Here is a 42,245-nt window from a genome sequence, read left to right as displayed (position 1 = left end):
CTCGATCGCGGCGCCAAAGTCACGATCGGGGTGCGGCCCGAACATCTGCGAATCGCCGGGCAGGGGCCGTTCGCGACCAGCGGCGTGGTTGAGCTGGTCGAACGACTGGGCGAGTCCTCCTTCGCCCATGTCCGGAGGGTGGACGACAAGATGCTGGTCGTCGAGGTGCGCGGCAGGGAAACGCCGGCCGTGTCGGAGAATGTCGCCTTCCGCGCGCCGCTCCAGGACATCCACGTCTTCGACGCGTCCGGGCAGCGCGTTCCCATCAATGGGAGTCACTGAGGCTGCGGCGTGAATCGGCTTCGCTCCGCGGCCGAATGAAGCGGCGTCCCCACGACGCAATTGACGCGCCAAAGCCGATCGCAAATGGAAAAACGGCCTCTCGCCGTTGGTCTATCGCAACCGCAACGCCATCGAGCCCATGGTCTGCCGGATGAAGGACTTCCGCCGCGTCGCGACCCGCTATGAGCGCAACGCCGTGACCTTCCGCGCTGCGGTCCGCATCGCCGCTGTCATCAGCTACTGGTTATGAGCCCGGACCCTAAGATCGACCTGAACCACCTGACTGGAGCAGACCAGCGTCGGCGCGAAGCGCGCCGCAGACGCCGCCGCGCCGGATCAACTGGAACGGCACTATGGTCTGCTCGGGCTGGAGCATCTTCTCGGAATGCAGTTCCTTGAGTCGCGCGAATGCTTGCGACGCCAATTCCCCTTCGTTCTGCCGCGCCGAAAAGACCCGGTTGGGCAGGAAGTCCAGGGATTCCTGATCGTCAAACGTGCCCATAATCGTCTCGGGCGGAATGTGCCCGATTCGCTCTTTCAGACGCTGCGTCGCGCCTTCCAGCACCATCAGGGACGAGCACATGAACGACGCCGGCCGGCGTCCGCGTTCCAGCAATTGCTCCATCAAAGACCGCCCGGCGCCGACGCTGTTTTCCGCCGAGCGCAAGATCAGCTCTTCCCAGTTCGATATGCCCGCTTCTCGGCAGGCGGTGGCGAATCCGCGAATACGACCCGAGATGGTGGGCAATTCCGCTTGGCCGCACAGGAATGCGGTCAACGGCGCGCCCGTCGCCAGCACGGCCCGGGTCAGCGCGAGGCCGGCCTCGACGTTGTCGCTGACGACCGCGGGATAACGGGAATCCGGATAAGCGCGATCGACGACGACAATCGGCATTTTGGTGGTCTTCGCGAACAGCCTGCCATAGTCGGGCGTGCGGCAAGGAGCGATGATCAGCCCGTCGACGCCGCGCGCCCACAGGCTACGGACGGCCCGGTCTTCGAGTTCCGGATTCTCGTTGGTCGACGAGGTCAATAGAACCAAGCCGCTGCCGCGACAAAGCTCCTCGAGGCCAGACATCAGGCGCGCAAAGAACGCATTGCTCAGCTCCGGCACGACCAGCCCGATCGTATCCGTGCGCCTGAGCTTGAGGCTGCGGGCGGCGTGATTGACTACGAAGCCGTAGCGCCGGATTTGCTCCTCGACGATCTTCGCCGTCGCCTCGCTGATTCGGTACTTGCCGGCCTGGCCGCTGGCGATCAACCGGACGGTCGTCACCGAGAAACCCGTCTCGCGAGCGATTTCTGCTACAGTCTTCGGCACCTTTGGTCCCTGCAATGCGGCGTTCGAAAAACCAATGTCGTCGATCCTCTAATTCTACACGCCGATTTCGCGGTGGCGGCAAGTCGCGGCCACGCCACCTGCGACGAATCGTCCGGGCGAAACATCCCCCCCCTTGCGCGCCTCCGATCGTGCAGAGTAGAGTGCTAACTCGAAGTAGCGCTCTATGGGCGGCGCGTAAAGCGATAATCGGGCGCACGGCGTCCGGCGCGACAAGGCCGGACCGAAGGGCGCCGCGAACGGGATGGAATCGGCTCAGGTTAAAGAGGAAGATCCAACACATGACCAGTTCCTTGCCGAGGATCGGCGTGCGGCCGATCATTGATGGCCGGCGCCGTGGCGTGCGCGAATCGTTGGAAGAGCAAACGATGGCGATGGCGCGCCGCACGGCGGCGCTGCTGTCGGCCAAGCTGCGCCATCCGGGCGGCGAAGCGGTGGAGTGCGTGATCGCCGACACCACGATCGCCGGCATGGCGGAAGCCGCCGCCTGCGAAGCCAAGTTCGCCGGCGCGAACGTCGGCGCGACGGTGTCGGTGACGCCGTGCTGGTGCTACGGCAGCGAGACCATCGACATGGACCCGCTGCGGCCGAAGGCGATCTGGGGCTTCAATGGCACCGAGCGGCCCGGCGCAGTCTATCTCGCGGCGGCGTTGGCGGCGCACAACCAGAAGGGTCTGCCCGCCTTCTCGATCTACGGTCGCGACGTGCAGGACGCCGGCGCCTCCGCCATCCCCGCCGACGTCGAGGAGAAGCTGCTGCGCTTCGGGCGCGCTGCGCTGGCGGTCGCTCACATCCGTGGCAAGAGCTATCTCTCGGTCGGCAACGTCTCGATGGGCATCGCCGGATCGATCGTCAACCACGACTTCTTCGAGTCCTGGCTCGGCATGCGCGTGCAGACCGTCGACATGACGGAGGTGCGCCGGCGGCTGGACAACGGCATCTACGACAAGGCCGAACTGGACCGCTCGCTGGCGTGGGCCGACAAGCACTTCCGCTACGGCGTCGACCGCAACGCCAAGCCGCGTTCGGCCGACGACAAGCGGCGCATTCTGCGCGAGAGCCTGATCATGACGATGGCGATTCGCGACATGATGCACGGCAATCCGAAGCTGGTCGACGCCGGCTGGGCCGAGGAGGCGCTCGGCTTCAACGCCATCGTCGGCGGCTTCCAGGGGCAGCGGCAGTGGACCGACCAGTACCCCAACGCCGACGTCGCCGAGGCGCTGCTCAACAGCTCGTTCGACTGGAACGGCCTGCGCGAGCCGATCATCCTCGCCACCGAGAATGACAGCCTGAACGGCGTGACGATGCTGTTCGGCCATCTGCTGACCAACAAGGCGCAGATCTTCGCCGACGTGCGCACCTATTGGTCCGCGGACGCGGTCAAGCGCGTCACCGGCCATCAGCTCGAGGGCCACGCCGCCTCTGGGCTGCTGCACCTGATCAACTCCGGCGCGGCGGCGCTCGACGGCGCTTGCGCGACAAAGGACGCCGCGGGCAAGCCGACGATGAAGCCGCACTGGGAGCTGACCGACGCGGACGCGGCGGCGTCGCTGGCGGCGACCGATTGGTGCCCGGGCGTGGAGGAATATTTCCGCGGCGGCGGGTTCTCGAGCCACTTCCTCACTCCCGGCGGCGTGCCGTTCACCATGGCCCGTCTGAACCTGGTCAAGGGGCTGGGCCCGGTGCTGCAGCTCGCCGAGGGTTGGAGCGTCGAGCTGCCGGAGGCGGCGCACAAGACGCTGGAGGCGCGCACCGACTCGAGCTGGCCGACCACCTGGTTCGCCCCGCGGCTGACCGGCAAGGGACCGTTCCGCGACGCCTATTCGGTGATGGCGGCCTGGGGCGCCAACCACGGCGCGCTGGCGCACGGTCATGTCGGCGCGGACTTCATCGCGCTCGCCTCGCTGCTGCGCATCCCGGTGAGCATGCACAACGTCGACGAAGCGGCGGTCTATCGTCCGAGCGCCTGGGCGGCGTTCGGCATGGACGCCGAGGGACAAGACTATCGCGCCTGTCAGACCTATGGGCCGCTCTACGGCTGATCGGCGCGGCGCGACAACATGATCCAGTGCGCCTTGGAAATGCAGATTGAAGGCAGGCTGGGCGACTGAGGTCCAGGGGCCGTTAGGGGGAGACGAATGGCGGCTCTGATTGAAGTCGCGGGCGTCAGCAAGACGTTTCCCGGCGTGCGAGCGCTGAGCGACGTGCGTTTCGAGCTGGCGCCCGGCGAAGTCCATGCATTGATGGGCGAGAACGGCGCCGGCAAGTCGACGCTGATGAAGATCCTCGCCGGCGTCTACACCAAGGACAGCGGCAAGATTCTGCTGGAAGGCCGTGAAGTCGCCTTCGCCAATCCGCGCGAAGCGCAGGCGGCGGGGGTCGGGATCATTCATCAGGAACTGCAGCTGATGAACCATCTCACCGTCGCCCAGAACATCTTCATCGGCCGCGAGCCGAAGTGGGCCTTTGGCCTGCTGCTCGACGAGGAAAAGCTCAACCGCGACACGGCGGCGCTGCTCGACCACATGGGCCTGCGCCTCAATCCGCGCGCAGACGTCGGCGGACTGACCGTCGCCAAGCAGCAGATGGTGGAGATCGCCAAAGCGCTCTCTCACAACACCCGCGTCCTGATCATGGACGAGCCGACGGCGGCGCTGAACAACGCCGAGATTGAAGAGCTGTTCAAGATGATCCGCGAGCTGACAAGCCGCGGCGTCGGAGTCATTTACATCTCGCACAAGATCGACGAGCTGAAGCTGATTTCCGATCGCGTGACGGTGCTGCGCGACGGCGAATATGTCGGCACCGTTCCGACCAAGACGACAAGCATCGACACGATCATCTCAATGATGGTCGGCCGCACGCTGAAAGACGTTGCGCGCGACACGACGCGCAAGCCGCGCGAAGAAATCGCTCTCGAGGTGAAAGGCCTCAGCTGTGGAACGCTGGTGAAAAACGTCAGCTTCTCGCTCAAGCGCGGCGAAATCCTCGGGTTCGCCGGTCTTATGGGGGCCGGACGGACGGAAGTGGCGCGCGCCGTGTTCGGCGCCGATCGCGCTCAATCCGGCGAGATATGGGTGGCCGGCAAGAAGGTTTCCGTCCGCTCGCCCAGCGACGCCGTCGCGGTCGGCGTCGGCTATCTTTCGGAAGACCGCAAGCGCTTCGGCCTCGCCGTTGGCATGGACGTCGCCGCCAACGTGGTGATGGCAAATCTGGCGCGATTCTTGTCGTTTCACGTCTTTCTGCGCGAGCGCGCGATTTTCGCCGAGGCAGGGAAGTTCGTGAAGCTGCTCGGCATCCGCACCCCGTCTCTGACCCAGGAAGTGCGACTGCTATCGGGCGGAAATCAGCAGAAGGTCGTGGTCGCCAAGTGGCTCGCGCGCGACTGCGAGGTCCTCTTTTTCGACGAGCCGACGCGGGGCATCGACGTCGGCGCGAAAGCCGAGATTTACAAGCTGTTGCGGGAGCTCGCCGCTCAGGGCAAGGCGATCGTCATGATCTCCTCTGAGTTGCCCGAGATTCTTCGCATGAGCGATCGGATCGTCGTCATGTGCGAGGGGCGCATCACTGGCGAACTCATGCCGGAAGAGGCGACCCAGGAGCGAATCATGCAGTTGGCGACGCAACGCGAAACAATGGCGGCCTGAACCATGGAACCGAACACTGCCACCCCCACCGAGCATGCCGTCGCGGAAGCCAGCGCGCCCGCGAGAGGGTCCGGACTCAACCGCTTCTTCGGGGCGCAGGCGCAGCAGAAGCTGCTCGCCTTTCTCAGCCTAATCGTGATGATGGCGTTCTTCAGCTTCGCATCGCCCTACTTCGCTCAGATGGACAACGTCCTCGCCATCATGCAGGCGACGGCGGTCGACGGCGTGCTGGGGATCTCGGCGACCTTCGTCATCATCACCGCGGGCATCGACCTTTCTGTCGGCACGCTGATGACCTTCTGCGCCGTGATGACGGGCGTGGTTCTGACCAACTGGGGGATGCCGCTGTGGCTCGGCGTCCTCGCCTCGATCGCGACGGGCGCGTTCTGCGGCGCCGTTTCGGGCTTCCTGATCGCCAAGCTGAAGATCCCGCCGTTCATCGCCACGCTCGGCATGATGTGGGCCGTCAAGGGCCTATCTCTGGTCGTGACGGAGGCCAGGCCAATCTACTTCAACGATACGCCGAATTTCGACATGATTTCTCAGGCCTCGCTGATTGGCTACTTCGTGCCGAGCGTGCCGATTCCCAACGGCGTTCTCATTCTATTCGGCCTCGCGATCGTCGCATCGGTCATCCTCAACCGCACCGCGCTCGGGCGCTACACCTTTGCGCTCGGCAGCAACGAGGAGGCGGCGCGGCTTTCCGGGGTCAACGTCGACGCGTGGAAAATCGCGGTCTATTGCTTGGCCGGCGCGATCACCGGCGTCGCCGGCCTGATCATCGCCTCGCGCCTCAATTCGGCCCAGCCCGCGCTCGGGCAGGGCTACGAGCTCGAAGCGATTGCGGCCGTGGTCATCGGCGGCACCTCGCTCGCCGGTGGATCGGGAACCATCCTCGGCACGATCATTGGCGCCTTCATCATGAACGTGCTGCTCAATGGCCTGCGCATCATGTCGGTCTCTCAGGAATGGCAGATCGTCGTGACCGGCGTCATCATCATTCTCGCTGTCTACGCCGACATCCTGCGCCGCAAGCGCGCCTGAGACGGTGAGGCATTGGGCTGGAAAGGAGAGCCAGCAGCAAGAGAAACCGCAGCCGCCGGCGGAACAAGCGGCGGCAACCGCAATGGGAACGACAACTGACGTGGAGGAATCACTATGTTGAAGAAATGGCACATTGGCGTGGCGCTCGGCGCCCTTATGGCGCTCGGCTTTTCGGCCAGCGCAAGCGCCGACGACGTCTACATCCCGCTCATCTCCAAGGGCTTCCAACACCAGTTCTGGCAGGCGGTGAAAGCCGGCGCCGAACAGGCGGCGAAAACTGACAATGTCAGAATCACTTTCGAGGGTCCGGAAACCGAGGCGATGGTCGACAAGCAGATCGACATGCTGTCGGCCGCCCTCGCCAAGCATCCGCAGGCGCTCGGTTTCGCCGCGCTCGACTCCAAGGCCGCCACCCCGCTGCTGAAGAAGGCGCAGTCCGAGAAGATCCCGGTCATCGCTTTCGACTCTGGCGTCGACAGCGACATCCCGCTGACCACCTGCCACACCGACAGCGTGGCGTCCGCCGCGTTGGCCGCCGACAAGATGGCGGACGCGATCGGCGACGCCGGCGAAGTCGCCGTCATCGTGCACGACCAGACCAGCCGCACCGGCATTGACCGCCGCGACGGTTTCCTCAACGAGATGAAAGCCAAGCACCCGAACATCAAGATCGTCAGCGTCCAGTACGGCGCCGGCGACCACTTGAAGTCGGCGGAAATCGCCAAGGCGGACCTTCAGGCGAACCCGAATCTGAAGGGCATCTTCGGCGCCAACGAAGGCTCGGCCGAGGGTGCGGCGATCGGCGTCAAGGAATCGGGCAAGAAGGTGGTGCTGATCGGCTACGACTCCGGCAAGGAGCAGATGGACGCGATCCGCTCCGGCTTGATGCTCGGCGCGATCACCCAGAACCCGGTCGGCATCGGCGCCTGCGTCGTCGATTCGGCGGTGAAGGCGCTCAAGGGCGAGAAGCTGCCCAAGGACGTCGACACCGGCTTCTACTGGTACGACAAGACCAACATCGACGATCCCAAGATCGCCGCGGTTCTGTACAACTGAGAATCCTCCCTGGATCGGGGGAGGGCTCGCGCTCTTCCCCGGTTTTCCTCGCCGAGGCGCGCGCGTGCGAGCGTGCGACGCGCCCGGCTTTTTTTGTCGACCTCTGGCTTCGCGGAGCGCGCCTATGTTCGCTCTAGGCCTTGTGATGGACGCGCGCCGCCTCGGGATCGTCGGTGGCGAACGGGAGCGTCGCGATCTCCTGCCAGAACGCGTCTGGGATCGGGAAGCGGGCCCAATCCAGAGTTTCTTTCACCCGCTCCGGCTTGGTGACGCCGCACACCGTCGACGTGACGCGCTTGTCGCGCAGCGAGAACTGCAGCGCGGCGGCGCCAAGGGGAACCTTGTGGCGCGCAGCGATCGCCTCGATGCGACGGATCGGCGCGAGCGCGGCGTCATCGGCTTCCTGATAGGCGTAATGCGGATAGGCGACCGAGCCCTTGGCGAGCACGCCGCTCGCGTAGGGCGCGGCGTTCATCACCGCGATTCCCTTCGCCTTCGCCAGATCGAGCAACGGCTCGGCGTTGCGGTTGACGAGCGTGAAGCGATTGTGAGTCATCACCGCGTCGAAGTCCCATTCGCTGAGCAGCGGCGTCATCAGATCGACCTTGCCGGCGGCGAGGCCGACGGCTTTGGCGAGGCCTTGCTCCTTGATGCGGAAGAGTTCGCCGAGCGCGCCGCCGCGGCTGGTCGCCTCGGCGGGCGACCGCGCATGCTCGAAGTCGTGCAGGTAGAGAAGATCGAAACGTTCGCGCCCGAGGATCTTGAGACTCGTCTCGAGCGAGCGGCGCGCCTGCGCGGCGTCGAAGACGCCGGTCGCCGGGTCGCGGTCGATCTTGGTGGAAAGCACGAAACCGGCGGGCAGGCCGCCGCGCTCGCGAAGCACCGCGCCAAGACGTTCCTCGCTGCGGCCCTCGCCGTAGATGCGCGCCGAGTCGATGAAGTTGGTCGGCCCGTCGAGGATGGCGTTCACCGTCGCCGCGGCGCGCTCGACCGAGACGCTGTAGCCAAAGGTGGCCGGCATGTCGCCGAGCCCTGACGTGCCGAAGCAGATCGGCGACACCATCAGGTCCGTGCGCCCGAGGCGAACCTTCGGCATGAGCGTCTCAGTCATCGTTCCTCCCCCTTTGGTTGGCGGCCGGAGCATAAGGGATGCGCCTAACCGACTCCATCGGCGCGTTTTTCCCGGCGGCGCGGCGATCGCCGCGGCTGACCCGCGCCATGCCGCCGTCGCGGACCCGCGCGTCAGGTCCGCTCGAAAAGTGAACAAAACGCCACAATAGGGAATTGATGTACAGCAACAGGTCTGGCATGTTTCCGCGCTATCGGCTGTCACATGGACCGGGAGGATCCCTCGTGCGCAACGCGCGGGCCTGCAACGAAGAAAGAACGACAAGATGACGACCGAACCTGGCACGTATTTGAGCGATATGCGGCCGCGGTTCGATCCGTTCGTGATCGATTGCGGCAAGATCCCCGCATATAGCTATCAGGGCAGTCTCCGTTCGGAACTCGCATCCCATGCGCTGGCTGCCGCGGAAGCGATTGCGATTCTCGAAGACATGCTCGTCATCCGCGAATTCGAGGAGATGATCGTCAAGCTGCGTTCCGGCGCTTACGATCCCATTCGCGATTACAATTATCGCGGCCCGACCCACGTCTCGGTCGGCCAGGAAGGTACGGCGGCCGGCGCCTGCGCGGCGCTGCGCATCGCCGACAACATCACCAGCACCCATCGCGGCCACGGCGAGAGCCTGGCCAAGGGCACGGTCGCCTTGCGCGCGATGGACGAAGCGGCGCTTCGGGCGCGCGTGCCTCACTGCAGGGCGAACAGCCGCGAGGAACTGCTCGAGGCGGCGCTCGAGCAGCACGTCTACCGCACGATCGGCGAGCTGTTCGGCAAGGACGAAGGCTATTGTCGCGGCCGCGGCGGCTCGATGCACATCGCCGACTTTTCCGTCGGCCATCTCGGCGCCAACGCCATCGTCGGCGGCGGCGTGCCGATCGCGACCGGCGCGGCCCTGGCCAGCCGCTATTTCGCCGACAACGGCGTCGTCTGTTGCTTCGCCGGCGACGGCGCCTACGCCAACGGCGTCGTGCTTGAGTCGCTGAACTTCGCCGCCCAGGCCCAGTTCACCAACCATTACGCCGATGGGCGCGCCTTCGGCCTGCCGATCGTCTTTCTGGTGTGCAACAACCACTATGGCATGACTGGCCGCGCCGACGACGAAGTGTCGGGCGTGCGCCGCCTGGCGCAGCGCGCGGCCGGCTTCGCCGAGAACGCCATGCACGCCGAGGTCGTCAACGGCATGAATGTCCTGGCCGTGCGCGACGCGGTGTTGCGAGCCGCGAAGCTCTGCCGCGAAGGCAAGGGGCCGGTGCTGGTGGAGGCCGACTGCTATCGCTACTGGGGCCACTCGTTGAGCGATCCGCGCAACGAATATCGCACCAAGGAAGAAGAGGCGGCCTGGAAGGCGATCGACCCGATCGAGGCCTACAAGAAGGAATTGATCGCCGCCGGCGTGCTCGACGCCGCGGGAATCGAAGCGGTGACGCAGCGCGTCGCCGAGCGCAACGCGCGCGCCGCCAAACGCGCCGCCGACGCCGCCGATCCCGACGTCAAGGACGTTCTTACGTTCATGTACACGGACACCAAGAGCGAGACGGTTCCGCCCGAATTCGCAAAGGTCGAGACCTACGCGCCGACGGCCGAATCGAAGCGGGTCAACGGCGAAATCACTTACAAGGACGCGCTCCGCGAGGCGCTGGCCGAGGAAATGACGCGCGACAATCGCGTTGTGTTCTACGGCGAAGACGTCGCCGACTACGGCGGCGCGTTCAAGGTGACGAAAGGCTTGCTTGAGACCTTCGGCCGCCATCGCGTCTTCAATACGCCGATCAGCGAGGCCTGCATTTGCGGCACGGCGGTCGGGGCCTCAATGCGGGGTCTCAGGCCGGTGGTCGAACTGATGTATTTCGACTTCGCGCTGATGTCGTCGGATCAGATCAGCAACCAGGCCGCCAAGTGGCATTACATGAGCGGCGCGCAGACCGAAGTGCCGCTGGTCATCCGTGCGTCCGCCGGCGGCGGCAAGGGTTACGGCGGCCAGCATTCGCAGACGCTCGAATCGGTCTTCTGCCATATCCCCGGCCTGTACGTGATCTATCCGTCGACGCCGGCCGACGCGAAAGGCTTGCTGAAGTCGGCCATTCGCGACAACAATCCGGTCCTCTTCATCGAATCGCAGCTGCTCTACGGCATGAAGGGGCCAGTCGCCGAAGGCGAACATTTGGTTTCCCTCGGCGTCGCCGACGTGAAGCGCGAGGGTTCGGACATCACCTTTGTCAGTTGGGGGCCGGTGGTGCACGACTGCCTGAAGGCGGCCGAGCGGCTCGCCGCGGAGCGCAACGTCTCTGCGGAGGTGATCGATCTGCGCAGCCTGGTGCCGCTGGACATCGAGACGGTGATCCGCTCGGTGCAGAAAACCGGGCGTTGCGTCGTCGCCAGCGCGGCGGTGCACATCGGCAGCTTCACCGGCGAGATCGCTTCTACAGTGCAGCAGATGGCGTTCGACTATCTCGACGCGCCAGTACTGCGCGTCGGCGCCAAGAACGGCATCGCGCCGCAGTCGCACGTCCTGGAACAGGCGTTCCTGCCCAGCGTCGATGATCTGATCGCCGCCGCCAGCTCCATCCTGTAGGGCGCGCCATGGTCACGCCGATCGTCATGCCCAAATTCGGTCAGATGACCGAAGACAGCGCCATCGTCGAGTGGCTGAAGAAGGAAGGCGACTCGGTCGCCAAGGGCGACGTGCTGTTCCTGGTCGAGACCGACAAGTCGGTGATGGAGGTCGAGAGCTTCAGCGCCGGCACGTTGCTCAAGATCGTCGTCGGCGTCGGCGTCAGCGTTCCGGTGCAAAGCGTCGTCGCCTATCTCGGCGAGAAGGGCGAGGCCGTTCCGGCGAAGCCGGCGCCGCAGCGCCCCGCGCCGGAGGGCGCGCCGCCCGCCGCCAACACCGCCGCGCCGGTTGCGCGGGCCGCCGCGCCGATTGCGCTCGCCCCCGCTCTCGCGCCGCCGCCGCCGCCTCCCGCCGCGCCGGTCCGTTTCCGCATCAGCCCGCGCGCGGCGGCGCTCGCCAGGGAATGCGTGATCGACGCGCACGCGATCGTCGGTAGCGGCCCCGACGGCCGCATCGTCGAAAAGGACGTAAAGGCCTATCTCGAGGCGAACGATTACGCGAGCCTGCGCGTCAGTCCCGCCGCCAAGGCGATGGCGGCCAAGGAGGGCCTCGATCTCATCGCGCTCGGCGCCGACAATGCCGGCAAGCGCATCGCAGTCGCCGACGTCGAGCGCGCCGTTGCGGAAAAACCGACGGCGATGAGCAAGATGCGGCAGGTCATCGCCCAGCGCCTGGCTCAGAGCGTCGTCACCGCGCCGCACTTCTACGTCACCGTCGAAGTCGACATGACGGAAACGCTCGCCCATCGCGCGCGGCTCAATGCCGCCGGGGCGCGCTATTCGGTCACCGACTTCATCGCCCAGGCGTCGGTCCTCGCCCTGAAGGAATTTCCCGCGCTGAACAGCGCGACCGACGGCAAAAGCGTCCGCTGGCATAGCCGCGTGCATCTGGGCATTGCGGTCAACCTCGACCAGGGCCTGGTCGTCCCGGTCGTGCGCGGCGCGGACGAGATGACGATGGCCGAGCTGAGCGCGCGCTCGAAGGAACTCGTCGACAAGGCGCGCGCGGGCCGCCTCGCGCCCGACGAGATGAGCGGCTCGACCTTCTCGATCTCCAACATGGGCATGCTCGACGTCGAGGCCTTCACCGCGATCATCAACCCGGGCGAATCGGCGATCCTGGCGGTGTCCAGCACGATCAGGAAACCGGTCGTGCGCGGCGAACAAATCGTCGTGCGGCCGATCATGAAGATGACGCTGTCGTCCGACCATCGCCTGATCGACGGTGCGACGGCGGCCCGCTTCATCAACAGCATCAAGACCAAGCTCGAGGACAACGGACTATGGAGCGCTTTGACGTCGTAGTCATCGGCGCGGGACCCGGCGGCTATCCCGCCGCCATCCGCGCCGCGCAGCTCGGCGCGTCGGTCGCCATCGTCGAGCGGGAACGCTTCGGCGGGACGTGCCTGAACTTCGGCTGCATCCCGACCAAGACGCTGATCGCCTCGGCCGAGACCTTCGCCCGTGTCTGCGACGCCGCGGCCTTTGGCGTCAACGTCAGCGGCGCGACCTTCGACTACGCGGCGATGGTCCGTCGCAAGGACAAGGTCGTCGATCAGCTGCGCGGCGGGGTGAAGCAGCTTCTCACCGCCAACGGCGTCAAGCAGTTTTCCGGGTCTGCGGCGTTCAAGGATCGCGAGACGATCGTCGTCGACGGCGATCTCACGATCGGCGCGAAGAAGACGATCATCGCCACCGGCTCGACCTCGGCGACGCCTGGCTTCATTCCCAAGCATGACCGCATCGTCGAGAGCCGCGCCTTCCTCGCCCTCGATCGGTTGCCGAAGAGCATGATCGTGCTCGGCGGCGGCTTCATCGGCTGCGAGATCGCCTCGATGGCGGCCATGCTCGGGGTCAAGGTCGTCATTGTGGAGTTGCTCGCCGACATCCTGATGCTGCTTGACGCCGACCTCAGGAGCGAGGTCCGCGCGCATATGGAGAAGGCGCTTGGCGTCCGCGTGCTGACCGGCGCGCCGCTCGCCGACATCGCCGCCGACGCGAACGGCGTGAGCGGCCGTCGCGGCGATGAAACGTTGCGAGCGGACCTGCTGCTCAACGCCGTCGGCCGCAGGCCGGTGACCGAGGGCCTGAACCTCGCCGCCGCCGGGCTCGAAGTCGACGCGCGCGGCTTCATCGACGCCGACGCCTATTGCCGGACCAAGGCGGCGACGATCTTCGCCATCGGCGATGTCACCGGCAAGACCCAGCTCGCCCATTTCGCCACTTCGCAGGGAATCGTCGCGGCGGAGAACGCGGTCGGGGGCAAGCCGCGCCGCCACGAGACGCTCGTCCCCAACGTGATCTTCACCGCGCCCGAAGTCGCAACCGTCGGCTTGAGCGAATCGGAAGCGCGCGCGGCGGAGCGCCCGGTCAAGACCGGCAAGTTCCGCTTCTCCGGCCTCGGCAAGAGCCTCGCCGCCGGCGAGACGACCGGCTTCGTCAAATGGATCGCCGACGCCAATTCCGAGCGGCTGCTCGGCGCAGCGGCGGTGGGTCCGCGCGCCACGGAGTTGATCGCGACCGCGACGACGGCGATCCGCGCCGAGTTCACCGCGCGCGAGCTCGGCGAAACGATCCACGCGCATCCGACCTTTTCGGAGGCGTGGATGGAGGCCGCCCACGCGCTCAGGGGCGAAAGCATCCATGCTCCGCCGCGAAGGCGCTAGGCGAGGAGAAGCGCGGGCGCCATGATGGCGGCTTGCGCAAGAATTCGGACCTCCGGCGTTCCGGCGGTCACAGTTTGGGGAGGACGCGCTTGGTCGCGTTTGGGACGGCGATGATCGCGAACGAACGATTGGAGCGCCAGCTCGACGACTTCGACCGCGGCCGGCGGTCCGAGGCGCTGACACAGCTTTGGCGCGCCGCCGAGCGCGGCGAGGACGTGCTGGCTGCGTCGGGCGCCGACGTCAATCTCCACGCTCATACCTTCTTTTCCTACAACGCCTACGGCTATTCGCCGTCGAAGTTCGCCTGGCTGGCGCGCAAGGCGGGACTGGCGGTCGCCGGCATTGTCGATTTCGACGTCCTCGACGGCGTCGACGAATTCTTCGATGCGGGGCGACTGATCGGACTGAAATGCTGCGCCGGCCTGGAGTCCCGCGTATTCGTACCGGAATTCGCGACGCTCGAGATCAATTCTCCCGGCGAACCGGGCGTCGCCTACAACATGGGCGTCGGATTTCCGCGCGCCGCGTCGCATCCCTTTCTCGCTGAGATGCGCGCCGCTGCGAAGAAACGGACACGCGGGATCATCGAACGCGTCAACGCCTATCTCGATCCAGTGAAGCTCGATTTCGACACAGACGTCGCGCCGCTGACGCCGAGCGGCAACGCGACCGAACGCCACCTGTGCGAAGCCTATGAGCGCAAGGCGGCCGACGTTTTTCCGGACGCAGCACGCCGTGCCGCCTTCTGGACGGAGCGTCTGGGCGGAGCGCCGAGCGAGAGCGCGAAGCTGCAGGGGCTGATCCGCGCCAAGACGATGAAGCAGGGCGGCGTCGGCTATGTCGCGCCGGACAGGGGATCGTTTCCCGAGATGGCGAAGATGAATCGCTTCGTCGCCGAAGCGGGCGCGATCCCAACCGTCGCCTGGCTCGACGGCGCAAGCGAAGGCGAGCGGCGGATGGATGAGTTCGTCGACATCGCTATCGCCTCCGGAGCGGCGGCGCTGAACGTCATTCCGGACCGCAACTACACGCCGGGCAAGCCTGAGAGCAAACTCAAGAACCTCTACGAAGTCGTCGCGCTCGCCGAGCGGCGCGGCTTCCCGGTCATCGCCGGCACCGAGATGAACGCGCCGGGGCAGAAGTTCGTCGATTCGTTTTCGTCCGCCGAACTGAAGCCGCTGGCGCCGATGTTTCTGCGCAGCGCCCACATCGTCTGTGCGCACACGGTTCTGCAACGCGAACTCGGACTCGGCTACCTCAGTCCGTGGGCCAAGGCGAGCTTCTCGTCGATCGCGACGAAGAACGAATTCTTTGCCGCGGCCGGGCGCGCCCTGCGGCCCGGCGGCGAAAAGAGATTGAGCGTGATCGACGCGTCAACCTCGCCGAAGCAATTGCTTGCAAGCCTGGAATGAGAGGTCCGCCATGAACGACATTCCGCACACGGAACGCGCCGTCCAGCTGGTCGGACCCGACAAGCTCGAACTCAATGCCGCCAAACCGGTCGCCGACCCGGGACCGCACCAGGTGCTGGCGCGAGTCGAGGCGGTCGGCCTGTGCTTTTCCGACCTCAAACTGCTCAAGCAGTTCTCCCAGCACAGCCGCAAGTCAGACGTCCTGACCGGTCTCGACGCGCAGGCGCTGGCTGAGATGCCGAACTACGTGCCGGGAGATGCGCCGACCGTCCCCGGCCACGAAGCGGTCATCCGCGTGGTCAAGGTCGGGCCGGGCGTCGATCGCTACAAGACCGGGGAGCGGTTCATTGTCGAGACCGACTACCGCTGGCTGCCGACCGACAAGTCCAACGCCGCCTTCGGCTACAATTTCGAAGGCGGGTTGCAGGAATATGTGCTGCTCGACGAACGGGTCATCACCTCGCCCGAAGGCGAATCGATGCTGATCCCGGCGCCCGAGCATCTGTCGGCCTCGGCGCTGGCGCTGGTCGAGCCGTGGGCCTGCGTCGAGAACGCCTATACCGAGGTCCAGCGGCGGACGCTGAAGCCCGGCGGCCGGCTGCTCGTAGTTGGCGACGCGCCCATCGACCGCGCCATCGTCGACAAGTGCCCGGGGCGGCCGGGGTCGGTCGTGTTCGCGACCGGCGATTCCGTCGCCGCGCAACCGGACGCGAGCTTCGACGACATCGTCTATTTCGGCGCCGACGCCGCGACGGCGGAGTCGCTGTTTCCCAAGCTTGCTCCGGGCGGCCTGTTCGTGATCGTCCAAGGCGGCGGTAAATTCGGCCGGCCGGTCGAGACGCAGGTCGGCCGCGTCCATTACGGCGGCATCCGCGTCGTCGGAACCGCCGGCGCCGATCCGGCGGCGGCCTATGCTGCGATTCCGGCGAGCCCCGAGATCCGCGCCGGCGACAAGATCAACATCATCGGCGCGGCAGGACCGATGGGGACGATGCACGTCATCCGCGACCTGTGTCAGGGCGCCGAGGGCGTGACCGTCTACGCCGGCGATCTCAACGACGATCGTCTCGCCGGGCTCGACGCGCTCGCTTCGCCGTTGGCGGAGAAGAACGCCGTCGTGCTGCGGACCTACAATCCCGCCAAGAACGCGCCGGGCGTCGCCTTCGACTACGTCGTACTGATGGCGCCCGTTCCCGCTCTGGCGGCGCAGGCGGTCGCGACGGCGGCGCCGAAGGCGATCGTCAATGTCTTCGCCGGCATCCCGGCCGACAAGACGGCCGCCGTCGACCTCGACGCCTATGTCGAGAAGCAGCTCTATTTCGTCGGCACCAGCGGCTCGGAGCTGAAAGACATGCAGCAGGTGCTGGCCAAGGTCGTTGCGCGCGAACTCGACACCAATTTCTCCGTCGCCGCGGTGTCGGGTCTCGAAGGCGCGATCGACGGCATTCGCGCCGTCGAACACAACCTTCTGCCCGGCAAGATTCTCGTCTATCCCTCGTGCCGCGGCCTCAAGCTGACGGCGCTCGGCGATCTCGGCGGCGACACGCCGCTCGGACCCGGCCACTGGAATCTCGAAGCGGAGACAGCTTTGCTGAAAAGGTTCGCCAAGCCATGACCGGGTCGCTCGCCAACAAGGTCGCCATCGTCACCGGCGGCGCGCAGGGGCTCGGCCGGGCGATCTGCGAGCGCCTAGCGAATGAGGGCTGCGTCGTCGTCGTCGCCGACGTCAACGAACAGGGCGCGCGGGCGGCCGCCGCCGCGATCGCCGAGGCGACGGCGACCCGCGTCGTCGGCGCGAAGGTCGACGTCACCCGCGAAGCCGAGGTGGAAAAGCTGTTCCTCGACGCCGAGCGCGACTTCGGCCGTGTCGACGTCGTCGTCTCCAACGCGGCGATCCTGATCGCCGAACCGATCGCCGACGCCGACGCGGAGAAATGGCGCGCGGTGATGACGGTCAACCTGTTCGGCTATTTCCTCGTCACCAAGCACGCCTGCCGCGTGATGAAGAAGCAGCAGTCGGGCTCGATCATCAACATCAACTCCAAGTCGGGCAAGAAGGGCAGCGCCGCCAACTCCGCCTACGCCGCCAGCAAGTTCGGCTGCGTCGGCCACACCCAGAGCGTCGCGCTGGAGATGGCGCGGCACAACGTGCGCTGCAACGCGATCTGCCCCGGCAATCTGCTCGACTCGCCGCTGTGGACCGACCCCGACAAGGGGCTGTTCGTTCAGTATTTGCGCGCCGGCAAGGTTCCCGGCGCGAGCGACGTCGCCGACGTGCGCCGATCTTACGTCGACCAGGTGCCGATGAAACGGGGATGCACGTACGACGACGTTTGCAACGCGGTGACCTTCCTCGCTTCCGACGCCTCCTCCTATATCACCGGCGTGGCGCTCAGCGTCACCGGCGGCCAGGAAATGAACTGAGCGCAGCTTGAAGCGCGCGCACGGTCGGCGATCGCCGAAATGCGACGAAACGCCGCCCGGATCATGGGGGGATTCGCCGGCTATCCTCACGTCGCCGGCAAGCTGGGTGGTTGAAATGGTTGCAAACGTTCCGCGGGGCATTGCCGTCGTCGATATCGGCGCGACGAACAGCAAGGTCGTCCTGTTCGACGCCGGGCTGCAGGAGATCGCCCGGCGCAAGACGGAAACCGTCCACCGCGACGGTCCTCCCTATCGCCATATCGACGCGCAGCGCATCGTCGAATTCGCGATCGGCGCCATCGGCGAGCTCGATCGGGTTCTGCCGGTGGACGTGATCGTCGTCAGCGCCTGCGGCTCGACCCTCGGCTGCGTTGACGGAGCGGGCGAGCTCGCAACCCCGGTGATGGACTATCTCGCCGAACCGCCGGCCGAGATCGCCGAAGGCTACGCGAAGATCGCGCCGCCCTTCGCGGAGACGTTCTGCAACACCTGGCCCGCCGCGCTGTCGCTCGGCAGGCAGCTCTTCTGGCTCGAGACCGCCTTTCCCGAGGCGTTCGCGCGGGTGCGGTCGATCATGACGTGGAGCCAGTATCTCGCCTTCCGTCTCGGCGGCCGGCGCACATGCGAGGTCACGGCGCTGGGCGCGTTCTCGCAACTTCTCGACGTGCTGAACGGCGACTTTTCCTCTCTCGTTCGGCAGCGCGGCTGGGTCGATCGCTTCGCGCCGCTGACGCGCGCCTGGGAGGACATTGGCGAACTGACGCGGGAGTTTCGCCCTGCGGCGTTCTCCGGCCGCGGGCGCATCCTTTGCGGCGTCCATGATTCCGACGCCAATTATCTGCGCTACCTCGCTGCTGGCTTCAGCGAACTCGCGCTGATTTCGACCGGAACGTTCATCATCGGCTTCGAAAGTCAGGCCGACATCCTGCGCCTCGATCCCAATCGCGAGACGTTCTCGTTCACCAACGTCTTCGGCCGCCCGATCGGTTGCTGCGGCTTTTTCGGCGGCGGCGAGTTCGACAAGCTGCTCGCCGGCGCTTCGCCCTCGGCGGCGTCCGCCGCGGACATCGAAGCGATCATCGCCCACTCCGTGTTCGCCCTGCCGTCGTTCAGCGACACCGGCGGTCCGGTCGCCGGAAGCGGCGATCGCGGACGGATCGAGGGCCCCTTCACCGGCGCTCTCGCCCAGCGCGCGTCGCTCGCCACGCTCTACACCGCGCTGATGACGTCGGAGGCGCTCGACGCGGTCGAATCGCGCTCGCCGATCGTCATCGACGGTCCGTTCTCGCGCAACGACCTCTTCTGCTCGCTGCTGGCGGCGCTGCGTCCGCGCCAACGCGTCGCCTCGTCCCTGCTGCAGGAGGGAACCGCGGCGGGTGCGGCGGTGCTCGCGCTGATGAGGCCTGCCGGCGACTTGCCGGAATTTGGCGTCGAACTGAAACCGCACGAGCCCGGAGCGTTCGCCGGCCTTCGCGCTTATCAGTCGCAATGGCAGGCGAAGGCGCGCGCTCCGGCGCGATGACGGACCGAGAGCTCCTGGCGGTCGTAACGGGCGCGCCCGCACAAGGCCGCCCGCAACCAGACGCGGGCGCCTCGCAAAGTCGAGTTACGCTTTGGCGCGAATTGTCCGAACAAAGGCCGGCGAAGGCGTCTCGTCGAGATTGTTTGGCGCTACAGTGGAGCGGCTGTTTCGAGAGGGAAACCTGAAATGTCCGCCGCCAACGCCGCCTTGATCGTCGTCGACGCCCAGGAATCGTTCCGCCATCGGCCCTACTTCCGCGTCGATCGCCTCGACGCTTATCTCGAGCGCCAGCAGGCGCTGGTCGACGGCGCCAAGCGGCTCGGAATTCCGATCGTGCAGGTGTTCCATGTCGAAGAGACCGGCGCCTTCGCCGAATCGTCCGGATTCGTGGCGACTCTCGCGCCGCTGCAGATTGCGCCCGACGCGATCTTCAAGAAGCGTCGGCACAGCGCGCTGATCGGCAGTGGTCTCGACGTCTGGCTGATTTCGCACGGCGTCCGGCGCATCATCGTTTCGGGCATTCGCACCGAACAATGCTGCGAGACGACCACCCGTCACGCCTCCGATCTCGGCTTCGCCGTCGATTTCGTTTCCGAGGCGACGCTGACCTTCCCAATGACCGACGCGCGCGGGCGCGAATGGAGCGCCGACGAGATCAAGGCGAGCGTCGAGTTGGCGCTGGCGGGCCGCTTTGCGCGCATAGCGTCGGTCGAAGACGCATTGGCGGGATGAGGAAGCGCGGACGAAGGAGGCGTCGTTGATCATTGTGCATCATCTCGAGAACTCGCGGTCGCATCGGGTTCTCTGGCTGCTCGAAGAAATGGGCGTTCCCTACGAGGTCAAGCATTACGCGCGCGATCGCCTCACGATGCTCGCGCCGCCCGCCTTGCGCGCGGTCCATCCGCTCGGCAAGTCCCCGGTCATCGTCGACGGCGACGTCACGCTGGCCGAGTCCGGCGCGACCATCGAGTATCTTGTGGAAAAGAACACCGCTTCAGGCATGGCGCCGGCGCGCGAGACGGCCGAGTGGGTACGCTATCTCTATTGGCTGCATTTTGCCGAAGGGTCGGCGATGCCGCCGCTGCTGCTCAAGCTCGTGCTCGATCGGATGGCGACCGCGCCGCCCTGGCCGATCCGGCCGATCGTCGCGGCGGTCGTGCGGCGCGCCAACGATCGGGTCACGACGCCGCGGCTCGCCGAGAACCTCGACCTGATGGAGGCCGAGCTCGGACGTTCGACCTGGTTCGCCGGCGACGCCTTCTCCGCCGCCGACATTCAGATGAGCTATCCGATCGAGGCCTCGGCCCGCCGCGCCGGTCTCGACCAGCGTCGCCCCAAGCTGATGGCCTACCTCGAGCGCATTCGCGAGCGCCCGGCTTTCCGGCGCGCGGTCGAGCGGGGCGGCGCCGCCATGCCGCCGAAAGCGTGAATCGCGCGCGTAGATCCACGACCTGGCGGGGGGGGCTGCGGAGACCGCACGGCGCCGAGCGCGCCGTCCTCGACGCGCCGTCTGCCGTCACGCGTCGCCGCCGGCGCGGCTCTCGATCCAGCTTGCGAACTCGGCCCGCTCGTCGGCGCTCATTCTGAGTCCGTGCTTGGTGCGCCGGACGAGGATGTCGTCGGCGGTCTCGGCCCACTCCTCGGCGACGAGATAAAGCGCTTCGCGTTCATAGAAGTCGGGGCCGAAGCGTCGGCCGAGATCGGCGAGCGAAGCGGCCGCGCCGATGAGCTTCGTCGCGCGGGCGCCGTAGAGGCGTGCGTAGTGAAGCGCGAGCGAGGGCGGCAGGAATGGATATTCGCCGGCGAGCCGGGCGACGAAGCGCTCGAAGTCGCCGTCGTCGATCTCGCCGCCGGGCAGCGTCGCCCGCGCCGTCCAGTCGCCGCTCGCCGTCGGGAAGAACGGCTTGAGCTTGTGCAAAGCGTGCTCGGCGAGCCGGCGGAAGGTGGTGATCTTGCCGCCGAAGACGTTGAGCAGCGGCGCGCCGTCGGCTGCGTCGAGCTCGAGCACGTAGTCGCGCGTCACCGCCGACGGGTCGCCATGGCCGTCGTCGAACAGCGGCCGCACGCCGGCCCAGGCTTCGATGACGTCCTCGCGCCTCGGGGCGTTGCGGAAATAGCCGGCGACGGCGGCGAGCAGATAGACGATCTCCTCTTCGTCGGCGGCGACCGTCTCCGGCGCGCCGTCGAACGGAATTTCGGTCGTGCCGATCAGCGCGAGATCGCCCTGGTAGGGGATGACGAAGATCACCCGCCGGTCGTGGTTCTGCATCAAATAGGCCTGAGGCCCGTCGAAGAACTTCGGCGTGACGATGTGGCTGCCCTTGACCAGCTTGACGGAGAACTTCGTCTTCGCGCCGTCGACGCGGCCGATAACCTGGTCGACCCACGGCCCGGCGGCGTTGACCAGCGCACGCGCGGCGATCTCGCGCTTTTCGCCGCTCGCCGCGTCGACGATCGTCGCGCGCCACAGGCCGCCGTCGCGCCGCGCCGTTTCGAACAGCATGCGGGTGAGGATGCGCGCGCCGCGCTCGCGCGCGTCGAGCGCGGCGAGGATCGTCAGCCGTGCGTCGTCAGCGCAGCAATCGGGGTATTCGAAGCCCTTGACGTAGCCCGGCGCCAGCGCGGCGCCCTCGGGCTCGCGGCGGAGGTCGAGCGCGCGGCAGCCGGGCAGGGTGCGCCGGCCGCCGATGTGGTCGTAGAGGAACAGGCCGATGCGCAGCATCCAGGCCGGCCGATCCTGCGGCGAGTGCGGCAGCACGAAGCGGGTCGGCCAGACGACGTGCGGCGCCGAGCGCAACAGCACCTCGCGCTCGGCGAGCGCCTCATGCACCAGGCGGAACTGGTAATATTCGAGATAACGCAGGCCGCCATGGACGAGCTTGCTCGAGCGCGACGACGTTGCTTCCGCAAGGTCGCCCTTTTCGCACAGGACGACCGACAAGCCGCGCCCGGCCGCGTCGCGCGCGATTCCCGCGCCGTTGATTCCGCCGCCGATCACCAGCAGGTCGACCGCATCGGCCATGCGCCAAACTCCCAGTTCGCCGGCGCCTGTGCGCCGAAAGGGCGATTCGACCCGTCTTAGTTCAACCTTCGCGGCGCGGCCAGCGCCCATTCCGCCGCGCAGATAGGCCGCAGGGCGCGTGGCTTGTCGCGGACGGTCCGCGCCGGCAGAATTGCCCGAAGATCTTCGGTTCGAGCGTGAGCGGGGCCAGGCGGCGCAGGCCGCCTTCGCGCGGCTGAAGGCGGATCAGAGCGCCGTCGATCGCGCTCGCTGTGATTTCCTGCCGCGCATCGCCGCGACGATCGCCTTCGCCAGCGGCGCGTCGACCGAGCGCGACACGCTCGGCGCGCGGCGAGGGCGAGCGGCGATCATCGCATCCGCTCGATCAGCGCCGCCGCCGCCGCCGGATTGCGCGTCTTGGCGCCGCTGATCACATAGAGAAACACTTCGCGGCCGCCCGGCGCGGCAGGCGTCTTGGTCAGCAGCGGCAGGTCCTTGGGCGCGCCGCCAGCCGCCCAGCTCTTGGCGCGTTTCGCCCAATTGTCGAGCGCGGCGGCGGAGTAACCCGCCGACTCGCTCTCCACGGTTCCCATGATGCGGGCGTAAATGAATGGCGCGGTCGGGTCGGCGATCTGCGGGTAGTCGGAATCGGCGGCGATGACGATCGCGACGCCTTTCTCGCGCGCGAGCGCGACGAAATCGGTCGTGCGGAAACTCGCGTGCCGCGCCTCGACCGCATGGCGCAGCGGCTTGCCCTCGACCGACTTCGGCAGCAGGTCGAGAAAAGCCGCGAAGTCGTCGGCCTCGAAACGTTTGGTCGGCGGGAACTGCCAGTTGATCGGCCCGAGCTTGTCGCCGAGTTCGGCGACGCCGCCGGCGACAAAGCGATCGATCGATTCGCCAGCTTCCGCCAGCCCACGGCGATGGGTGGCGTCGCGCGGGCCCTTGAGCGCGAAGACGAACCCGTCCGGCGTCTCGTCGCGCCACTTGGCGTAGCTGTCGCGGCTCGGACCGCGGTAGAACGTGCCGTTGACCTCGATCGACGTCAGCTTGCGGCTCATATATTCGAGCGCGCGCTTTTGCGGTAGATCGACCGGGTAGAAGGCGCCGCGCCACGGCTCGTAGGTCCAGCCGCCGACGCCGATGCGAATGGGCGCGTTGCTCGCTCGTCGCATCTCGCTCTCCCGTCTCGACGATCTCCCGCGCCAATCTTAGAGGCTGTCACGATCCCGTTGAAGGCCCGCCACCCCCTCGTCCTGAGGAGCCCGCGAAGCGGGCGTCTCGAAGGACGCTCCAGCGCGCGCGGCGACGCGGGAGGCCCTGAAGCATCCTTCGACACGCCCTCGCTCGCGCGACGGCGGCTCAGGATGAGGGCGGAGCGCGGCTCGATCGCAGTTCGGCGGCGCCTTGACGAACGCGCAGCATCGAGTCGCTATCGCGGCGGAGCTTGGACGGAGGGCGCCATGGAACTGATCGGCATGCTGGATTCGCCCTACGTGCGGCGCGTCGCGGTGGCGATGCTGACGGCCGGAGTTCCGTTCGTCCACCGGCCGATCTCGCTGTTCCGCCACATCGACGCATTCTCGAAGATCAACCCGCTGCTGAAGGCGCCGACGCTGGTCGCCGACGACGGAACCGTGCTGACCGATTCGGGCGTCATCCTCGACTATCTCGGCTGCGTCTTCCCCAACATCGCCGCGCTGTCGCCGAGCGCGCCGCCGTTGCGCCTCAGCGCCGCGCGCGCGACCGGCCTTGCGCTGACGACGATGGAGAAGGCGGTGCAGCTCCATTACGAGCGCGCGCTGCGCCCGCCGGAGAAGCGTCACGAGCCGTGGCGGGCGCGCGTCGCCGGCCAGCTCGACGCCGCGCTCGCCGCGCTCGATCGCGAGGCGCCTGCTTCCGGCTGGATCGCCGGCGGCAATCTCGGCCTCGCCGACATCACCGTCGCCTGCGCCTTCGGCTTCGTCGGCGGCATGATCGGCGATCTGGTCGAAGCCGGCCGCTTCGCACGGCTCGCGGCGTTTTCCGGCCGCGCCGAGGCGCTGCCCGCCTTCCGCCAGGCGCCGGCCGAGGACGGCGTCGTCGCCCCGGTCGCCCTCCCGCATTGACTTGCCCGCCGCCGCAGGTCTAAGCGCCCGACCGCGAGGAGGTGGCGCCATGCCTGGTTTGCCCGACGAGATGCGCGCGGTCGCGATTCCCACGCCCGGCGGCCCGGAGGCGTTGACGCCGACGAAACGGCCGCGTCCGAGCCCACGCGCGGGCGAGATCCTCATCCGCGTCGCCGCGGCCGGGGTCAACCGGCCCGACGTGCTGCAGCGCCAGGGCTTCTATGCGCCGCCGCCCGGCGCGTCCGATCTGCCCGGCCTCGAAATCGCCGGCGAAGTCGTCGCGCTCGGCGCGGGCGCGTCGCGCTTCAAGCTCGGCGAGGCGGCGACGGCGCTGGTCGCCGGCGGCGGCTACGCTGAATATTGCGTCGTTCCCGAGACCAACGCGCTGCCGGTTCCCGCCGGCCTGAGCCTGATCGAAGCGGCGGCGATCCCGGAAACCTATTGCACGGTGTGGACCAACGTCTTCGATCGCGGCGGCTTGAAGGGCGGCGAGTGGCTGCTCGTCCACGGCGGGACATCGGGCATCGGCACGACGGCGATCCAGCTCGCCAAGGCGTTCGAGGCGCGCGTGCTGACGACCGTCGGCTCGACCGAAAAGGCGAAAGCCTGCGTGCGGCTCGGCGCCGATCTGGCGATCGTCTATCGACAAGAGGACTTCGTCGTCGCGACGCTCGCGGCGACCGGCGGCAAGGGCGCCGACGTCATCCTCGACATGGTCGGCGGCGACTATGTCGCGCGCAACTACGCCGCCGCGGCCATGGACGGCCGCATCGTCCAGATCGCCTTTCTGCGCGGGCGCAAGGTCGAGATCGATCTTCATCCGATCATGGCCAAGCGGCTCATCCACACCGGCTCGACGCTCAGGCCGCGCTCGGTCGCCGAGAAGGCGGAGATCATCGACGCGCTGAAAGCCAAGGTGTGGCCGCTGCTCGCCGACGGCCGCTGCAAGCCGCTGATCGACTCGACCTTTCCGCTGGCCGAGGCCGCCGCCGCCCACCGCCGCATCGACAACGCGGACCATGTCGGCAAGATCGTCCTGACGCTCTGACGCTATGCCGCGCTACAAGCTGACGATCGAGTACGACGGGACCGACTTCGCTGGCTGGCAGCGGCAAGGGAACGGCCCGTCGATCCAGCAGTCGCTGGAGGAGGCGCTGGCGCGGCTCGGCCAGGAACAGCCGCTCGTCGCCGGCGCCGGGCGCACCGACGCCGGCGTGCACGCGCTCGCCCAGGTCGCCCATGTCGATCTCGATCGCGAATGGGCCGGCTGGCGACTGAAAGAGGCGATCAACGGCCAGCTCGCGCCGGCGCCGATCGCCGTGCTCGACGCCGAAGCGGTCGGCGACCATTTCGACGCGCGCCGCAGCGCGATCATGCGCTGGTACGTCTACCGCGTCGTCAATCGCCGCGCGCCGCTGACGCTCGAGCGCGACCGCGCCTGGCGGCTCAAGCGCGAGCTCGACGTCGAAGCGATGGCGGAAGCGGCCAAGGCGCTGATCGGTCGCCACGACTTCACGACCTTCCGCGACGTGCAATGCCAGGCCAATTCGCCGGTGCGCACGCTGTCGCGGCTCGACATCGCGCGCGAGGGCGAACGAGTCGCGTTTTCGGTCGCTGCGCGGTCGTTCCTGCATCGCCAGGTGCGCTCGATGGTCGGCTCGCTCATCGAGGTCGGTCTCGGTCGCTGGAGTCCCGCCGATCTCAAGGCGGCGCTGGAGGCGGCCGACCGCAGCCGCTGCGGCCACGTCGCCCCGGCCTGCGGCCTCTATCTTGCGCGGATCGATTACCCGGCGGCGAAACGAGGCTAGCGTTCAAAATCAAACTTCGGCGCCCGCCGTCAACCGCCGGTTTCGACCCGAGCCGACCCTTCCGCCAACTGCGCCGAAACGAGCGGTCTTGGTCGGGAACGGAAGGGCCGGTGTGGGCGAAGAAAACGTCCAAGCGGATATTCACTCTCGGATCGCGTCGCGGCGGTTCTCGATCCTGGACGGCTTTCGCAAACATGACGGCGCAAGCCTTCACATCGGCGGGCGCCGTTAGCCTTTAAGCCCTAAGGGTATTTGGGACCTGGTCCCGTTGGGAATCATAGCCACCGGCGATAATCGACATCTGCTCGCGAATCCGCGCCAGCATTTCCCAATGGCTTGCGAGGCGCGCCCATTCGTCCGCGAGGCTGTCCTTCAGCTTCGCTCTGCGAACGCAACCTTGCGAGCGTTTGCGATAGACGGCTATTCGGTCGTCATGCATGGCCCCGTCCTCCGTGCATTGAGCAAAGCGTATCACGGGGCGGAGGGTGGACGCGAGCGGCCGACAAGCCCTTCGGATTTCAAATTTGAGACGCTGCTCAGGCAGCCATCGGCGCGGACCGGCGCGTCGCCGAATACGATCCGGCGCCAAGAGAATTGCCCGCTCGTGGCTTGGAATAAGTAGAATCCGATCCTTTCGCGCGAGCGCTGTCGCCGCTTTCGTGATCGCGCCGAGCGCAGGTTCTTGCCCCGCAAGAAGCTTGACCAGTGGTCGTGTATGGGCGGTCGCTGAGTACCCCGCAATGCGACCGCCCGTTTTCGTGTCGCGTTCCCGAGATCAGACGTCGCCCGATAGGCCTCACAACGCCAGCACGAACGGGGGACCCGTTCCATGCAAATATACGTCGCTCGGCTTAACGTCGAACACTTCCGACGACAGATCGCCGTGGAAACCGACCCCAAAAAAGCGGGAAATTCTCCGTCGCCTCTTGACCGAAGAGGAAGCGAAGCTAGCCCGACTGTTGGCTGAGGCCGCGACGCCGTTGTGAAGCGGCTCGGAGGCCGACCCGGCCAGAATTTGGGCGTCTCAGTTTGAAAATTGCCCGAACGGATTCTTTTCCCGCGCCCAAATGGCATAGATGCGGGCAATTTCATTTCTTGCGATCGAATCGGTGAGCGGCCCCGTGCCGACGCCAAAGACATCGCAGCCCTCATCGATGAGATGACAGGCGGCCTCGATCGCGGCCTCGGGGCTCGGAGCCCGCGCGATGTGCTCCGATCCCTCCTTCCGATATTGGACGTGCCATGTCATAGCGCGACTAGATTGATCGTATCTTTGGAATCCGCAACTGAGGGACTCTACTCACACTGTCGGCGATAGCGCCGAGCGGTCCGGCGACGGCGCCCGTGACCGCGATCAGCCGCGCTCGCTTGCTGTGAAATAGAGTTCGAGCGCGCGCTCATAGACGCGCGACAGCGCTTCGAGGTCGTCAACCGCGACGCGCTCGTCGACCGCGTGCATGGTTTTGCCCACCAGGCCGACGTCGACCACCGGACAGGCGTCCTTGATGAAGCGCGCGTCCGACGTGCCGCCGCCGGTCGACAGCTTCGGCCTCACGCCCGTCGTCTCTTCGATCGCGCGCGCGACGAGGTCGGTGAAGGGCCCGCGCTGGGTCAGGAACGCGACGGCGTTGGTCGGGTCGAACGCAAGCGCGTAACGCGCGCCCTTCGCCGCCGCCGCGACGCGTTGCTCGATCTCGGCGGCGAGCGTCGCCGGCGTCCAAAGGTCGTTGAAGCGCACGTTGAAAACGACGCGAACCTCGCCGGGAATGACGTTGGTCGCCGGATTGCCGACATCGACGCTGACGATCTCGAGATTGGAGGGGTCGAAATCGGCCGTGCCCAAATCGAGCGGCGGCGCCTGCAGCGCCTCGAGCGCCGGCGCGAGCGCGCGGATCGGATTGTCAGCGAGAAGCGGATAGGCGACGTGACCCTGTCTGCCGATCAGCGTCAGCCGGCCGTTCAGCGAGCCGCGCCGGCCGTGCTTGATCGTATCGCCGAGCGCCGCCTGGCTGGTCGGCTCGCCGAGCAGGCAAGCGTCGAAACGCTCGCCGCGCGCGCGCGCCCAGTCGAGCAGCTTGACCGTGCCGTTGACCGCGGGGCCTTCCTCGTCGCCGGTCAAGAGAAACGAGATCGAGCCCTTGAACGGCCCGCGGGCGACGAAGCGCAACGCGGCGGCGAGCGCGGCGGCGACGCCGCCCTTCATGTCGGCCGCGCCGCGGCCCCACAACGCGCCGTCGGCGAGCGTCGCCGAGAACGGGGGAAAGCGCCAGCGCGTTTCGTCGCCGGGCGGCACGACGTCGGTGTGGCCGGCGAAGACGAAGTTCGGCGCGTCGCGGCCGAAGCGCGCCCACAGGTTGGCGATGGTCGGCGTTCCGCTTTCCGCGAACGAAACGATCTCGACGGCGAAACTGGCTTCGGCGAGCAGGCGCTGCACATAGGGCAGGGCGCCGGAATCGTCGGGCGTCACCGAGGGAAAGGCGACGAGCGCGCGCGCGATGTCGAGCGCGGAAGGGGCCGTCGGCATCGGCGGCCTATCTCGGCCGCATTTCGCGCACCAGCGCCGCCCAGTCGAGCGCGACGTCGTAGATCGGCGGCTCGGCGTTCGACAGCAGCGTCCACAGGTCGGCGATATGGCTGCGCTTCAGCGCCTTGATCAGCACGCGTCCGTCAGCGAGGCCGCACACGCACATGCGGCCGACGAGGTCGTCGCCGGGCGGCTCGCGCACGTCGTCGTAGAAGACGAGCCAATTGTCGAATAGCGCGCCGAGCGAATGGCCGCGGATCTGCACCGCCACGGTCTTGGCGCTGGCCGCGTCGGGCGCGCCGACTTCGTCGAACGGGCCCTGGCCGTCGGCGTAGAAATGAGCGATCGCGCCGGCGCCGACATGGCCGACCAGAGGCACCGTGGCGCGAATCGGCGGCGCGCGTCCGCCGCCGATCAGCCGCGGCGGCTCGACGCCGAGATACGTGGCGGCGATGGCGATCTCGTCGGCGCGCAGGCGGCGGCGGCCATTGAGCAGATCGGTCACCGCCGAGGGCGAGCGGCCGAGGGCGCGGGCGAGGCCGCTGCGAGTCTTGCCGGTCTCCTCGAGCGCGGCGCGGATCCAATCGACGGTCATGAAATGATTATTCGGCTTTTCAGAACATACGCAATCATGAATATCAGAAATAATGCTTGACGGGAGGTGCTGATGTTCAGAAAATAAGAACAAAGAGCGAACATGTGACCGCCGGTCGCGACGCTTTTTCCAGTCGAGGAGGATCGCTTGCCCCGTCGCCGCCGCCCGCGAACCGAGACCGCCCATCAGCTCCTTGTCGCCGCCTGCGCCGCCCATCTGCGCGACCTCAAGCGCGTTCATCGCGCCCCGCCGCCCGACCTCGCGATCCCCAGCGTCGCGATTCCGGCGCGGCTCCACGGTCCGGACCCGGCCTCCTATTGCTCCTCTCCCGCCGCCATGTGCGCGGAGCTGGCGCAATGAGCGGCAAGGCGGCGACGCGGCGCGCGAAAGCCCGCGCGCAGGGCGAATCCGAACGGCTCGACGCGACGCCGGAGCGGCTTGCGCGCGCCGCCGAGGCGGGCCAGAGGACCGAGCGCGACGCCGACAAACTGCGCCGGCTGGTCGATCCGTTCGACGTCATGCGCTCGACCCGCGCGCTGGCGCCGCACGATCCGCGGCTCAACGACCTGCGCTGGCTGATCGGCGAAGCGTTGCGCCGGCTGCACCGCCGCGCCGACCTCGACGCGTTGCGCGCCGCGCCCCTCGACCGGGTCGGCGGCGCCGGCCAGCCAGGGCCGCGCTCCGGCCTGCCGGCGAGCGAGATCGCACTGCATGCGCGCGATAAATTGCGCGCTGCGGCGGCGCTCGCCGGCCCGGCCGCCTGGCCGATCCTGACCCGCGTCGTCGTCGAGGGCGCGTCGTTGCGCGATTGCCGCCGTCTGGTGCCGGAAATCGTCACGCCGTGGCGCGCCGACGCCGTGCTCGCCGACCGCCTGCGCGTCGGTCTCGACCGGTTGGGCGAGGTTGTCGGCGTGACGGCGAGGGGACGGTGAAACGCCACTCCAACAGTCGCGGTCCCCCTTCCGTTCACCCGCAGTTCAGCCCGCATCCCGTAATTTCGCGGCGTTGGGTGGCCAGACACGGAGGCTCTCATGGTGAACCGCATTCTCGTCGGCGGATTCGCGGCGGCTTTGGCCGGCGCGGCAATGCTGGCGATCTCGTCCGCGCCGGCTTCGGCCTTCACGTTGACGTCGCCTTCGCTCGAAAAACCAGTCGCGGCGGCCGACATCCAACATGTTTGGTGCCATTGGAACTGCGGTTGGGGTTACCACCGCGGTTGGGGTCCGGGTTGGGGCCCTGGTTGGGGCCCGGGCCCCTGGTATTGGAACCATCGTCACTGTGGGTACAACCGCTGGGGTCAGTGGGTCTGCTGGTGATGAGGCTCGCATCGCGGCGATGAGTCCTTGAAGGCGCGCTACAACAATCCCCTCTCCCCGCTTGCGGGGAGAGGGTTAGGGCGAGGGGCGGGGCGATTGGCCTCACGGGCGGAGCGGCCAGTCTCCCGGCCCCTCATCCTGACCTTCTCCCCGCCTCGCGGGGAGAAGGGACCTCGCGCCGCTCAGTCTTCCATCTTGGCGATCAGCGCGTCGGACACTTCGAAGTTCGCCGAGACGGTCTGAACGTCGTCGTTCTCCTCGAGCGCGTTGATCAGGCGCAGGATCTTCTCGCCGGTCTCGTCGTCGACCGAAATCGTGTTCTGCGCCCGCCAGACGATCGAGGCCTTGTGCGGCTCGCCGAACTTCGCTTCGAGCGCTTTCTGCGCCACGCGCAGCGACTCGATGCTGGTGACGATCTCGTGCTCGTCGCCTTCCGAGACGACGTCGTCGGCGCCGGCTTCGATCGCCGCTTCGAGCATCGCGTCGTCGGTCGCGATTGCGCGGTCGAAGACGATCGCGCCGACGCGGTCGAACATGAACGACACCGCGCCGGTCTCGGCGAGCGAGCCGCCCGCCTTGGTGAAATAGGAGCGCACCTCGCCGGCGGTGCGGTTGCGATTGTCGGTCAGCGCTTCGACGATGATCGCGACGCCGCCCGGCGCGTAGCCCTCGTAGCGCACTTCCTCGTAATTCTCGGTGTCGGCCGACGACGCCTTCTTGATCGCGCGCTCGATGTTGTCCTTCGGCATGTTTTCGGCTCGCGCCTCGATCACGGCGGCGCGCAGCCGCGCGTTCATCGCCGGGTCGGGCATGCCGAGCTTGGCGGCGACGGTGATTTCGCGCGCCAGCTTGGAGAAGAGCTTGGAGCGGATCGCGTCCTGCCTGCCCTTCTTGTGCATGATGTTCTTGAACTGGCTATGACCCGACATGCATCGCCTCAGATAAGCGCGCGGTTCGCGCGCGTGGCCTCGAAGGAACGCGCCGGAACGCGCGCGTAGCGTAGAATTGGCGCCTCCTATACGACGCGCCCCGCGTTGAGGAAAGACGGCGTGAGCCGAACAAGGATGGTCCCCCGCCGATGCCCGTCGCCATCGAAATCGCCCCCGGCGTCCGCTGCTATCCCGGCTATCTCGACCGCGCCGGCCAGGAGGCGCTGCGCGACGAAATCGGCGCGGTCCTTGCCGCCGCGCCGCCGTTCGCGCCGCGCATGCCGAGGACCGGCAAGCCGTTCTCGGTCCGGATGAGCAATTGCGGCCCGCTCGGCTGGGTGTCGGACGAAATGGGCTACCGCTATCAGGCCACCCATCCCGAGACCGGGACGCCGTGGCCGCCGGCGCCGGCGCGGCTCAAGGCGGTCTGGGCCGCGCTCGCGCCCGGCGCGCCGCCGCCCGAAGCGTGCCTGATCAACCTCTACGACGCGACCGCCCGGATGGGCCTGCATCAGGACCGCGACGAAGCGGAGCTGTCGGCGCCCGTCGTCTCGCTGTCGCTTGGCGACACGGCCTTGTTCCGGGTCGGCGGCCTGAACCGCGGCGGCCCGACGCGTTCGTTCCGCCTCGCTTCCGGCGACGCGATGACGCTCGGCGGGCCGGGCCGGCTGGCGTTCCATGGGGTCGAGCGCGTCTACCCCGGCAGTTCGACCCTGCTCGCCGAGGGCGGACGGATCAACCTGACAATGCGGCGGGTGACGAAGGGGTGAATCCCCCTCTCCCCGCCCGCAGTTACAGCGTTCACACATCTTCAGCCCGGGGCCACATCGGCCCGGCGCCGTCAAGCGGCTTCGCCGCTCCTACGCTTTGCTTCGGCCGCTTCGCGATGACTGCGCCGTTCCGACGTGGCGTTCTTGTTTCCATGGCCTTTGGCGAGCGGAGCCGGCCGCACGGCCGGCCCGCTCACCAAAGATCGTGGAAACCAACGGCCTGAGCCGCGCGGAGGAGTCAATGTTTGCGAGTGAAACGAGCAAGCCGCGAAGCGGCCGCGCTTGGCGCGACATTGACGCCGAGCACGGATCAGGCAGAGCTGGCGTTGGATATTTGGCGTTCGGATGTGCGAATCCGCTAGGCTCGCGGGGAGAGAGCGCTCTTTGCGTTATGGCCGTCGCGGCCGCCCTCCCGGCCCCTCAACCTGACCTTCTCCCGCAAGCGGGGAGAAGGGACAGATCAAGCCTCCGCCGCCGGCGGGTCGTCGCCGTTCTTCGGCTCGGCCTTGGGGCCGCCCTTGGAGACGGCGACCAGGGCCGGGCGCAGCACCCGTTCGCCGATCTTCCAGCCGCTCTGCACGACGTCGGCCACCGACCCGGCCGGCAGGCTGTCGTTGGGGATCTCGTACATTGCCTGGTGGAAATTGGGGTCGAATTTCTCGCCCTCCGGCGACAGCTTGGTCACGCCATAGCGGCCGAGCGCGGCATGGAGGTCGCGCTCGGTCAGCTCGACGCCCTCGAACAGCGCTTTCACCGCCGCGTCGGCCGCGGCGCGCGCCTCGGCCGGCACGCTTTCCACCGCGCGGGCGAGGTTGTCGGCGACGGAGAGCATGTCGCGGGCGAGATTGGCGACGCCATAGGCGCGCGCGTCGGCGACCTCGCGCTCGGTGCGCCGGCGCAAGTTCTCCATCTCGGCCAGCGCGCGCAGCAGGCGGTCCTTGAGTTCGGCGTTCTCGGCGTTGAGCTTCTCGATCACCGCGAAGGGATCGGGTTCGGCGGCCTGGGCGGCCGGCTCAGCGACAGGCGCTTCGGTCGGCGCCTCGGTAGTGTCTTTCATTCGGAAAAGCCCCAAGTTTGGTTGCGCCCGATATCAGCGTTGGCGGGGCAAAAATCAAGCCGCAGCGCGGCGGTGCGCCGCCGGCTTCAGAAAATCGCCAACAAATGGCGCTTGATCGCCGCCTGGCGCGAGGGCGACGCGATCTTCGCCCCGGTCAGGTCGGTGACGTAGAAGGAATCGACCGCCTTTTCGCCAAAAGTGACGATATGGGCCGAGCCGATGTTGAGGTTGAGCCGCGATAGCGCCGCGGTCAGCTCATAGAGCAGGCCGGGCCGGTCGAGGCCCTCGACCTCCAGCACCGTGTAGCGGTGCGACATCGCGTTGTCGATCGACACCGCCGGCGGGATGCGGAAGGCCCCAACGCGCGCGTCGCGGCCGCTGTGGGCCTGCTTGACCAGCTCGCTGACCTTGATCTCGCCGCGCAGGGCCTGCTCGATGGTGCGAGCCATGCGGTTTGCCCGCCGCATCTCGTCCTCGTCCAGCGCAAAGGCGCGCGTGACTGAGATCGTGTCGAGCGCAAAGCCGTCGACCGTGGTGAAGATCTGCGCGTCGACGATGTTGCCGCCGGCCGCCGCGCAGGCGCCGGCGACGAACGACAGCAGCCGGGGGTGGTCGGGCGCGACGACGGTGATCTCGGTGACGCCGCGATAGGAATCGCTCGCCACTTCGGTCACCAGCGAGCGGACGTCGGCCGCCATCGCGTAGAGCAGCTTGGCGTGGGCGACGAGATGCGGCAAATCGACCTTGATCCAATAGGCCGGGTAGTGACGCTGCGCATAGGCGTCGAAGTCGGGGTCCGACCAGCCGGGCAGCGCCTTGCGCAGCGCCTCCTGCGCCGCCGCGACCCGCGCCTTGCGGTCGATCGCCGAATGGCCGCCGCCGAGCACGAGTTCGGTCTCCCAGTAGAGCGTGCGCAGGAGCTGGCCCTTCCAGCCGTTCCAGACGCCGGGCCCGACGGCGCGGATGTCGGCGACGGTCAGCGCCAGCAGCATCTTGAGCCGGTCGAGCGACTGCACCCTCGCCGCCAGGGCTTCGGCGGTGCGCGGGTCGGCGAGGTCGCGTCCCTGCGCCATGTTCGACATCGTCAGATGCTGCTCGATCAGCCAGGCGACGCGGTCGCAGTCGGCGGCGTCGAGGCCGAGGCGCGGGCAGAGGCGGCGCGCCACCTCCGCCCCGGCGATCGAATGGTCCTCAGGCCGGCCCTTGGCGATGTCGTGCAGGAACGCTGCGACATAGAGCGCCGAGCGGCTGGGCATGTGCGGCGCCAGCTCGCTGACCAACGGGTGCGCCTGCTTGAATTCGCCGGCCTCGATTCGGCTGAGCACGCCGACGGTGCGCAGCAGGTGCTCGTCGATCGTGTAATGGTGATACATCGAAAACTGCATCAGGCCGACGACGCGGCCGAAGTCGGGGATGAAGCGGCCGAGCACGCCCGCTTCGTTCATCCTTCTGAGCGCCGTTTCCGGCGACCGGCGCGAGGTGAGGATGGCGAGGAACAGTCGGTTCGCCTCCGGATCGGCGCGCAGCTCGGCGTCGATGCGCTTCAGCGACTGGGTGACGAGCCGCGTCGCGTCCGGATGGATGGCGAGGCTCGAGCGATCGGCGACCCAATAGAGTCGGATGAGGTTGACCGGATCGCGTTCGAACGCGTCGGCGCGGATGACGTTGATGCGGTCGTGGTCGATCTTGAAATCGACCGCGTCGTCGAGCGCCTGCGGCCGGCGCCGCAGCCGACCGAGGAAGCGGTCGAACCCCTGGGTCGGCTTGGCCTGCCGCTCTTCGAGCGCGGCGCAGACGATCGCGGTCAAATCGCCGACGTCCTTGGCGACGAGAAAATAGTGCTTCATGAAGCGTTCGACGTCGGCTTGGCCGGCGCGCGCGGCGTAGCCGAGTCGCTCGGCGATCGGCCGCTGCACGTCGAAGCTCAACCGTTCTTCGGCGTGACCGGTGAGGAAGTGGAGGTGGCAGCGCACCCGCCAGAGGAATTCTTCGCAGCGCGAGAACAGGTTGAATTCGCGCTGCGAGAACAGCCCCGCTTCGACGAGTTCGCGCGGGTCGCGCACCCGGTAGACGTATTTGGCGATCCAGAACAGCGTGTTGAGGTCGCGCAGGCCGCCCTTGCCTTCCTTGATGTTCGGCTCGACGAGATAGCGCGACTCGCCAGCGCGTTTGACCCGCGCGTCGCGTTCGCCGAGCTTGGCGGTGACGAATTCGCTCGCCGTCTTGGCGACGATCTCCTTGTCGAAGCGCGCGGCCAGCGTCGCGAGCTTCCTTGCGTCGCCCGCGATCAGCCGCGCTTCCAGCACCGAGGTGCGGATCGTCATGTCGGCGCGCGCCTGGCGGAGGCATTCGTCGATCGTCCGCGTCGCGTGGCCGACCTTCTGCTTGAGGTCCCACAGCACGTAGAGGACCGTCTCGATCAGCTTCGCGTCGCCGGCGTCCTTCTCGTCGTCGATCAGGAACAGCAGGTCGATGTCGGAGCCGGGCGCCAGCATGCCGCGGCCGTAGCCGCCGACGGCGAGGATGGTCAGCCCCCTCGCCTTGGCCGCGCCGTCGGGATGGGCGAGGCGAACCGCCATGTCGTGCACGGCGCAGATGATTTCGTCTTCGAGATCGCTGAGCGCGCGCGCGCACGCGCGGCCGCGGCCGCCCTCTTCGAGCGCCCGCTGCGCCTCGGCGCGTCCGGCTTCGAGCGCGGCGGCGAAGACCTCGACCGCGCCGCGGCGGAACGCCGCTTCGTCGTTCTTGATCTTGGCGCGCAGCCGCTCGAGCTTCGTCTCGACCTCGTCGCGGTCGAACAGATCGGCGGGCGCGCTGCGGCCGCGGCGGGCGCGCGCGCCGAGAGCCGAGGACACGGCGGTCATGGCGCGGCTCCTGCGGCGCGCCGCCTCGCTTCGATCGCGTCCCAGATCGCCGCCGCGAGGTCGGGGCCGCCGAGCTTGCGCACGGCGCGGATGCCGGTCGGCGAGGTGACGTTGATTTCGGTCAGCCAGCCGTCGATCACGTCGATGCCGACGAAGACGAGGCCGCGCCGCTTCAATTCGGGGCCGATGCGGGCGCAGATTGCGCGCTCGCGCGCCGTCAGCTCGGTCTCAACCGCCGCGCCGCCGCGCACCATGTTGGAGCGGATGTCGTCCTCGGCCGGCACGCGGTTGACCGCCCCGAGCGCCTCGCCGTCGACCAGGATGATGCGCTTGTCGCCCTCGACGATCTGCGGCAGGAACTTCTGGATCACCCACGGCTCGCGAAAGGTGTTGGAGAACAGGTCGAACAGCGAGCCGAAATTCGGGTCGCGTTCGCCGACCTTGAACACCGAGCCGCCGCCGAAGCCGTAGAGCGGCTTCATCACCACCTCGCCGTGCGCGGCGCGGAACGCCTCGATCGCGGCGCGCTCGCGCGAGATCAGCGTCGGCGGCATCAGCTCGGGAAAGTCCATCACGAACAGCTTTTCCGGCGCGTCGCGCACCGCGCGCGGGTCGTTGACCACCAGGGTCTTGGGATGGATGCGCTCGAGCAGATGGGTGGTGGCGATATAGGCGAGGTCGAACGGCGGGTCTTGGCGCAACAGGACGACGTCGAGGTCGGCGAGTTCGATCGTGCGCGCTTCGCCGAGGGTGAAATGGTCGCCCGGCTCGTCGCGCACGGCGAGCGGCTGGGCCTCGACGAACAGCCGCGCGCCCAGCAGGTTGAGCCGGTCGGGGGTGTAATAGAGCAGCGTGTGGCCGCGCGCTTGCGCTTCGAGCAGCAGCGCGAAGGTCGAGTCGCCGGCGATGCGGATGCGCTCGATCGGGTCCATCTGCACGGCGACGGTCAACGGCATGGCGGAATCGGTCCCTTCAATCGAGGTCCAGCCTATACGCTGCGGCAAGGTGGCGGGGAAGCCGCCGCGGCGCGACGAAGACGGCGTCGCCGCGCAGATTCAAGGCCGCCGCCCACGGGTTGCGTGCGAGCCAGATCCGCGCCGCGCGGCCGATGCGGCGCCGCTTGGCCTCGGTGATCGCTTCCATCGCCGCGTCGAGATCGTCGCGCGCCTTGACCTCGACGAAAGCGATCGTCGCGCCGCGCCGCACAATGAGATCGATCTCGCCGCCGGCGGCGGCGAAACGGCGGGCGAGCGCGTGGTAGCCTTTCAGCCGCAGCAGCAGCGCGGCGATCGACTCGGCGCGCAGGCCGAACCGGTGGGCGCGCCGCCGCGCCTTGGCCGGCCGCGCCGGCGTCACCGCCGTGTCCCGGCGAGCCTGAGCGCCCGCGCATAGACTTCGCGCCGCGGCAGGCCCGCTTCGACCGCCACCGCGGCGGCCGCGTCCTTGACCGACAGGTCGGCGAGCGCGTCGAGGATCATCGCGTCGAGCGTCTCGGCCGCCGGCCTGGCGGCGGGCGCGGGCGGGCCGACGACGACGACGATCTCGCCCTTCGGCGCGGCGGCGGCGGCGTAATCGGCGGCGAGTTCGCTCAGCGTCGCGCGGCGCGTCTCCTCGTGCAGCTTGGTCAATTCGCGCGCCACCGCCGCCGGTCGCGGCCCCAGCCCGGCGGCGAGGTCGGCGAGCGCTTCGGCGAGCCGGCCGGGCGCTTCGTAGAAGACCAGCGTCGCCGGGATCGCCGCCAGCGCCGCGATCCGCTCGCGCCGCGCCGCCGTCTTGGCCGGCAGGAAGCCCTCGAAGAAGAAACGGTCGGTCGGCAGCGCCGCGGTCGTCAGCGCCGCGATCGCCGCGCAGGGGCCGGGCAGGGCGAAGACGGCGATTCCCGCCGCCGCCGCCTCGACCACCAGCTTGTAGCCGGGGTCGGAGACCAGCGGCGTGCCGGCGTCGGAAACCAACGCCAGCGCTTCGCCGGCGGCGAGGCGGGCGAGGACGCGCGGGCGGACTTCGGCGGCGTTGTGCTCGTGATAGGCGACGAGCGGCGCGGCGATGTCGTAGCGGTCGAGCAGGCGGCGGGTGACACGCGTATCCTCGGCCAGGATCGCATCGGCCGCCGCCAAGGTCGTGAGCGCCCGCAACGAGACGTCGCCGAGATTGCCGATCGGCGTCGCCACGACATAGAGGCCGGGCGCGAGGGCGGCGGCCTCGACGCGCGCCCCCAGCGCTGAGAAGCCGCGCGGCCGCGGCGTCGGGATCGGCTGCGGGTGACGCATCGTCATGTTCGTTTTGAGCCTTGTCCGCCTCACTGGCCTTCCTAGCATCCGGGGCCGAAAATGCCACAATCGACGCAAAATGTGGTCGCGGTTCTCAGACGGCGCGCGACGCCGGCAAAAGCGCTAGAATGTCGGTGGGTCCGAGCGATTCGTGACAGTTCTTCTGGCCCCGGGCGGGGGAGGTTTCCATGCCGAAAGGCGCCTCGAGGGTGGCGGAGCGTGGGCTCGCCGGGGCGGCGCGCGCGTTTGCCGGTTGCGCGCTGCTCGCGTTGGCCGGCTGCACCTCGAGCGGATTGGGGCTGTCGCCGGGCCCGTCCCCTGACATCGGCGCCGCGCCGGTGCCGGACGTCCAGGCGCAGCCGCTCGTCGGGCCGACGGTCGGCCAAACGGTCGGCACGGGGCCGGTGCGGGTCGGCTTGATCCTGCCGCTGACCCAGAACGGCCAGCCGAGCAGCGTCGGCGTCGCGATGGGCGACGCGGCTCAGCTCGCCGTCGAAGAATCCGGCATGAACGACGTGACGTTGATGATCGTCGACGACCACGGCGCCCCGGACGGCGCCGCGCAAGCCGGCCAGGCGGTCATCGGCGCCGGGGCGGAGATCATCCTCGGGCCGCTGCTCGCCGCCGACGTGCGCGAGGTCGCGCGGGTCGCCAAGACAGCCGGCCGGCCGGTCGTCGCCTTCTCGACCGACGAGAGCGTCGCCCAACCCGGCGTCTATCTGCTGTCGTTCCTGATCGAGTCCTACGCCGACAAGGCGGCCGAATACGCGGTCTCGAAGGGCAAGAAGAATTTCGCCGTGCTGGCGCCGCAAAGCGATTACGCCAATGTCGCGGTCGGCGAGTTCCAGCAGGCGGCGCAGCGGCTCGGCGCGCGCGTCGTCACCGTCGCGCGTTATCCCGCCGGCCAGCCGCAGGCCGGCGTGCAGGATCTCGCCGGCGCGCCCGGCGGCTACGACGCGCTGTTCATTCCCGAGCAGGCCGACGGCATGCCGGCGCTGGCGGCGGCGCTGGCGACGAGCGGCGTCAGGACGCAGATCCTCGGCACCGGCGTATGGAACGATCCGCGCGTACTGCGCCTGCCGGCGCTGCAGGGGGCGTGGTTCGCCGCGCCCGACAACGCCGGCTTCAACGCCTTCGCCCAGCGCTACAAGGCGCGCTTCAACGCCGAACCGCTGCGGCTCGCCTCGCTCTCCTATGACGCCGCGTCGCTGGTGGCGGCGCTGGCGCGCGCGCAAGGGGCGCAACGCTATTCGCCGGCCGTGCTGACCAACCCGTCCGGCTTCAACGGCGTCGACGGCGTCTTCCGCTTCCGCGCCGAGGGCCCCAACGAGCGCGGCCTGGCGGTGATGCAGATCAGCGGCGGCATGGCGACCGTCGTCAGCCCGGCGGCGCCGCGTTTCCCCGGTGCCTAGATTGGAAAGGTCCTGCGCGGCCGAGCGCCATCCTTCCCCGCTGCGCGGGCAGGGGAACCGCGCGTGAGCGCGGTGGAGGGGGCGCCCGATCCTCGCCCGCGGCGCGGTGGAGGGGCGCCCGACGCAGCCGCCGCCCCTCATCCTGAGGCGCCCTCGCGTGAGCGAGGGCCTCGAAGGATGCTCCAGGGATCGCGCTTTCTGGAGCGTCCTTCGAGGCCGCTTCGCGGCGCCTCAGGACGAGGTTCGAGGAGACCTGAGCGCAACGCGCTCTAAGCCCGTCTGAAAGGAGTCCCGCCGATGTCGCTTGCGTTCTGGATCACCACGCTGATCGTCGTCGCTTCGCCGGGAACCGGCGTCGCCTTCACGCTTGCCGCCGGCCTGTCGCGCGGCGCGCGCGCGAGCCTCGTCGCCGCTTTCGGCTGCACGCTCGGCATCGCGCCGCATGTCGCCGCGGCGATGCTCGGCCTCGCCGCCGTGCTGCACGCCAGCGCCGTCGCCTTCGCCGCGGTCAAATACGCCGGCGTCGCCTATCTGCTGTTCATGGCGTGGAACGCGCTGCGCGAGGGCGGTTCGCTCAGCGTCGACGCCGCGCCGTCGCGCCGTTCCGATCTGCGCGTCGTCGTCGACGCCGTGCTGGTCAACCTGCTCAATCCCAAGCTGTCGATCTTCTTCGTCGCCTTCCTGCCGCAGTTCGTCGGCGCCGAGGAAGCCCACCCGCTCATCCGCATGGGCGAGCTCTCCGCCGCCTTCATGCTCGCGACCTTCGTCGTTTTCGCGCTCTACGGCGTGTTCGCCGCCGCGGCGCGCCGCCACGTCCTCGAGCGCCCGCGCGTGCTCGCCTGGCTCCGCCGCAGCTTCGCCGCCGCCTTCGGCGCGCTGGCGGTAAGGTTGGCGCTGGCGGAAAGGTGAGGGGGCGGGGGGGCGGGCGGGGAATTCGTATCCTGCCGCAGTGAGGCCCCGCAATGCAAAGTTATCACATGGATACGAACTTCTGAAGCAGCCTAAGGGAGGGCAAGATGCCGCGTCTGCAACAAGAGCTTGTGCAAATCGTAGCCAACGGCGGTGGTCTTGATCTGAGAGTCGGTTTTCGGAGCCAGCAAGACCTCGTGCAACTTGCGGCTAACGCTAGGGCAAGCGGGGCGACGATTATCCTCCGCGACGTTGGAACGAAGGCGACAGCCGAACTCGTTCAGATCGCGGCGAACGCCCAAGGCAAGGTCTTATTTGTAATTGACGACTAGGCTTCCGGCGGCTTCCCTTTGGGTGGGTTGTGACAACGACCATCTTGGCACGGCGATGCCGCTCGGTGCGCCGTCCACCCCATCACCGTAACGCCCTCATTTCCCGCCCGCCGCTTGACTTCTCCCGCCGCCGCGCGACGCTGTCGACGCAATCGAGCCGCGCCGTGACGATTCCCACCCGCAAACCGATCGTCTTCATCAGCTACGCCCATGCCGACGAGCCGGAAAGGCCGGACGAGGGAGAGGTGAAATGGCTGTCGTTTGTCATCGGCTATTTGCGCGCGGCGGTGAAGCAGGACGCGATCGAAATCTGGAGGGACGAACTTCTTCGCGCCGGCGACAACTGGAATTTCGAGATCGAGCGCAAGCTGCGGGAATGCGATATTTTTCTGCTGCTGTGCTCGCATAACTCCTTGTCGTCAGACTATGTCGTCGACAAGGAATTGGCGATCGTTCGCGAGCGACAGAAGAACGGCGAAGACGTCCGCATCGTGCCACTGCTGCTGACGCCGACGCCGAAAATCGCCCTCGAGCTGGTGAACAACCTCGTGATCCGCCCGCGCGACGGAAAGGCGCTATCGAGCTACCCGCCGCACGAGCGCATGGAGCGCACCTCCAAGGTGGTGGATGAGATCGCGGAAATGGCCGCGGAGATGGCGGCGCGCCCGCTACGTTCCGTTACAGCTGCGCCGACGATACATGATAGTAAGGAGCTAATTGTTTGGTTGAGCGGGCACCCGCCAGAAGTCTCGCAGGCGATCGCGGTCCGAGCCGCTCTTAGGGTGCTGCCGTTGTTCGTGAACTGGCGGGAGCGGGCCGCCGAGCCGGCCGATGCGCGACAATTCTCTCATCGGGCATTGGCCTTGTTTTGGGCGAGCGCGCTAGCGCGAGTTGTCGCCAAATATCCGGCCCGCGCAAATAACTTCACCGCCAAATCCGCCGTCGAAGCGGCAAACGCCGCCGCCCGCGACGCCGGCACTGTCGGCGGCGTCACCCACGCCGACGCAGCCTACACTGCCGCCCGCGCCGCCGCTCACGCGGCCGGCACCGCCGCCTACGCCTCTATCGACGCCGGTGCCGCCACTGACGCCGCCAACACCGCCCTCCGGGCGGAGGACGCCTACGTCGCCGCCAATTTGCCCCAATCTCAGTTTTGGGACGCCGTATCTGACGATGTTCAGCGATTGCAAGAGGGAAGCCTTGCGAGCGTCATAGACGCTCC

At 67.8% G+C, this 42,245-nt stretch carries 37 protein-coding genes and 1 pseudogene; 25 read left to right on the top strand and 13 right to left on the bottom strand.

The window, feature by feature from the left end; all coding sequences use genetic code 11:
- Together ABSF49_RS03480 and ABSF49_RS03475 are read left to right on the top strand one after the other, a co-directional pair.
- A partial coding sequence (locus tag ABSF49_RS03480; protein ID WP_424111241.1) for a TOBE domain-containing protein occupies positions 1–282 on the top strand: 282 nt, incomplete at its 5' end.
- A 70-nt stretch (positions 283–352) separates the two neighbouring features.
- Positions 353–532 (top strand): annotated as a pseudogene (locus ABSF49_RS03475) (IS5/IS1182 family transposase); the annotation flags it as partial.
- Positions 533–541: 9 nt separating this feature from the next.
- Here ABSF49_RS03475 and ABSF49_RS03470 read toward each other — a convergent pair.
- Positions 542–1,603 (bottom strand): LacI family DNA-binding transcriptional regulator, encoded by a 1,062-nt coding sequence (locus ABSF49_RS03470; RefSeq protein WP_424111240.1) that lies wholly within the window; start codon positions 1,601–1,603, stop codon positions 542–544.
- 299 nt (positions 1,604–1,902) lie between these two features.
- Between ABSF49_RS03470 and ABSF49_RS03465 the strand changes: the two genes are divergently transcribed.
- The 4 genes from ABSF49_RS03465 to ABSF49_RS03450 all read left to right on the top strand — a co-directional run bounded on the left by ABSF49_RS03465 (position 1,903) and on the right by ABSF49_RS03450 (position 7,371).
- The gene (locus ABSF49_RS03465; RefSeq protein ID WP_424111239.1) at positions 1,903–3,666 is read left to right on the top strand and encodes an L-fucose isomerase; all 1,764 of its coding nucleotides are present in this window, start codon (positions 1,903–1,905) and stop codon (positions 3,664–3,666) included.
- 96 nt (positions 3,667–3,762) lie between these two features.
- Positions 3,763–5,271, top strand: coding sequence for a sugar ABC transporter ATP-binding protein (locus ABSF49_RS03460; protein ID WP_424111238.1), 1,509 nt, complete (start codon positions 3,763–3,765; stop codon positions 5,269–5,271).
- A gap of 3 nt (positions 5,272–5,274) precedes the next feature.
- Complete coding sequence (locus tag ABSF49_RS03455; RefSeq protein ID WP_424111237.1) at positions 5,275–6,315, top strand: ABC transporter permease; 1,041 nt, start codon at positions 5,275–5,277, stop codon at positions 6,313–6,315.
- A gap of 114 nt (positions 6,316–6,429) precedes the next feature.
- Positions 6,430–7,371, top strand: coding sequence for an ABC transporter substrate-binding protein (locus ABSF49_RS03450; protein ID WP_424111236.1), 942 nt, complete (start codon positions 6,430–6,432; stop codon positions 7,369–7,371).
- 133 nt (positions 7,372–7,504) lie between these two features.
- Here the strand turns inward: ABSF49_RS03450 and ABSF49_RS03445 are convergent, their stop codons facing one another.
- Positions 7,505–8,482: an aldo/keto reductase gene (locus ABSF49_RS03445; RefSeq protein ID WP_424111235.1), complete on the bottom strand. Its 978-nt coding sequence runs from the start codon at positions 8,480–8,482 to the stop codon at positions 7,505–7,507.
- A gap of 283 nt (positions 8,483–8,765) precedes the next feature.
- Here ABSF49_RS03445 and ABSF49_RS03440 point away from each other — a divergent pair, with 283 nt between their 5' ends.
- The 9 genes from ABSF49_RS03440 to ABSF49_RS03400 all read left to right on the top strand — a co-directional run bounded on the left by ABSF49_RS03440 (position 8,766) and on the right by ABSF49_RS03400 (position 20,560).
- Complete coding sequence (locus ABSF49_RS03440; protein ID WP_424111234.1) at positions 8,766–11,069, top strand: alpha-ketoacid dehydrogenase subunit alpha/beta; 2,304 nt, start codon at positions 8,766–8,768, stop codon at positions 11,067–11,069.
- A gap of 8 nt (positions 11,070–11,077) precedes the next feature.
- On the top strand, positions 11,078–12,412 hold the full coding sequence (locus ABSF49_RS03435) for a dihydrolipoamide acetyltransferase family protein (protein WP_424111233.1): 1,335 nt from the start codon (positions 11,078–11,080) through the stop codon (positions 12,410–12,412).
- Positions 12,391–13,773 (top strand): dihydrolipoyl dehydrogenase, encoded by a 1,383-nt coding sequence (lpdA, locus tag ABSF49_RS03430; RefSeq protein WP_424111232.1) that lies wholly within the window; start codon positions 12,391–12,393, stop codon positions 13,771–13,773. Before ABSF49_RS03435 ends, lpdA begins: the two co-directional genes overlap by 22 nt.
- A gap of 89 nt (positions 13,774–13,862) precedes the next feature.
- Positions 13,863–15,185, top strand: a complete 1,323-nt coding sequence (locus ABSF49_RS03425; RefSeq protein WP_424111231.1) for a PHP domain-containing protein — start codon at positions 13,863–13,865, stop codon at positions 15,183–15,185.
- Between the two features lie 10 nt (positions 15,186–15,195).
- On the top strand, positions 15,196–16,800 hold the full coding sequence (locus ABSF49_RS03420) for an alcohol dehydrogenase catalytic domain-containing protein (RefSeq protein ID WP_424111230.1): 1,605 nt from the start codon (positions 15,196–15,198) through the stop codon (positions 16,798–16,800).
- Positions 16,797–17,609, top strand: coding sequence for an SDR family NAD(P)-dependent oxidoreductase (locus ABSF49_RS03415; RefSeq protein ID WP_424111229.1), 813 nt, complete (start codon positions 16,797–16,799; stop codon positions 17,607–17,609). The genes ABSF49_RS03420 and ABSF49_RS03415 overlap by 4 nt, the downstream gene beginning before the upstream one ends.
- A gap of 115 nt (positions 17,610–17,724) precedes the next feature.
- Positions 17,725–19,131 carry an FGGY family carbohydrate kinase gene (locus tag ABSF49_RS03410; RefSeq protein ID WP_424111228.1) on the top strand — a complete coding sequence of 469 codons (1,407 nt, stop codon included), beginning with the start codon at positions 17,725–17,727 and terminating at the stop codon, positions 19,129–19,131.
- A gap of 186 nt (positions 19,132–19,317) precedes the next feature.
- Positions 19,318–19,863 (top strand): isochorismatase family protein, encoded by a 546-nt coding sequence (locus ABSF49_RS03405; protein WP_424111227.1) that lies wholly within the window; start codon positions 19,318–19,320, stop codon positions 19,861–19,863.
- A 25-nt stretch (positions 19,864–19,888) separates the two neighbouring features.
- Positions 19,889–20,560: a glutathione S-transferase family protein gene (locus ABSF49_RS03400; protein ID WP_424111226.1), complete on the top strand. Its 672-nt coding sequence runs from the start codon at positions 19,889–19,891 to the stop codon at positions 20,558–20,560.
- An 87-nt stretch (positions 20,561–20,647) separates the two neighbouring features.
- Here the strand turns inward: ABSF49_RS03400 and ABSF49_RS03395 are convergent, their stop codons facing one another.
- Positions 20,648–22,153: a glycerol-3-phosphate dehydrogenase gene (locus ABSF49_RS03395; RefSeq protein ID WP_424111225.1), complete on the bottom strand. Its 1,506-nt coding sequence runs from the start codon at positions 22,151–22,153 to the stop codon at positions 20,648–20,650.
- A 347-nt stretch (positions 22,154–22,500) separates the two neighbouring features.
- A complete protein-coding gene (locus ABSF49_RS03390; RefSeq protein ID WP_424111224.1) occupies positions 22,501–23,307 on the bottom strand; it encodes a DUF72 domain-containing protein in 807 nt (268 codons plus the stop codon).
- A gap of 288 nt (positions 23,308–23,595) precedes the next feature.
- On the opposite strand from ABSF49_RS03390, the gene ABSF49_RS03385 reads away from it, so the two are divergent.
- The 3 genes from ABSF49_RS03385 to truA are packed head-to-tail and all read left to right on the top strand — an operon-like array spanning position 23,596 to position 26,048.
- Entirely contained in the window at positions 23,596–24,240 is a 645-nt protein-coding gene (locus ABSF49_RS03385) for a glutathione S-transferase family protein (protein ID WP_424111223.1), read from the top strand.
- A gap of 49 nt (positions 24,241–24,289) precedes the next feature.
- Positions 24,290–25,288, top strand: a complete 999-nt coding sequence (locus ABSF49_RS03380; protein ID WP_424111222.1) for an NAD(P)H-quinone oxidoreductase — start codon at positions 24,290–24,292, stop codon at positions 25,286–25,288.
- A 4-nt stretch (positions 25,289–25,292) separates the two neighbouring features.
- Positions 25,293–26,048, top strand: a complete 756-nt coding sequence (truA, locus tag ABSF49_RS03375) for a tRNA pseudouridine(38-40) synthase TruA (RefSeq protein WP_424111221.1) — start codon at positions 25,293–25,295, stop codon at positions 26,046–26,048.
- 1,024 nt (positions 26,049–27,072) lie between these two features.
- Here truA and ABSF49_RS03370 read toward each other — a convergent pair.
- The 3 genes from ABSF49_RS03370 to ABSF49_RS03360 form a co-directional block, all read right to left on the bottom strand.
- Positions 27,073–27,297, bottom strand: coding sequence for a hypothetical protein (locus ABSF49_RS03370; protein WP_424111220.1), 225 nt, complete (start codon positions 27,295–27,297; stop codon positions 27,073–27,075).
- A gap of 105 nt (positions 27,298–27,402) precedes the next feature.
- Positions 27,403–28,572 (bottom strand): succinyl-diaminopimelate desuccinylase, encoded by a 1,170-nt coding sequence (gene dapE, locus ABSF49_RS03365; protein WP_424111219.1) that lies wholly within the window; start codon positions 28,570–28,572, stop codon positions 27,403–27,405.
- Between the two features lie 7 nt (positions 28,573–28,579).
- Positions 28,580–29,167: a helix-turn-helix domain-containing protein gene (locus tag ABSF49_RS03360; protein WP_424111218.1), complete on the bottom strand. Its 588-nt coding sequence runs from the start codon at positions 29,165–29,167 to the stop codon at positions 28,580–28,582.
- A gap of 147 nt (positions 29,168–29,314) precedes the next feature.
- Here ABSF49_RS03360 and ABSF49_RS03355 point away from each other — a divergent pair, with 147 nt between their 5' ends.
- Both ABSF49_RS03355 and ABSF49_RS03350 read left to right on the top strand, forming a co-directional pair.
- Complete coding sequence (locus ABSF49_RS03355; protein WP_424111217.1) at positions 29,315–29,527, top strand: hypothetical protein; 213 nt, start codon at positions 29,315–29,317, stop codon at positions 29,525–29,527.
- Complete coding sequence (locus ABSF49_RS03350; protein WP_424111216.1) at positions 29,524–30,099, top strand: hypothetical protein; 576 nt, start codon at positions 29,524–29,526, stop codon at positions 30,097–30,099. The genes ABSF49_RS03355 and ABSF49_RS03350 overlap by 4 nt, the downstream gene beginning before the upstream one ends.
- Positions 30,100–30,665: 566 nt before the next feature.
- Here ABSF49_RS03350 and ABSF49_RS03345 read toward each other — a convergent pair.
- Positions 30,666–31,412: a YebC/PmpR family DNA-binding transcriptional regulator gene (locus tag ABSF49_RS03345; protein WP_424111215.1), complete on the bottom strand. Its 747-nt coding sequence runs from the start codon at positions 31,410–31,412 to the stop codon at positions 30,666–30,668.
- Between the two features lie 149 nt (positions 31,413–31,561).
- Here ABSF49_RS03345 and ABSF49_RS03340 point away from each other — a divergent pair, with 149 nt between their 5' ends.
- On the top strand, positions 31,562–32,182 hold the full coding sequence (locus ABSF49_RS03340; protein WP_424111214.1) for an alpha-ketoglutarate-dependent dioxygenase AlkB: 621 nt from the start codon (positions 31,562–31,564) through the stop codon (positions 32,180–32,182).
- A 460-nt stretch (positions 32,183–32,642) separates the two neighbouring features.
- Here ABSF49_RS03340 and grpE read toward each other — a convergent pair whose 3' ends face one another.
- From grpE to rsmI, 5 genes are all read right to left on the bottom strand, one after another.
- The gene (gene grpE, locus ABSF49_RS03335; RefSeq protein ID WP_424111213.1) at positions 32,643–33,239 is read right to left on the bottom strand and encodes a nucleotide exchange factor GrpE; all 597 of its coding nucleotides are present in this window, start codon (positions 33,237–33,239) and stop codon (positions 32,643–32,645) included.
- Between the two features lie 86 nt (positions 33,240–33,325).
- Positions 33,326–36,103 (bottom strand): [protein-PII] uridylyltransferase, encoded by a 2,778-nt coding sequence (locus ABSF49_RS03330; protein WP_424111212.1) that lies wholly within the window; start codon positions 36,101–36,103, stop codon positions 33,326–33,328.
- Positions 36,100–37,059: a glutathione synthase gene (gshB, locus tag ABSF49_RS03325; RefSeq protein WP_424111211.1), complete on the bottom strand. Its 960-nt coding sequence runs from the start codon at positions 37,057–37,059 to the stop codon at positions 36,100–36,102. The genes ABSF49_RS03330 and gshB overlap by 4 nt, the downstream gene beginning before the upstream one ends.
- Before the next feature lie 16 nt (positions 37,060–37,075).
- Positions 37,076–37,459 (bottom strand): YraN family protein, encoded by a 384-nt coding sequence (locus ABSF49_RS03320; RefSeq protein ID WP_424111210.1) that lies wholly within the window; start codon positions 37,457–37,459, stop codon positions 37,076–37,078.
- Positions 37,456–38,376 carry a 16S rRNA (cytidine(1402)-2'-O)-methyltransferase gene (rsmI, locus tag ABSF49_RS03315; protein ID WP_424111209.1) on the bottom strand — a complete coding sequence of 307 codons (921 nt, stop codon included), beginning with the start codon at positions 38,374–38,376 and terminating at the stop codon, positions 37,456–37,458. Before rsmI ends, ABSF49_RS03320 begins: the two co-directional genes overlap by 4 nt.
- 182 nt (positions 38,377–38,558) lie before the next feature.
- Between rsmI and ABSF49_RS03310 the strand changes: the two genes are divergently transcribed.
- The 4 genes from ABSF49_RS03310 to ABSF49_RS03295 form a co-directional block, all read left to right on the top strand.
- Positions 38,559–39,782 (top strand): penicillin-binding protein activator, encoded by a 1,224-nt coding sequence (locus tag ABSF49_RS03310; RefSeq protein ID WP_424111208.1) that lies wholly within the window; start codon positions 38,559–38,561, stop codon positions 39,780–39,782.
- Positions 39,783–40,079: 297 nt separating this feature from the next.
- Positions 40,080–40,691 carry a LysE family translocator gene (locus ABSF49_RS03305; RefSeq protein ID WP_424111207.1) on the top strand — a complete coding sequence of 204 codons (612 nt, stop codon included), beginning with the start codon at positions 40,080–40,082 and terminating at the stop codon, positions 40,689–40,691.
- 107 nt (positions 40,692–40,798) lie between these two features.
- Positions 40,799–41,023: a hypothetical protein gene (locus tag ABSF49_RS03300; RefSeq protein WP_424111206.1), complete on the top strand. Its 225-nt coding sequence runs from the start codon at positions 40,799–40,801 to the stop codon at positions 41,021–41,023.
- Between the two features lie 164 nt (positions 41,024–41,187).
- Positions 41,188–42,245, top strand: a 1,058-nt coding sequence (locus tag ABSF49_RS03295) for a toll/interleukin-1 receptor domain-containing protein (RefSeq protein ID WP_424111205.1), incomplete at its 3' end; no start/stop codon positions are given.

The sequence above is a fragment of the Roseiarcus sp. genome (genome assembly GCF_049514155.1).
GTDB lineage: Bacteria > Pseudomonadota > Alphaproteobacteria > Rhizobiales > Beijerinckiaceae > Roseiarcus.
This window is presented reverse-complemented; position numbering and strand designations above follow the sequence as displayed.

What these genes read in the sequence shown, in the direction of transcription:
- truA (WP_424111221.1), top strand. Translation starts at nt 25,293, where the DNA reads ATGCCGCGCTACAAGCTGACGATCGAGTACGACGGGACCGACTTCGCT.
- ABSF49_RS03465 (WP_424111239.1), top strand. Translation starts at nt 1,903, where the DNA reads ATGACCAGTTCCTTGCCGAGGATCGGCGTGCGGCCGATCATTGATGGC.
- ABSF49_RS03380 (WP_424111222.1), top strand. Translation starts at nt 24,290, where the DNA reads ATGCCTGGTTTGCCCGACGAGATGCGCGCGGTCGCGATTCCCACGCCC.
- ABSF49_RS03415 (WP_424111229.1), top strand. Translation starts at nt 16,797, where the DNA reads ATGACCGGGTCGCTCGCCAACAAGGTCGCCATCGTCACCGGCGGCGCG.
- grpE (WP_424111213.1), bottom strand. Translation starts at nt 33,239, where the DNA reads ATGAAAGACACTACCGAGGCGCCGACCGAAGCGCCTGTCGCTGAGCCG.
- ABSF49_RS03370 (WP_424111220.1), bottom strand. Translation starts at nt 27,297, where the DNA reads ATGACATGGCACGTCCAATATCGGAAGGAGGGATCGGAGCACATCGCG.
- ABSF49_RS03385 (WP_424111223.1), top strand. Translation starts at nt 23,596, where the DNA reads ATGGAACTGATCGGCATGCTGGATTCGCCCTACGTGCGGCGCGTCGCG.
- ABSF49_RS03345 (WP_424111215.1), bottom strand. Translation starts at nt 31,412, where the DNA reads ATGTCGGGTCATAGCCAGTTCAAGAACATCATGCACAAGAAGGGCAGG.
- ABSF49_RS03440 (WP_424111234.1), top strand. Translation starts at nt 8,766, where the DNA reads ATGACGACCGAACCTGGCACGTATTTGAGCGATATGCGGCCGCGGTTC.
- ABSF49_RS03350 (WP_424111216.1), top strand. Translation starts at nt 29,524, where the DNA reads ATGAGCGGCAAGGCGGCGACGCGGCGCGCGAAAGCCCGCGCGCAGGGC.
- ABSF49_RS03310 (WP_424111208.1), top strand. Translation starts at nt 38,559, where the DNA reads ATGCCGAAAGGCGCCTCGAGGGTGGCGGAGCGTGGGCTCGCCGGGGCG.
- rsmI (WP_424111209.1), bottom strand. Translation starts at nt 38,376, where the DNA reads ATGACGATGCGTCACCCGCAGCCGATCCCGACGCCGCGGCCGCGCGGC.
- ABSF49_RS03450 (WP_424111236.1), top strand. Translation starts at nt 6,430, where the DNA reads ATGTTGAAGAAATGGCACATTGGCGTGGCGCTCGGCGCCCTTATGGCG.
- lpdA (WP_424111232.1), top strand. Translation starts at nt 12,391, where the DNA reads ATGGAGCGCTTTGACGTCGTAGTCATCGGCGCGGGACCCGGCGGCTAT.
- ABSF49_RS03445 (WP_424111235.1), bottom strand. Translation starts at nt 8,482, where the DNA reads ATGACTGAGACGCTCATGCCGAAGGTTCGCCTCGGGCGCACGGACCTG.
- ABSF49_RS03410 (WP_424111228.1), top strand. Translation starts at nt 17,725, where the DNA reads ATGGTTGCAAACGTTCCGCGGGGCATTGCCGTCGTCGATATCGGCGCG.
- ABSF49_RS03455 (WP_424111237.1), top strand. Translation starts at nt 5,275, where the DNA reads ATGGAACCGAACACTGCCACCCCCACCGAGCATGCCGTCGCGGAAGCC.
- ABSF49_RS03395 (WP_424111225.1), bottom strand. Translation starts at nt 22,153, where the DNA reads ATGGCCGATGCGGTCGACCTGCTGGTGATCGGCGGCGGAATCAACGGC.
- ABSF49_RS03405 (WP_424111227.1), top strand. Translation starts at nt 19,318, where the DNA reads ATGTCCGCCGCCAACGCCGCCTTGATCGTCGTCGACGCCCAGGAATCG.
- gshB (WP_424111211.1), bottom strand. Translation starts at nt 37,059, where the DNA reads ATGCCGTTGACCGTCGCCGTGCAGATGGACCCGATCGAGCGCATCCGC.
- ABSF49_RS03340 (WP_424111214.1), top strand. Translation starts at nt 31,562, where the DNA reads ATGCCCGTCGCCATCGAAATCGCCCCCGGCGTCCGCTGCTATCCCGGC.
- ABSF49_RS03330 (WP_424111212.1), bottom strand. Translation starts at nt 36,103, where the DNA reads ATGACCGCCGTGTCCTCGGCTCTCGGCGCGCGCGCCCGCCGCGGCCGC.
- ABSF49_RS03360 (WP_424111218.1), bottom strand. Translation starts at nt 29,167, where the DNA reads ATGACCGTCGATTGGATCCGCGCCGCGCTCGAGGAGACCGGCAAGACT.
- ABSF49_RS03390 (WP_424111224.1), bottom strand. Translation starts at nt 23,307, where the DNA reads ATGCGACGAGCGAGCAACGCGCCCATTCGCATCGGCGTCGGCGGCTGG.
- ABSF49_RS03435 (WP_424111233.1), top strand. Translation starts at nt 11,078, where the DNA reads ATGGTCACGCCGATCGTCATGCCCAAATTCGGTCAGATGACCGAAGAC.
- ABSF49_RS03305 (WP_424111207.1), top strand. Translation starts at nt 40,080, where the DNA reads ATGTCGCTTGCGTTCTGGATCACCACGCTGATCGTCGTCGCTTCGCCG.
- ABSF49_RS03460 (WP_424111238.1), top strand. Translation starts at nt 3,763, where the DNA reads ATGGCGGCTCTGATTGAAGTCGCGGGCGTCAGCAAGACGTTTCCCGGC.
- ABSF49_RS03300 (WP_424111206.1), top strand. Translation starts at nt 40,799, where the DNA reads ATGCCGCGTCTGCAACAAGAGCTTGTGCAAATCGTAGCCAACGGCGGT.
- dapE (WP_424111219.1), bottom strand. Translation starts at nt 28,572, where the DNA reads ATGCCGACGGCCCCTTCCGCGCTCGACATCGCGCGCGCGCTCGTCGCC.
- ABSF49_RS03420 (WP_424111230.1), top strand. Translation starts at nt 15,196, where the DNA reads ATGAACGACATTCCGCACACGGAACGCGCCGTCCAGCTGGTCGGACCC.